50 protein-coding genes, 1 tRNA gene, 1 pseudogene and 1 riboswitch (1 of these 53 running past the window's edge) are annotated in these 57,671 nt (G+C 34.6%); of the genes and pseudogenes, 25 read left to right on the top strand and 27 right to left on the bottom strand.

What is annotated here, in order from left to right:
• Positions 1–834, bottom strand: the 5' end (the start) of a protein-coding gene (locus EF514_RS03920; RefSeq protein ID WP_127724052.1) for a phosphoenolpyruvate carboxykinase (GTP). The gene continues 939 nt to the left of window position 1, outside the view; only the first 834 of its 1,773 coding nucleotides appear in the window; the start codon lies at positions 832–834; its stop codon lies off the left edge, out of view.
• A 284-nt stretch (positions 835–1,118) separates the two neighbouring features.
• On the opposite strand from EF514_RS03920, the gene EF514_RS03915 reads away from it, so the two are divergent.
• Positions 1,119–2,177, top strand: a complete 1,059-nt coding sequence (locus tag EF514_RS03915) for an agmatinase family protein (protein WP_127724050.1) — start codon at positions 1,119–1,121, stop codon at positions 2,175–2,177.
• 315 nt (positions 2,178–2,492) lie between these two features.
• Entirely contained in the window at positions 2,493–2,657 is a 165-nt protein-coding gene (locus tag EF514_RS10765; protein WP_164845538.1) for a hypothetical protein, read from the top strand.
• Positions 2,658–2,828: 171 nt separating this feature from the next.
• On the opposite strand, the gene EF514_RS03910 is transcribed toward EF514_RS10765, so the two are convergent.
• The 13 genes from EF514_RS03910 to EF514_RS03850 all read right to left on the bottom strand — a co-directional run bounded on the left by EF514_RS03910 (position 2,829) and on the right by EF514_RS03850 (position 19,488).
• The gene (locus tag EF514_RS03910; RefSeq protein ID WP_127724048.1) at positions 2,829–3,047 is read right to left on the bottom strand and encodes a DUF2922 family protein; all 219 of its coding nucleotides are present in this window, start codon (positions 3,045–3,047) and stop codon (positions 2,829–2,831) included.
• Positions 3,048–3,063: 16 nt separating this feature from the next.
• Complete coding sequence (locus EF514_RS03905; RefSeq protein ID WP_127724046.1) at positions 3,064–3,285, bottom strand: DUF1659 domain-containing protein; 222 nt, start codon at positions 3,283–3,285, stop codon at positions 3,064–3,066.
• A 153-nt stretch (positions 3,286–3,438) separates the two neighbouring features.
• Positions 3,439–3,999 (bottom strand): RNA polymerase sigma factor, encoded by a 561-nt coding sequence (locus EF514_RS03900; RefSeq protein ID WP_127724044.1) that lies wholly within the window; start codon positions 3,997–3,999, stop codon positions 3,439–3,441.
• A gap of 156 nt (positions 4,000–4,155) precedes the next feature.
• The gene (locus EF514_RS03895) at positions 4,156–6,768 is read right to left on the bottom strand and encodes an S-layer homology domain-containing protein (protein WP_127724042.1); all 2,613 of its coding nucleotides are present in this window, start codon (positions 6,766–6,768) and stop codon (positions 4,156–4,158) included.
• A 417-nt stretch (positions 6,769–7,185) separates the two neighbouring features.
• Positions 7,186–8,487 (bottom strand): S1C family serine protease, encoded by a 1,302-nt coding sequence (locus EF514_RS03890; RefSeq protein ID WP_127724040.1) that lies wholly within the window; start codon positions 8,485–8,487, stop codon positions 7,186–7,188.
• Between the two features lie 689 nt (positions 8,488–9,176).
• A complete protein-coding gene (locus EF514_RS03885) occupies positions 9,177–10,598 on the bottom strand; it encodes an alanine/glycine:cation symporter family protein (RefSeq protein WP_127724038.1) in 1,422 nt (473 codons plus the stop codon).
• Positions 10,585–11,532, bottom strand: a complete 948-nt coding sequence (gene glsA / locus EF514_RS03880; RefSeq protein ID WP_338067648.1) for a glutaminase A — start codon at positions 11,530–11,532, stop codon at positions 10,585–10,587. Before glsA ends, EF514_RS03885 begins: the two co-directional genes overlap by 14 nt.
• Positions 11,529–13,595: a sigma-54 interaction domain-containing protein gene (locus tag EF514_RS03875; protein WP_127724036.1), complete on the bottom strand. Its 2,067-nt coding sequence runs from the start codon at positions 13,593–13,595 to the stop codon at positions 11,529–11,531. The genes glsA and EF514_RS03875 overlap by 4 nt, the downstream gene beginning before the upstream one ends.
• A 269-nt stretch (positions 13,596–13,864) precedes the next feature.
• Entirely contained in the window at positions 13,865–15,358 is a 1,494-nt protein-coding gene (gene glpK / locus EF514_RS03870; protein WP_127724034.1) for a glycerol kinase GlpK, read from the bottom strand.
• Positions 15,359–15,436: 78 nt separating this feature from the next.
• Positions 15,437–16,285, bottom strand: coding sequence for a MetQ/NlpA family ABC transporter substrate-binding protein (locus tag EF514_RS03865; RefSeq protein ID WP_127724032.1), 849 nt, complete (start codon positions 16,283–16,285; stop codon positions 15,437–15,439).
• A gap of 10 nt (positions 16,286–16,295) precedes the next feature.
• On the bottom strand, positions 16,296–16,946 hold the full coding sequence (locus EF514_RS03860; RefSeq protein ID WP_127724030.1) for a methionine ABC transporter permease: 651 nt from the start codon (positions 16,944–16,946) through the stop codon (positions 16,296–16,298).
• Positions 16,943–17,950, bottom strand: a complete 1,008-nt coding sequence (locus EF514_RS03855) for a methionine ABC transporter ATP-binding protein (protein ID WP_127724232.1) — start codon at positions 17,948–17,950, stop codon at positions 16,943–16,945. The genes EF514_RS03860 and EF514_RS03855 overlap by 4 nt, the downstream gene beginning before the upstream one ends.
• A gap of 83 nt (positions 17,951–18,033) precedes the next feature.
• Positions 18,034–18,127, bottom strand: a riboswitch (SAM riboswitch).
• 44 nt (positions 18,128–18,171) lie between these two features.
• Positions 18,172–19,488, bottom strand: a complete 1,317-nt coding sequence (locus tag EF514_RS03850) for an aspartate kinase (RefSeq protein WP_127724028.1) — start codon at positions 19,486–19,488, stop codon at positions 18,172–18,174.
• Positions 19,489–19,796: 308 nt separating this feature from the next.
• Here EF514_RS03850 and EF514_RS03845 point away from each other — a divergent pair, with 308 nt between their 5' ends.
• Positions 19,797–20,471 (top strand): GntR family transcriptional regulator, encoded by a 675-nt coding sequence (locus EF514_RS03845; protein WP_127724026.1) that lies wholly within the window; start codon positions 19,797–19,799, stop codon positions 20,469–20,471.
• 69 nt (positions 20,472–20,540) lie between these two features.
• Positions 20,541–20,616 (top strand) — tRNA-Lys (locus tag EF514_RS03840).
• Between the two features lie 424 nt (positions 20,617–21,040).
• On the opposite strand, the gene EF514_RS10975 is transcribed toward EF514_RS03840, so the two are convergent.
• Positions 21,041–21,166 carry a hypothetical protein gene (locus tag EF514_RS10975; protein WP_276317173.1) on the bottom strand — a complete coding sequence of 42 codons (126 nt, stop codon included), beginning with the start codon at positions 21,164–21,166 and terminating at the stop codon, positions 21,041–21,043.
• Positions 21,167–22,063: 897 nt separating this feature from the next.
• On the opposite strand from EF514_RS10975, the gene EF514_RS03835 reads away from it, so the two are divergent.
• Positions 22,064–22,606, top strand: coding sequence for an NADPH-dependent FMN reductase (locus tag EF514_RS03835; protein WP_164845537.1), 543 nt, complete (start codon positions 22,064–22,066; stop codon positions 22,604–22,606).
• Positions 22,607–22,706: 100 nt separating this feature from the next.
• Here EF514_RS03835 and EF514_RS03830 read toward each other — a convergent pair whose 3' ends face one another.
• The 4 genes from EF514_RS03830 to EF514_RS03815 form a co-directional block, all read right to left on the bottom strand.
• Positions 22,707–23,477, bottom strand: a complete 771-nt coding sequence (locus tag EF514_RS03830; RefSeq protein WP_127724022.1) for an EFR1 family ferrodoxin — start codon at positions 23,475–23,477, stop codon at positions 22,707–22,709.
• Positions 23,478–23,545: 68 nt separating this feature from the next.
• On the bottom strand, positions 23,546–24,076 hold the full coding sequence (locus EF514_RS03825; RefSeq protein WP_127724020.1) for an HdeD family acid-resistance protein: 531 nt from the start codon (positions 24,074–24,076) through the stop codon (positions 23,546–23,548).
• Between the two features lie 82 nt (positions 24,077–24,158).
• Positions 24,159–25,403 carry a DNA polymerase IV gene (gene dinB / locus EF514_RS03820; protein ID WP_127724019.1) on the bottom strand — a complete coding sequence of 415 codons (1,245 nt, stop codon included), beginning with the start codon at positions 25,401–25,403 and terminating at the stop codon, positions 24,159–24,161.
• A 118-nt stretch (positions 25,404–25,521) separates the two neighbouring features.
• On the bottom strand, positions 25,522–27,120 hold the full coding sequence (locus EF514_RS03815; RefSeq protein ID WP_127724017.1) for an ABC-F family ATP-binding cassette domain-containing protein: 1,599 nt from the start codon (positions 27,118–27,120) through the stop codon (positions 25,522–25,524).
• Between the two features lie 110 nt (positions 27,121–27,230).
• On the opposite strand from EF514_RS03815, the gene EF514_RS03810 reads away from it, so the two are divergent.
• The 16 genes and pseudogenes from EF514_RS03810 to EF514_RS03735 all read left to right on the top strand — a co-directional run bounded on the left by EF514_RS03810 (position 27,231) and on the right by EF514_RS03735 (position 45,210).
• On the top strand, positions 27,231–29,255 hold the full coding sequence (locus EF514_RS03810) for a YcdB/YcdC domain-containing protein (RefSeq protein ID WP_127724015.1): 2,025 nt from the start codon (positions 27,231–27,233) through the stop codon (positions 29,253–29,255).
• Positions 29,256–29,438: 183 nt separating this feature from the next.
• Positions 29,439–30,032 carry a TetR/AcrR family transcriptional regulator gene (locus EF514_RS03805; RefSeq protein WP_164845536.1) on the top strand — a complete coding sequence of 198 codons (594 nt, stop codon included), beginning with the start codon at positions 29,439–29,441 and terminating at the stop codon, positions 30,030–30,032.
• 11 nt (positions 30,033–30,043) lie between these two features.
• A complete protein-coding gene (locus EF514_RS03800; RefSeq protein ID WP_127724011.1) occupies positions 30,044–30,265 on the top strand; it encodes a hypothetical protein in 222 nt (73 codons plus the stop codon).
• A gap of 32 nt (positions 30,266–30,297) precedes the next feature.
• The gene (locus tag EF514_RS03795; RefSeq protein WP_127724009.1) at positions 30,298–30,546 is read left to right on the top strand and encodes a hypothetical protein; all 249 of its coding nucleotides are present in this window, start codon (positions 30,298–30,300) and stop codon (positions 30,544–30,546) included.
• Between the two features lie 38 nt (positions 30,547–30,584).
• Positions 30,585–30,767: a cysteine-rich KTR domain-containing protein gene (locus EF514_RS03790; protein ID WP_127724007.1), complete on the top strand. Its 183-nt coding sequence runs from the start codon at positions 30,585–30,587 to the stop codon at positions 30,765–30,767.
• 194 nt (positions 30,768–30,961) lie between these two features.
• On the top strand, positions 30,962–32,947 hold the full coding sequence (locus tag EF514_RS03785; RefSeq protein WP_127724005.1) for a YcdB/YcdC domain-containing protein: 1,986 nt from the start codon (positions 30,962–30,964) through the stop codon (positions 32,945–32,947).
• 306 nt (positions 32,948–33,253) lie between these two features.
• A pseudogene (grcA3, locus tag EF514_RS03780) lies at positions 33,254–35,584 on the top strand (autonomous glycyl radical cofactor GrcA3).
• Positions 35,584–36,330, top strand: coding sequence for a pyruvate formate-lyase-activating protein (gene pflA / locus EF514_RS03775; RefSeq protein WP_127724003.1), 747 nt, complete (start codon positions 35,584–35,586; stop codon positions 36,328–36,330). The pseudogene grcA3 and the gene pflA overlap by 1 nt, the downstream one beginning before the upstream one ends.
• A gap of 332 nt (positions 36,331–36,662) precedes the next feature.
• Positions 36,663–37,469, top strand: a complete 807-nt coding sequence (locus tag EF514_RS03770; protein WP_127724001.1) for a sugar-binding domain-containing protein — start codon at positions 36,663–36,665, stop codon at positions 37,467–37,469.
• A 124-nt stretch (positions 37,470–37,593) separates the two neighbouring features.
• Positions 37,594–38,235 carry a dihydroxyacetone kinase subunit L gene (locus EF514_RS03765; protein ID WP_127723999.1) on the top strand — a complete coding sequence of 214 codons (642 nt, stop codon included), beginning with the start codon at positions 37,594–37,596 and terminating at the stop codon, positions 38,233–38,235.
• Positions 38,236–38,254: 19 nt separating this feature from the next.
• Positions 38,255–39,262: a dihydroxyacetone kinase subunit DhaK gene (locus tag EF514_RS03760; protein ID WP_127723997.1), complete on the top strand. Its 1,008-nt coding sequence runs from the start codon at positions 38,255–38,257 to the stop codon at positions 39,260–39,262.
• Complete coding sequence (lsrF, locus tag EF514_RS03755; protein WP_127723996.1) at positions 39,263–40,144, top strand: 3-hydroxy-5-phosphonooxypentane-2,4-dione thiolase; 882 nt, start codon at positions 39,263–39,265, stop codon at positions 40,142–40,144. It abuts the gene before it with no gap.
• Positions 40,145–40,157: 13 nt separating this feature from the next.
• Positions 40,158–40,478 (top strand): hypothetical protein, encoded by a 321-nt coding sequence (locus EF514_RS03750; protein ID WP_127723995.1) that lies wholly within the window; start codon positions 40,158–40,160, stop codon positions 40,476–40,478.
• Positions 40,479–40,690: 212 nt separating this feature from the next.
• The gene (locus EF514_RS03745) at positions 40,691–41,389 is read left to right on the top strand and encodes a pirin family protein (RefSeq protein ID WP_127723993.1); all 699 of its coding nucleotides are present in this window, start codon (positions 40,691–40,693) and stop codon (positions 41,387–41,389) included.
• 10 nt (positions 41,390–41,399) lie between these two features.
• Positions 41,400–43,139 (top strand): thiamine pyrophosphate-dependent enzyme, encoded by a 1,740-nt coding sequence (locus EF514_RS03740; protein WP_127723991.1) that lies wholly within the window; start codon positions 41,400–41,402, stop codon positions 43,137–43,139.
• Positions 43,140–43,188: 49 nt separating this feature from the next.
• Positions 43,189–45,210: a thioredoxin domain-containing protein gene (locus tag EF514_RS03735; protein ID WP_127723989.1), complete on the top strand. Its 2,022-nt coding sequence runs from the start codon at positions 43,189–43,191 to the stop codon at positions 45,208–45,210.
• Positions 45,211–45,232: 22 nt separating this feature from the next.
• Here EF514_RS03735 and EF514_RS03730 read toward each other — a convergent pair whose 3' ends face one another.
• A complete protein-coding gene (locus EF514_RS03730) occupies positions 45,233–46,840 on the bottom strand; it encodes a DUF975 family protein (RefSeq protein WP_127723987.1) in 1,608 nt (535 codons plus the stop codon).
• Positions 46,841–46,848: 8 nt separating this feature from the next.
• The gene (locus EF514_RS03725) at positions 46,849–49,104 is read right to left on the bottom strand and encodes a heavy metal translocating P-type ATPase (RefSeq protein ID WP_276317172.1); all 2,256 of its coding nucleotides are present in this window, start codon (positions 49,102–49,104) and stop codon (positions 46,849–46,851) included.
• A 137-nt stretch (positions 49,105–49,241) separates the two neighbouring features.
• Between EF514_RS03725 and EF514_RS03720 the strand changes: the two genes are divergently transcribed.
• Positions 49,242–49,571 carry a DsrE family protein gene (locus EF514_RS03720; RefSeq protein ID WP_127723985.1) on the top strand — a complete coding sequence of 110 codons (330 nt, stop codon included), beginning with the start codon at positions 49,242–49,244 and terminating at the stop codon, positions 49,569–49,571.
• 95 nt (positions 49,572–49,666) lie between these two features.
• On the opposite strand, the gene EF514_RS03715 is transcribed toward EF514_RS03720, so the two are convergent.
• The 5 genes from EF514_RS03715 to amrA form a co-directional block, all read right to left on the bottom strand.
• Complete coding sequence (locus tag EF514_RS03715) at positions 49,667–50,443, bottom strand: ZIP family metal transporter (RefSeq protein ID WP_127723983.1); 777 nt, start codon at positions 50,441–50,443, stop codon at positions 49,667–49,669.
• Positions 50,444–50,612: 169 nt separating this feature from the next.
• Positions 50,613–51,218, bottom strand: coding sequence for a DUF5052 family protein (locus EF514_RS03710; RefSeq protein WP_205666365.1), 606 nt, complete (start codon positions 51,216–51,218; stop codon positions 50,613–50,615).
• A 10-nt stretch (positions 51,219–51,228) separates the two neighbouring features.
• Complete coding sequence (locus EF514_RS03705) at positions 51,229–51,885, bottom strand: GTP pyrophosphokinase (protein ID WP_240649002.1); 657 nt, start codon at positions 51,883–51,885, stop codon at positions 51,229–51,231.
• A 52-nt stretch (positions 51,886–51,937) separates the two neighbouring features.
• On the bottom strand, positions 51,938–52,765 hold the full coding sequence (amrS, locus tag EF514_RS03700; RefSeq protein WP_127723979.1) for an AmmeMemoRadiSam system radical SAM enzyme: 828 nt from the start codon (positions 52,763–52,765) through the stop codon (positions 51,938–51,940).
• The gene (gene amrA, locus EF514_RS03695) at positions 52,762–54,144 is read right to left on the bottom strand and encodes an AmmeMemoRadiSam system protein A (RefSeq protein ID WP_127723977.1); all 1,383 of its coding nucleotides are present in this window, start codon (positions 54,142–54,144) and stop codon (positions 52,762–52,764) included. The genes amrS and amrA overlap by 4 nt, the downstream gene beginning before the upstream one ends.
• Before the next feature lie 185 nt (positions 54,145–54,329).
• Here amrA and EF514_RS03690 point away from each other — a divergent pair, with 185 nt between their 5' ends.
• Genes EF514_RS03690 through EF514_RS03680 form a run of 3 tightly spaced genes read left to right on the top strand, consistent with a single transcriptional unit; the run spans position 54,330 to position 56,565 of the window.
• Positions 54,330–55,472, top strand: a complete 1,143-nt coding sequence (locus EF514_RS03690) for an erythromycin esterase family protein (protein ID WP_127723975.1) — start codon at positions 54,330–54,332, stop codon at positions 55,470–55,472.
• A 60-nt stretch (positions 55,473–55,532) separates the two neighbouring features.
• Entirely contained in the window at positions 55,533–56,045 is a 513-nt protein-coding gene (locus EF514_RS03685) for a type 1 glutamine amidotransferase domain-containing protein (RefSeq protein ID WP_127723973.1), read from the top strand.
• Between the two features lie 37 nt (positions 56,046–56,082).
• Positions 56,083–56,565 carry a pyridoxamine 5'-phosphate oxidase family protein gene (locus EF514_RS03680; protein WP_127723971.1) on the top strand — a complete coding sequence of 161 codons (483 nt, stop codon included), beginning with the start codon at positions 56,083–56,085 and terminating at the stop codon, positions 56,563–56,565.
• Positions 56,566–56,597: 32 nt separating this feature from the next.
• Here the strand turns inward: EF514_RS03680 and EF514_RS03675 are convergent, their stop codons facing one another.
• Positions 56,598–57,470, bottom strand: a complete 873-nt coding sequence (locus EF514_RS03675; protein WP_240649000.1) for a D-alanyl-D-alanine carboxypeptidase family protein — start codon at positions 57,468–57,470, stop codon at positions 56,598–56,600.
• Between the last annotated feature and the right edge of the window lie 201 nt (positions 57,471–57,671).

Here is a 57,671-nt window from a genome sequence, read left to right as displayed (position 1 = left end):
TATATCATCTCCCACAGTCCAAACCTTATAACCCTTTTTTCTATATACCTCAGGCGGTATTAACATAGCAAGGTTGGTCTTTCCACAAGCTGAAGGAAAAGCTCCCGCAATATATTTAACCTCTCCTTGAGGATTTTCAATTCCCAATATCAACATATGCTCAGCCATCCATCCCTCATTTTTCCCCTGATGAGATGCAATTCTAAGAGCAAAGCACTTCTTTCCCAAAAGTACATTTCCGCCATAACCTGAATTTACCGACCAAATAGTATTGTCTTCGGGAAAATGAGCAATGTAACGCTTCTTATCATCCAGCTCCGCCGTTGAATGGACTCCCTTTACAAAGTCCTCAGATTCTCCCAGCCTCTCCAGTACTCTTCTACCTACTCTCGTCATAATATCCATATTTAAAACCACATAGATGGAATCGGTAATTTCAAAACCGATTTTGGAATAAGGTGAATCAACAGGCCCCATACTATAGGGAATTATGTACATAGTCCTTCCCCTCATAGCTCCCTTAAAAATAGGCTTAATAATTCCGTACATCTCCTCAGGTGCTATCCAGTTGTTATTAGGTCCCGCATCTTCTTTGTCTTCAGTACAGATAAAAGTTCTGTCCTCCACTCTTGCCACATCATTTACAGCAGAGCGATGTAAAGTACATCCGGGATGTAGCTCCTGATTTAAAAGGATTAGCTCTCCCGTTTTAATTGCCTCTTCTTTTAATTGGTCCAGCTGGGATTGTTCTCCCGTAATCCACATAATTTCACTTGGCTCTAAAAGTTCCGCCATTTCCTCTATCCAATTAATTACAAATTTATTATTAGTCATTTATCTTCTCCTAGATTTTAATAGGTTATATTAATTTCTATTTATTATAACATAATTAAGCTCCTATACAATTTAATACATCTTAAATACTATTTGAAATAGCTATACTAAAATAATAAAATATCTATACTTTGTAATTTAAAAGTCATTTTTCTGCTACACCTCTGTATTTGACTTTACCCCTGTAGTGTGATACCCTATATTTGACCTTAAGTAATAAGGTTGTCTTTTTGAGCAGTATAATCTATGGGACGTTGTAATTATACTAAGGAGAGTGTAATAAGATGAAAGCAAATACTCATGGAGAAAAGGCTCTTTTGGCAGCTGAAAAACTTGTCGAGAAAATGGGTGGCATGGAAAACAGTCCACATACTCAGGATTTGCCACTTTTCGTACGAGGTGATACACCTTCATATGCGGGCATAGCAACATTTTTAAAAACACCATACATTGTAGATTTAGACAATGTTAAAGATTTAGACGTAGCCTTTGTAGGCGCCCCATTTGATGTGGGTACCACATTTAGACCGGGTACCCGTTTCGGCCCAGAATCGATGCGTTCTATATCAAAATTATTTAAAACCTATAACTTTGAAGCAGGAATCGACCTGGCTTTAGAGTTGCAAATGGGAGATATCGGCGACATTTACTCCATCCATCAAATAGATAGAGAAATGGAACAACTAAGTAGCGCCATATCTTCAATCGTAAAACAAAATGTATTCCCTGTAGTATTGGGAGGAGACCACTCCATTGCCTATGGAACTATTATGGGAGTTACAAAAGCAGTAGAGGGAAATATAGGTGTTATTCAACTGGACAGACACCTTGACATGACTCCACTTATGATGGGAGAAAAAATGCACGACACGCCACTTTACCACGCAGGCTCAATTCCAAACCTAGACCCTAAAAACATAGTCCATATTGGAATCGGCGGTTGGCAAAACGACGCCAGAGCTGCAGCGGGAACAAAACAACGTGGTCAAACTGTACTTACAGTTGACGATGTCGTAGACTTAGGAGTTGACAAAGTAGCCGAAATAGCTCTTGAAAAAGCATGGGCTAACGGCGTAAAGGCAGTTTACTTAACCGTTGACGTAGACGTTATTGACAGCGGTATCTCCAACGGAACCGGATGGCCTGAGCCGGGCGGATTACTTCCAAGAGAAGTGCTTCGTCTTGTAAAGAAACTTGCTGAACCGGGATTAATCGGAATGGAAGTGGTTGAAGTCAGCCCTCCATATGACGATGCTAATCAACAAACTGCTTTAATGGGCGTTCGTATTATCTGTGACACCTTGTGTTCATTAGTAGTAAACAAACGTCTACCTTTAAAGTAAATCTGAAAGAAAAGAATAATAATATTTAAATACATTCCCCATAGGTATGCTGTAAACTAAAATATGTTCCAACATACTTATACTTAGGAACTATTACATCATGTAGTTTACAACATCGCCGCCATTCTTATGGCGGCTTTTATTTTTCCCTTATTCTACTATTCTTAAAAATCATAGTTATTGGGTATACTTTAAATAATAAATATTATTTTAAACTTTAATATTATAAAACCACAGTAACTTTTAAATATTTATATTTTAAAATTCTAATATACAATTTGAATTTAAGATTTATTAATCGTGGGAGGAATGAAGATGAACAATAATTCAAATAGAGATTATAATGAAGAAATAAAAGCAATGCAAAATCAGTATAGATTTTGTCCCCTATGTCTAATAGCCAAAAGTCCCCTCTATCTATACAAATATGTTAAGAAAAAATCAGAGGAGAAAAAAGAAAAAGACCAAGAGGCTAAATAAAAACTAAAAACAAAAGAGCACTGAGCTTTAAATAAGTTTTAACACTTTAATTTAAACTCAATGCTCTTTTTCTCTTTTAGCTACATCTCTAACTCTTAGGAATAAATAACCAGCCCTAGAAGTTATACTCTCCCTTGCCCCACACAATTTCAACTCCATAACTTCCTCCGACTATATAAGTTCTCTAATGTTAACTTCTCTTATATAGGCGCGGGAAATTTTCTTTACTGCCCCTGTCGGTCCGAGAAAAACCTCACCTGCAATTATTAACTGTTCAAAGTTTACTATGTCTTCTTTTACAAGGTCGTCCTTGGGATCAATAACACTTAGTTTGGAAGTTCTTTCGTTTACATCTTCCAATTCCATTTCCAAAGTTTTAGTATTGTCCATAATTTACCTCCTTTTACTAACCCTCAACTAATTCCGATTCCACAACTTTCTTAAATCCCAAAGCTTCTCTAGTACTGAAATTACCCAGCGACTCAGCCGTATTGTATAAAGCACTTAGCTCCGCCTGCGGATTTACATTTGAAAATGTCTTGGTCTTTAATTTTTGTTTTCCACTGTCATAAAAACCGTCGTCAAATTCAACCTTTAACTTAGTAGATAAAATATTTTCCACTGCCATATTCTCACCTCCTATAATATATATAGGAAATTTTAGTAAAAGTTGCTATTGTAATTAAAATATTTTTAATCTTTAGAATATTTATTTAAAATTATCTAATATCAAAGAAGAATTTCTAATAGGCTAAATATAACTAGCTATTTTAAACTTTAGCTACTTATAGGCCAAAGTCCTTTTAAGAATTTCAACAGCTCTTCTCTTAGTATTTACCACTGTCCACTTACTTATATTAAGTTTAGCCGCTATCTCATCTAAAGAAAGTTTGTTGTAGTAAAATAAAAGGACAACTTTTCTTTGGCGTAAAGTTAAATCTCCTAAAGCAGCTTTTAAACTTTCGCTTAACTCCAAACTTAAAAAATAATCTTCAATGCTGAAATCATCTTGTAACTCTTCAAGATAACTTTTTTCTTCATCTTCCAAAGGTACTTTAGTTCCATGGTCTTTTAATAGGTATTTAAAAGTTTCCAAATAATAAAACCTTAAATAGTTTTTTAAAAAATTTAAATATGTACCTTTCTTTTCATCATGAATTTTTAAACATTCCAGTAAAATTAAAACTCCATCTTGGTAAAGATCTTCATAGTAGTCCCACAATGGACAATATTTTTTAATAGAAGATTTTATAAGAGGACTTAATTTATCTATTAGTAATATCTTTGCTTCCTCATCTCCCACCTTCGCCCTTATACATAATTTATTAATAACTTCGTACATAAAAATCACTCCCTTATTTAGAACGTTTGTTCTTTTTATTATAAAGGGAGTTGCCTTTTAATGCAAGGGTATTAATGTATTTTTTAGAAAACTATCTTTCTACAAAAAGAAAAACCTAAGAGATTTCTCTCTTAGGTTTAAGTTCTTTAGTAATTTTTAAAGATCTATTCTATTTGAATAAGCTTCTTTAACAGTTTCGTTTTTAATCAACTCTATAAGATCTTTAGCTTTATTTTGTGCTTGATCAAGTTCAGATTGTTCTGCATTTGCTGCTTTTAAATCTTCATAAGCTATAACTTTTTCCAAAGCAACTTCTTGTCTTTCAAGTTCTTCTTCAGCCTTAATTAACTTATCAATGTCAATACCATCTTTATTTTTTAAAGCGTCATAAGCTTCTCTTGCATCTTCAATATCTGCTTTATCAGCTATTTCTACTTCGTCTTCAACCGGTAAAGCTTCAATTAATGCAATTACAGCATTTTTATCTTCGAAATGAGATTTAATTTCTTTTACAGCATCTGCTAGAGGAACCCATTTGTTATTAACTTTAACTTCAAATTTAGAAGCTGTGTAATATAGGTCTGAATTACTGTCAGTATTTCTGTTTACAGCAAATTGTAAATGAATAGTTCTTTCAGTTAAATTATCTAGCTTAGCATCTCTAATTTCTTGTTCATATTCTTCAAGGAACGGAATTAATCCTATTGGATTAGCATCAGTAGCATTAAAGAATTTTGCGTAGTTTTCATCAGAAATTTTGAATTCTGCATTTCTGTAGTCATCAATATTTCCTAGAGAATCATCTGTCAATTTAGTTGTGATAGATTTTATTCCTCCAATATTACCATAATCTAAGATACCTACTGATTGAACTTCTCTATCATTACTAGATACAAAATGTTTATCAATATTTCCCGCTAAATCCCAAGTGCTTGCGCCAGTTCCTTCAGGTTTGATAGAAACTATTGAAACTTCGTTTTTAGGATTTCCTTTTTCTTCAGCTTTTACTTGAATTATAGTACCTTCTTTAAGGGCTAACTTCTTAGTAAATACGTCAGCTCCGGAAATATTAATTCTTGCATATCTTCCACCAGTACCTTTTACGTCAATATCCTGTCCGTCAACTTTAACAACTTCAACTATTGGATATTCGTCAGTATCACTGTGGTCAAGAACTGTAGTAACAGCTTCGTTAATACCATTTCTTACCTTAATAACATCAAACTTATCACCATAGTTATATGGGAATTGTCCAACGCTTGTAAAGTGTTCTTTATCAAATTTTTCACCGTCAGTATTTTCAACTATAGCGCTTCCTAGTGATGAAGATGATTCTAATACTCTATAAAGAGTAGCAGAAGCTTCTTTAGATACTACGTTAAATACTACAACTTTTGCTGTTTCAGTGTTTCCTGAATATTCAGGATTATAAGCTGGAGTTTTTGATGATTTAGCATCAAATCCTGCATATACGTTAGGAACTACTTCATAATTGTCTTTAAAACCGATTAATCTTAAAGCTTCATAAATGTCCTTAACTTCCTTCATTTGATCATTTGCTGGGTTAGCAACATATACTTTAGTATCGTCATTAACTTTTAATGCATATGAATCTAAAAGTTTTCCATCATTGTTCTTAACATTATGGAATACTATTTCTTTAACATCCACGTTACCTGATTTGAAAGCTATTGATGCATAACCTAAAGTTTTGTCTACTTTGTCAATATTATCTTTTAGTGTATTAATATCATTAAATCCTGTAGAAACAGTACTATCAGCAACGCCTTTCCATCTTGAGTTTTTACCAACTGATTGAATATCTCTACCTAGAGCCATTTCTTCTGGATTACCAAGTTCAAGAATATGTGTAACTTCTTTTTTGTCGTTATACATAACTCTTACTAATGAACCGTAGTAGTAATCTGGATTAGTAATGTCTTTAACTTTAATAGTGTTAGAAATTTCTTTTTTACCATAAAGATTTACAAATACTGTATCATCAGTAATTGTGTATTTTTGTTCTGAATCTTGGTTAAGAGTTAATTCACTTCTACTTAATTTAGAAAGTACACCAATTTTTTCGTTAGCCGGAACTCTCTTGAATTCTTGCATTTTGTAAAGTGCGTTATATAGCATAGTAAATGCGTCAGCTCTGTTTGCTGGAGCATCTGAGTTAGCTACTGTAACATCATCAAGAATTCCTAATTGAGCTGCCCATGACATCCATTGTGTAGCCCATTTAGCATTAGCTTCTCTCATCATATCAGCAGTTAAGTCTTCTTTAACTAGAACTACTAACATTTTTGCAAGTTCTGCATAAGTTACGTTCTTTTCAGGTTTGAAACTTCCATCTGGGTAACCGTTAAGCATAGCTAAACCGTTAGCTGATGAAGGTACTGTAGTTCCTACTGAAATAACTCCGTTAGCCCAGTAAGCAGTATCAACGTCATTGTAAAGTTTCATTGAACCTTGTAGTTTTTCTGCTAATTCTTTGTTACCATTAGCAAATACGATTAGTTTTGTGATTTCAGATCTTTTGATTTCTTTATCATATCCGTAATCACCATTTTCGTAGCCTTCAACAAATTTTTTGTCGATAATGTATTGGATTTTGTTATCTTTTCCAACAATTTTTTCAACAGTTTCTACATTTTCGCCTAACTTTTCGTCAGTTGTTTCTGTAGTTGTTGTAGCTGCGAAAGCACTTGTGAATGTTCCTAGTACCATTACTAAAGCTAGTACTAAGGATAATAATTTCTTGTTCATCTTGTCTTTCGACCTCCTTAAAATTTTTGTAGACCTACAAAAGTCTTAACTTTTGTTGCTGTTTGAACGAAACAGCTCAGAGGTACGACAAGTAAACATTACTCGTAACCGAATTAATATTTAGTTGTCATTGTCCTCTTTGTTAATATTATACACCAGTTGGGTTAAAAGTAAAATTACAGTTATATTACAAAGCTGTAACCTCTTTAGGCTCCTGTATTCATCAATAGCAGAGCTTTTGGCTTAAATTTTATATCTGATAAATAAGTCGTGTAAATCCACTTAATTACAGATAAATCAGCCGTTTTTTTTACAGATTTTTAACCCTTTTATTATATTACACTATTATTTCTAAAAGTAAAGAGAGATAAAGAATTTCTTTATCTCCCTAATAATATTACACTGTTATTTAATATCTTACATTCCGAAGTTTGAGAATATATCTTCAAATATATTTTGTACGCTTCCCTCGTCATAAGGTACAGTTACCTGATTACCGGCGGACGGTTCCTCTTCCTGTACTTCAGTGCTGGGTTCCGAATATTCCGTAAAGGTAACTTCAATAGCTTCTTCCTTTCCGCCTCTTACTACAGTAACCTCTGCCTTATCATTTATTTCATATTCATATAGTTTTGACTTTAGGGCATTTACTGTTTCAATGTCGGAATCATCTATTTTAATTATTACATCTCCCGACTTTATACCCGCTTGTGCAGCCGGCGAACCGTCAATGGCATTTAATACAAAGACACCGTTTTTAACTCCCAAGTTTTGTTTAAAGTACCTTTGAACTTCTGTTGCATCTAAAGGTTGAACTCCCAAAGATACCACTCTATATTCTCCCGTTTCTATTACCTGTTTTAATATATTCTTTACGGAATTAATTGGAATTGAAAAACCAAGACCTTCGGCAGTTGAAAGTTTTACCGTATTTATCCCGATTACTTCTCCTTCTTGATTTAATAGAGGTCCTCCGGAGTTTCCTGAGTTAATAGAAGCGTCGGTTTGAATTAAACCTGTCATATAACCTCCGCCGCTTACTTGTCCCACATATCTGTTTAGTCCGGAGATTATTCCCTGTGTAACACTTCTTTGATAGGCCATATCTATCGGGTTTCCTATAGCTATGGCAGGTTCTCCTATTTGTAACTCATCGGAATTTCCTAAGGTAGCCGGTTGGATTGCCACGTCGGTTTCAATTTTTACTATTGCAATATCAATAGCCGTATCGTACCAGACAACTTTCCCCACTACGCTGGTTCCATCATTTAAAAGAACTTGAGGATTTTCCACAATTTGATTGTTTAGAGAAACCACATGGGCATTTGTAAGTATATAGCCGTCCTTATCAACTATTATTCCCGAACCTGTTCCTTGAGTTTCAATTGCTCCAAAAAAAGGTGTAATAACTTCGCCTGAGGTAGTTATACCTACCACTGAGGGCATTGCTTTCATTGCAACGGCAGTCGCCACATTTGTATTCCCTGAAGTTGTTATGTTTACTTCGGGAGTTTTTCCGCCATTTGTTGTTGTGCTGTTTTGTCCTATTGCAAAATAGGTTATTGAAGAACCTATTATTCCTCCTATTATTGCAAAAATCAGCGCCAGTGCTATTATGCCCTTCCCCGATTTTTTCTTTTCTTTCTTATTATTATAAATATTTGTGCCGTTGTTTGAACTATTTACTTCATAGTTATTATAAGTATTGTTTTCATCCATAGCATTCCACTCCTTCTATTAATAACCTATACCCTATTTTAAAAACAATTTGTGAAAATAGTGTGTACTTTTTAAAAAAGCTGTGATTTTTCTTATTATTATTGTAAACATTAAACCTTGAATTTAGCTTAAAGTTTAAAAAATAAAGACATTATAATTTAAAATTAATATTAAGGCTTCATAGTAATTAATATATACATAGAAACGTCGCCACCTTCCAAAACTATAAAGGATTTTATATTTTAAAAGTTTTTGATAATTATTTTCATTTTCCTCTTTACAAATTATTAAAAGTATATTATACTTAATACAGTTAATGATATTTACTATCAATTAACTAAGCATTTTATATTACACCCATAAATTATAGTGTAAACTATAATTGTACTTAATTAATGTAAGGAAACCCCCCTTGTGATTAGTTAAGAATTTTATACCAATCTTATTTTCCTTCATATATAAATATAAAATATAGATACATGATTGGAAAAAGACGACCAAGAACTCCCAACTTGGTCGTTTTATTTTATGTCTATTTTATTTAAGCTTAAATTTTAAACTATATTTTAACATTTAAAACCCCCAAATCCTTATTCGGATTTAGGGGGTTCAGTTCACTATACGACTCTTTTACTTTATATACTTATAAATTTAATAAGCTGTTAAGTTTAAACTCACTTATTAATAATTTATTTATCCCAACATTCAACTTTATCTTCCAAATTCTTTAGAGATTTTATATTTGACACTTTAAACACAGGCTCTTTGCCCTCTTTAAGCTGTGAAAAATAATCATAATAGGTTTCCACTGCAATTTTACCAAGTGCGAGCAATACCACAAGGTTAATAAGCGCCATAATACCCATAAATACGTCTCCTGTATTCCAAACTAGGGAGAAATCTCCTACACAACCTAAGAATACCATTATAAGCACTAAAACTCTATATCCGTTAAGAGCTGATTTCCCCCAGCCCAAGTGAGCTATGTTGTTTTCTCCATAATAGTAATTTCCTATTACTGATGAGAATGCAAACATAAATATACACACTGTTAAAAACATTTGCGCCCAGCCTCCAACTTGAGAAGCTAAAGCGTTTTGAGTTATCGCAAGTCCTTCCAATGAAGGATCGGCATAAATCGCCTCTCCTGAAAGGATTATTATAAAAGCAGTTGCAGAACATACTAATATAGTATCTAAATAAACTCCAAGGGCTTGAATAAGTCCTTGTTTTGCAGGGTGAGATACGTCTGCTGTTGCAGAAGCGTTAGGAACAGCACCCATACCCGCCTCATTAGAGAACAAACCACGTCTTACTCCATTTAAGATTGCAGCTCCTATTCCTCCACCAACTACGGCATCAATTCCGAAAGCGGATTTAAAAATAAGTCCAAACATATGTGGTACAAAAGCTATATTTTTTATAATTATAAAGATTGCAAGTGCCATATAAGCTATTGCCATTACAGGTACCAATAGTGAAGTAACGTCTGCAATTCTTCTTACTCCGCCGAAGATTATAACTGCCACTATTACTATTAAAACAGCTCCCACTATTTTAACGTCTATTCCAAAGGAGTTATTAAAAGCAGCAGCGATAGTATTAGCTTGCATTGCATTAAACATAAAACCGTAAACTACAGATACTACTACTGAAAATATAATTCCAAGTGTAGGAAGTCCCAAAGCCTTTGTCATATAGTATGCAGGTCCTCCCTTAAATGTACCGTCTTCGTTTCTCTCTTTAAATATTTGACCTAATGTGTTCTCTACAAAGGATGAAGCTCCACCTATAAGCGCTGTAATCCACATCCAAAATACCGCTCCGGGCCCTCCTATTGCAATTGCAGCTGCAACACCTACGATATTTCCTGTTCCAATGTGAGATGCTGCGGAAATAGTAAATGCCTTAAAAGGTGAGATACCTTCTTTTCCGTCTTCCTGTACGCCTGCAGGCTGAGTTATCAGCTTTATAGCATGACCTATGTGAGTAAATTGACCTCCCTTTATTTTTATCGTATACCAAATTCCTACAGCCAGTAGTATCGGTATTAGTAAATAAGTATATATATTATCGCTTAAAAATCCGGTTAAATTCTTAAAAGTTTCCATTATTTCCTCCTATAAACATATTTAAGTTTAAAGTTTCAGATATTTCCGCTAAAACTTTCTTACCTCTTACGCTATTTCCGAATTTATCCAACCTTGGAGAATAAGTGCATACTCCACACTTCCCCGGTACAATTCCGATAATAGCTCCCCCTACTCCACTTTTGGAAGGAAATCCCACCTCTATAGAATACCTTCCGCTTTCTTCATACATTCCACAAGTTGACATTAAAGACAGCGTAGTTTTTACTACATTTTTATCTATTAATTGTCTGCCGTCCTTTAAGGACCTTCCACCGTTGGCAAGTACGCCGCCTATTTCGGAAAGCTGTCTTACATTTAGACCAATTGAACAGTTTCTAACGTACAGGTCAAGAATTTCTTCCGAGTCTCCCTCTATTATTTCCTTACTTTTTAAATAATAGGCAATTGACCTGTTTCTGTCAGTAGTTTTCATTTCCGAATTATAAACTTCTTCCAAGAAAATCACATCTTCGCTTCCCGAAAGCTCTCTTACCTTTGCCAATACTCTATTAAATCTCTCTTCTACATCTCCCCCCTTTATTAAAGATGCTGTGGTAATCGCCCCTGCATTTATAAAGGGATTTACCACTTTTTCATCTATGGGAATTAGGGAATTAAACTTATATGCAGTGGCTTCAGTTCCAACTTTAGAAAAGACCTTTTCAGGTCCGAAATCTTCAAGAGCCATTATTAAATTTATAACTTTGGATATACTCTGGATTGAAAATTTTATTTTTTCATCTCCAAAAGCTAAAGTCTGTCCCTTAACTGTAGTCAATGCCATTCCAAAATTATCTTTATCTACATTTTCAAGTTCGGGTATATAAGAAGCCACTTCTCCCTCTTTTTTTAGAAACTCGCTATCCTTTACGGCAGCTTTAAGTTTCTGTTCTATTTCTACTAAATCCATCATAACTTCTCATCCATTTCTTCCTTAATTTTAATTGCTACTTCACTTTCCTCTTCATTTAATAGATATCTTTCATTAACTAAGAATTCCACTCCCATCTCAGTTATATTATTTCCAGCTCTTCCTGTACTTACTTCTATAAAATTTAAACTTTCCAATTCATTTACCATATTTCTAATTTCAACTTCGGAAATTTTAAAATAAACTTCACTAAACACCCGCTCCAAAGTTCTCCTACCGGAGCTTAACTTCAATTGATTTAAGCAGTGAATTAAGTTTAATACCAAATATTTTAAACAATCCTCATTGAAATATTCCCTTTTCTTTAAATAGGCAGGAATGGAATAAAAATAAATTTCTTTTTCTGTCATAACTTCCAAGTAGCTTACGAGATTCTTTAACTCTCGAGCATTTCCCAACCAATTATAATTCCTTGTAAATATTTCAAATCCTCTGCTGAACTTTCTACTTATTCCCTTTTCACTCATAAGGTTGCTTAGGATACAGGTTATATCTTCAGGTCTTTCTCTCAAGGGAGCTATATCCAACTCAAAGACATTTAATCTGTAGAGTAAATCTCTTCTAAACTCTCCGCGCTCAACCATTTCCATAATATTTCTATTTGTAGCCGCTATTATTCGAGTATTTATATTTACTACCTTGTCTCCGCCCACTCTCATAATGCTCTGTTCCTCAAGAGCTCTTAAAAGTCTGGGCTGAAGTTCCATTGGCAAGTCTCCTATTTCATCCAGAAATAAAGTTCCACCGCTGGCCCTTTCAAAAAGCCCGATTTTCCCGCCCTTTTTTGCACCCGTAAAGGCTCCTTCCTCATATCCGAAAAGTTCCGATTCCAAAAGAGTTTTTGAAAGCGTGGAACAGTTTATGGCTATAAAGGGACCTTTCTTCCTTGGAGAGTCATTGTGGATGGCTCCGGCAAAGAGTTCTTTACCCGTTCCGGTTTCTCCTAAAATTAAAACGGGATGATCCGTCTTGGAAAATTTCTTGGCCTCGTTTACTATCCGTCTCATAGAACTTGAATTTCCAATAATATTATCAAAGGTATATTTTGAGAAGTATCCGCTTTTTACAATCTTATTGGACTTATTAAACATTTCCACCACTTCAAAATATTCTTTAATTAAAATCATCTTTCCATAGGAAACGTCGCTGTACTCTATGTCTCCAATAGTAACAAAACACTCAATACCGTTAACTGTAGTAAGTTCTTCCTTTACTTCTCCCTTTTCAAAAAGTTTAATTAAATTTTCTTCATCTTTAAAGACTTCAAAAAAGTTTTTATAGGCTATGTCCTTTTCCGACACTCCTATAAATTTTGAGAAAGTTTTATTTAAGGTATTTATGTCATTGTCCTTATCCAGTATAAGCACTCCGGAGTCCAAATCATTTAAAATATAATCCAACTGCGCCTCTGAAATCATCTTGCGTTCCATGGAGTAGTTCACACCGTACCAACAAGTCGGAACTACACTCATCATATTTAAAATAATTTCTCTGGCTATACTTTCATCAATGTTTAAAATGTAAACTATATCAAGAACATTTGAAACATCTAATATTCTATGTCCGGTAACTATGTCCTTTGCCTTAATATCTCCCAGAAAATCATACTTTTCAGGAGCAACATGAATAATATAATCAAAATCCTTTTCGGCTAAATTTTTCCCCGGAAAGTAAGGCTCCATAAATATGTCCGTCTTTCCCAGCTGGTATATTAAAGCCATTGTTTCATTTGCCATAAATTCATTTATATTAACTACCAAAACCCTGCTGTCAGGTTCTATTTTATTGATTTCTCTAAGTATAGCCTTTGGTATCGTTCTCTTCATCATCAGTTGTGAAACGTTACACTGTATCTTATCTATAAGTAAATTTATAATTTCAGGATCCGTATACAATATTAAATCCGTATTTACAACTGGAAGTATAGGAACCATTTCCAAATTTCTATAGTCCACTATTATATTTTCCTTAAATATGGAAGTTACCTGTTCCTTATAAAATTGAGCTGAATCTTCATCTATTGAAAGAATTGTAATTCTTTTCATTTCCCCTCCCTCATTTTAAATTGGGTTTTTCCCCAATATAGTTAAGATGCAAAAACCGTGCCAATATTAAAGTTTTTGAAATCTCACAAAATGACAGCTTCTCAAATCACTTTATTAATATATTAAATTAATAAATGGGATTAGTAAAGCTTTTATTTTTTTATAATCCCATTAAATTAAAGATGTCATTAAAGAATAGCTAGCGTTTCATATATTTTAAGGGCTTAACCGTCTAAAAATACAATAAAAAAGATACTCTAAAAGTATCTTTAAGATTTTGCCCATCCCAGAGCCGATTGAACAGCTTTATTCCACTTATTTAACTTTTCAATTCTTTCACTTGATTCCATTTGAGATTTAAATACCCTGTCCACTTGAAAGTTTTCTCTTAGCTCCTCTAAGTCTTTCCAAAGTCCAACAGCAAGCCCAGCCAAGTAAGCAACACCTAAGGCAGTAGTTTCTATGGTTTTCGGTCTTATTACGTCAGTATCTATTATATCCGCCTGATATTCCATTAAAAAGTTGTTACTACTTGCTCCACCATCTACCTTTAAATTTTTCAACTTGGATTTACAATCCTCCTCCATGGCGTGTAGCACGTCGTAGGACAAATAGGCCAAGGACTCCAAAGTCGCTCTAATTAAATGGTACTTATTTACGCCTCTTGTTATTCCCACAATGGTCCCTCTGGCATATTGGTCCCAATAAGGCGCCCCCAAACCTGTAAAGGCGGGAACTACATAACAGTCATTGGTGTCCTTCACTTTCAGCGCCATATACTCAGAATCCTCTGAAGAGTCTATTAATTTAAGCTCATCTCTTAACCATTGAACAGCAGAGCCTGCTACGAAAATAGAGCCCTCCAAGGCATAATTAACCTTGCCATTTAAACCCCATGCAATTGTAGTTACAAGTCCGTTCTTACTGTATACCGGCTTTTCTCCCGTGTTCATCAATAGAAAAGCTCCCGTCCCGTAGGTGTTTTTAGCCTCATTTTCCTCAAAACAATTTTGCCCGAATAAAGCGGCTTGCTGATCACCTATAGCTGAAGCCAAAGGAATTTCTCCTCCTAAATTTTTTGAAGACGTAATTCCGTAAACCTCACTTGAACTTTTAACTTCAGGCAGCATAGATAGAGGAATGTCTAAAAGTTTTAAAATGTCCTCGTCCCATTTTAAAGTATTTATATTAAAGAGCATAGTTCTTGATGCATTGGAATAATCCGTTACATGAACCTTTCCCTCTGTTAACTTCCATATTAGCCAGGTATCTACAGTTCCAAATAAAAGTTCTCCTTGATTTGCCTTCTCCCTAGCTCCCTCCACATTGTCTAAAATCCATTTTATCTTTGTGGCTGAAAAATAAGCATCAATTACAAGACCTGTCTTTTCTCTTATTGTATCTACATAGCCTTTTGCCTTAAGTTCATCACAAAATTCCGAAGTCCTTCTACACTGCCAAACTATTGCATTGTATATAGGCTCTCCGGTACTTTTATCCCATATTATAGTAGTTTCTCTTTGATTTGTAATTCCAATAGCAGCTATATCCTTGGCAGTTATGCCCTTTATGGTCATAGCTTCAACTGCAGTCCCTATTTGAGTGGACCATATTTCTTTTCCGTCATGTTCCACCCAGCCGGGTTTTGGAAAATATTGGGTGAATTCTTTTTGGGCTAGGGAAACTATGTTGCCCTTTCCATCAAATAAAATCGTCCTGCTGCTTGTAGTTCCGGCATCAAAGGCCATAATATATTTTTCCATATCCACCTTCCTCTCTTACATAAATATATTATACATAAAAAAATAAAGGTTCAATCAAAATTGAACCCTATTTTATAATTAATTATCAAAGGCAGCTATTACTGCTCCTTCATATTTTTCCTCTATAAATTTTTCAGTTTCTTCAGATTGAACTATTTCCATAAATGTTTTGAATTTTTCCAAGTCCTTATCTTCAGCTCTAACTGCAACTACGTTAGTATATGGAGAATCTCCCGCTTCTAATGCAATAGTATCCTTAGTCGGATTTAATCCTGCTCCTATGGCAAAATTGGAATTTATTACAGCAGCACCGGCATCTTCATATACATTCGGAATGTTTTGAGCATCCATTGGTACTATTGTAATATTTTTAGGATTTTCCACAATGTCCTGTTCAGTTGAAAGAATATTTGTACTGTCCTTTAATTTTATTAGTCCCTCTTTCTCAAGTAAAAGTAAAGCTCTTCCTCCATTTGCAGCATCATTTGGAATTATTACATCAGAACCTTCAGCTATTTCATCAATGGAATTTGCATCTTTAGAGTAAACTCCCATTGGTTCAATATGAACAGAGCCTATTGAAACTAAATCCAAATTGTTTTCCTTATTAAAAGTTTCAAGGTATGGACCGTGTTGGAAGTAATTTGCATCTAAATCTCCAGCATCTAACTGTAAGTTAGGTTGAACATAATCATCATAATTTACAATTTCAACTTCAAGTCCCGCCTCTTCAAATTTCGGAAGCAGATTTTCAATTATCTCACCGTGAGGTGTTGGTGATACTCCAATTACAATCTTATTTTCACTTGCTTCCGCTACCGGTTCACCAGTATTTGCAGTATTTTCTTCCTTTGCAGGTTCATTTTTACTACAACCTACTAACAAAATTGCAACAGCTAACAACGATACTAATAATTTCTTTTTCATTTTTCTCCTCCTATTTTTTATCTATTTTCTTTTCCAAGAAAACACCTACAAATTGAATTACCTGTACAAATAAGACTATTAAAATAACCGTTACCCAGAGAATGTCCGTCCTTCGAAGAGTATAGCCATACCTTATTGCTATCTCTCCCAGACCTCCGCCTCCTATGGCTCCCGCCATTGCCGAGTATCCAATTATATTTATAATCATCATTGTTATTCCGTTGACAATGGAAGGCATTGCCTCGGGAATTAATACCTTGTATATAATTTGAGCATTTGTAGACCCCATTGATTTTGCAGCTTCTAAAATTCCTTTATCCACTTGTACCAAGTACCCCTCTGCCAACCTGCCCATAAAGGGTATGGCTGCAATGGAAAGGGGAACTATGGCTGCTGCAGTACCATAGGCCTTTCCCACTATTAACCTCATAAGAGGCGTTAAAATCAACATTAATATTACAAAGGGAACTGATCTTAAAAAGTTGACCAAGCTATCCAGTATGGAATAAACTTTCGGATTTTCACTTAATCCTCCGGAACGCGTCATCATTAATATTATCCCCAGAGGCATTCCGAAGATTACGGCAATAAGCGAGGAAACGCCTACTAAAATCAAGGTCTGTGGAATTGCGGGACTTACTATTGATATTATTTCATTCATTTTATTTCCTCCACCGTTACTCCATTTTCTTTTAAATAATCTATCGCCTTTTCTTTTTCAGCTTCATCTCCGGTTATCTCAATATTTAAATGTCCCACACTGGACTGCCCAATAGTATTTACATTTCCGGAAATTATACTTAACTCCACATCATAATTTTTCATACACCTTGAAAGAATGGGAGCCTGGTAGGTACTTTCTCCATAGCCCAGCCTATAGACGCTGCCCTTAAACTTCTCGGCTATTAATTTTTCTTCAATGGCATCTTCTTGTAGGTTTTTAATAAAGGATCTGGTGATTTTATTTTTAGGATTTCTAAAGAGCTCCTCTGTAGTATTCTCCTCTATTATTTTCCCCGAGTCCATTACGGCAATCCTATCGCATATATCCTTAGCAACTTCCATTTGATGTGTAATCATAATTATAGTCATTTTATACTGTGTAACTATTTTCTTAAATAAACTTAAAATCGACTCCGTATTTGCAGGGTCAAGGGCTGAAGTACCCTCATCTGATAACAACACCTTCGGATTTGTAGCTATTGCTCTTGCTATGGCAACTCTTTGCTTTTGACCTCCTGAAAGTTCTGCCGGATAGCTGTACTTCTTTTCCTTTAAGTCTATAAATTCCAAAAGCTCATCTACACGTTTTTCTATTTCCGTTTTAGGAACCTTTGAAATTTCAAGTGGAAAGGATATATTTTCAGCAACTGTCTTTTGCATAAACAGATTAAAAGACTGAAAGATCATTCCTATTTCCTTTCGCTCCTTTAGCAGCTCTTCCTTAGATAACTTTAAGATATCCACTCCATCTATTAAAACCTCTCCCTCATTGGGTTCCTCCAACCTATTAATACAACGTACTAAGGTGGACTTACCCGCTCCCGAAAGGCCTATTATCCCAAATATTTCACCCTTCTCCACTGAAAAAGAAACTCCGTTTACTGCATGGAACTCCTCCTTCTCATTTTCAAAGGACTTTTTTAAATTTTTCACTTCTATCATTGCCATAACTTACCTCTTACTGACTTTGAATTATTCTACAATAAAAAAACTCTCCGAAGAGAGTTTATATTTCCTATTACTTCCTCTCATCTCCCGGTAAACCGCTGGATTTAGCACCTTGTTAAACAGGTTGCTGGGCTTCATAGGGCCAGTTCCCTCCACCACTCTTGATAAGATATTTTTATAAGTATAATATTATTCCTTACTAATGTCAAGTAATTTTATCCTAAAAAAGCATCGTATATGCTCTTTATAGATTTTTCATAATCTTTTTCATCTACACCCACTATGATATTCAACTCACTTGAGCCTTGAATAATCATTTGAATATTTACATTTGCATCTGCCAAAGATTTAAATAATTTTGCAGAAACCCCTACATGGTTTTTCATTCCTCTACCTACTACTGTAATTAGAGAAATTCCCGAGTCAATAGTAATCTTATCAGGGTTGCAAAATGTCTTTATCTCACTTATTAAAGTTTCTTGAATTCCGGTTAAATATTTATCGGCCACTATTAAGGAAATGGAATCTATAGAAGTGGGCATATGCTCCAAAGTAATTCCATTTACTTCCAAAACACTCATTAACTTTCTGTGAAAACTCTTATCGGAATTCATTTGAACTTTTTCTATATTTATAACTGAAAAATGTTTCTTACCTGTGACACCTGTTATTTCACTGTTAGGCGCCTCATCTGTATCAGGTAAGATTAAAGTTCCCTGTTCGTCAGGATTAAAAGTATTTTTAATTTCTATTGGTATACCTGCCACCGCCACGGGAATTATAGCTTCTTCGTGAAGTACGGAAGCTCCTGCATAGGATAGCTCTCTAAGCTCCTTATAGGTAATAACTTTAATTTCCTTTGGATTATCTACAATTCTTGGATCTGCGGATAAAAACCCTGAAACATCTGTCCAGTTTTCATATAAGTCTGTTTTTACTCCCCTTGCAATTATAGCTCCGGTAAGATCTCCTCCACCTCTTGAAAAAGTCTTAATATCTCCCTTATTAGTTTGACCATAAAAACCCGGAATAACTGCCGCCTTATGCTCCTTTGCCATTTTACTAATAGCCTTATAGGAACGCTCTTCATCAAAATTGCCATTCTCATCAAAGAAAATTAAATCCTTTGCATCTACAAAATCATAGCCTAACAATTCCGCTAATATTATTGCGTTTAAGTACTCTCCCCTACTTGCTATATAATCCTTGCTTTTTAAATCTTCAAAGTCAGCCTTAATTTGTTTAAAATGTTTTTCCAAATCAATAGTTAATTTACATCCTTTTGCAATTTCTCTATATTTATCAAATACCTTTTCCAATGTATCCGAATATGTGATATTATGTTTTGCAAGATCATAACTTAAATATAGCAGATCCGTCACCTTAGTATCCTCACTATTTGACTTCCCGGGTGCAGATGCCACTACGTATCTTCTCTGCTCCTCATTAGACTTAATTATATCTCTCACTTTTAAAAAATGATTGCTGTTGGCAAGAGATGTACCTCCGAACTTTGAAACTATAACTTTCATTTAACACAAACCTCCAAACATCTTTCCCATATTCTACATACTTTTTACAATAAGGTCAACATAAACTGCAAATAATAATTTCTATTATTATTACATAATAAATCTTGTTATGATACAGCGATTAAGGGAAAAACAATAAACTTTGTATACATATAAAGTATAAAATAATAAACTTTATATGGCGATAAAGTATAAAATAATAAACTTTATAATATCATAGTTTTATTGTATAATATATTCCGTATCAAAATAAGTTATTATTTCTTTGATGTAATAGCAATATTAGGTAAGTTAGTAGAGGTGATACAATGACCAGCTCGAGTTCTAAAATACCGTTATCAGAAATAGTGTACGAGGATTTAAAATATAAAATTCTAAACAACCACTTAATTCCTGGCGATAAACTTATAGAATTGGAAATAGCCAAAGAATTAAACGTCTCAAGAACTCCCGTACGAGAAGCCCTTTTAAAACTCTCGGAAGAAAACCTTGTGGAAACTAATCCCAGAAAATCCTATACCGTATCTAAGTTTTCCATGAGGGATGCCAAAGAACTTTACACCGTTAGATCCGCACTGGAACCGTTGGCAGTAAAACTACTATGCGAAGAGGGTATAACAGAAAGAACAAAGGACTTGGAATTTATAATTGAACAAATCAAAGAAGACTATGACAATAAAAATTTTGAATCTTTTAAAAAAAATATTATAAAGTGGAATTTAAAATTAATTGAATTGACAAAGAACAGAGTATTAAAGGAAATGTTAGGAACTATAAACTCAAGATTATACAGATATGCAAATTATATAATAAATGGCGATAATGATGTAATCAAGGACTCTTATTTAACTTTAACGGAAATTTTTGAATGTATTAAAGACCGCGACTCAGAAAGGGGTTGTAGAGCAAGTTATTATTATGTTTATAAAACATATATCAACTTAGAGAAAAGAAGTAATTATACATTCTTTAAATATTATTAGTAAACATATATTAAAAACTATTGACGTAATAAGTAATAATCTGTATAATAATTTTGTTGTCAATTAATTGCACCTTTAGCTCAGATGGTAGAGCAACTGACTCTTAATCAGTGGGCCCAGGGTTCGAGTCCCTGAAGGTGCACCACTTAAAAACCGCCGGTAATGAGACGTCCCGGCGGTTTTTTTATTATTCATATGGAGAATAGTTTTTGAAGCATAAAAGACTATCTCAATAAATTTAATAAAACAGATTTGATTATCTTGTATTTATAAGATATATGGCTAATAATGAAACTTATTAGCTTATATTTCTAGTTCTTCCCATTACCTCTGATTAATACATATATAAAATATATTATTGTGGGGAATAAAATATATTCTACCAATTCCAAAATCATCATTTTAATATTATATGAATTTCTTAAAATGCTAAGAATAGATGGTAAGTATTTATAAACTAACGCCTGCCTAATTTCTCTAAATATCATTGTAAAAAGAAACCAATTTGCAAAGAAAATATGATTCAATTTCACAATATTTATCTCCTAATCATAAACATACTTATATTATTAATTACTACTTAAGTATTTGTTTAAAGCTTTAATCCCCAACACCAAGGCTACAATTTCAAGCATAATACGTAAGTAACTAAATAATACAGGTAAAGCAACTAAGGTCTGCATTAAAAATTCCATACTCTATCTCCTATCTTAATTTCTCAAACATAAAATGAACAGGTCATATTTAAAATTATCATAACAGCTAATATTAATACTTTTTTTCATAATTTTCATCATTTATTTTCAAAAAACCTTTTTTTTTCAATAATATTAAAATTATAGATAAAACAATTCCTATCAAAAAGGATGAAGTTTTTCCGCCTCTTATAGCTTCATAATATATAAATATATTAATTAATATCAAGGCGATTAATAATTTAAATTTACTTGCGCTAAAATTCACTAAAAACTTCACTCCTATCTACAATATAAATATAACCTTGAAATACTATCACACCTTCTATTTTAAGTATATTCTCATTAATAATATTACGTCAATATTTTACAAGCAATTTCTACATGTAACATCTATCTTTTAACTGTACTATTCTTTTAAAAATAAATGTATAGTACTTTTATTAAATGCCATTCTTCATATATAAAAACATATCCAAAGGTTTTAGTTTTATGCCCTCTCAATTTTTCTATTAAAACAATAAGATAATGACTCATTATGAAGAAGAACTTGATATCTATAACAATTCCATATATTTAACTTTTTCTTTAAATCCATTCTTTCTATAAAATTCAATAGCTTTTATGTTATAACTGGAAACTTGCAATTCAATACCATCTATTTCGTTCTTTATCTTCTCTTTTTTACATAGTCCAAAAGTAATTGTCCTATACCTTTTTTATAATTTGATTCATCAACTACTATTGTATCTATAAAATAAATTTTCCTTTTTATCTGTAATAGTCATCTATAAGTTCTACAAAAAAGGAATTCTTAAATCCTTCCATAAGGACAAAGTTCCTTATTAAAAAAACTTGGGTATATTATTAATGAAGAGAAAAATTTTAGGAGGTACTATGAATATTTTATTTATTGTTGGAAGCACTAGAAAGGCATCCTATAATCAAATTATTGCAAATTATTTAATGGATAAGCACAAGGACGAATATAATATCAGACAAACTGACATTTCAGAAATCCCAATGTTTTCAGAGGATATAGAAAATCAAGATTGGCCAATGGTTGACAAAGCCCGAGAAGACGTTGAGTGGGCTGATGGAGTAGTAATTGTAACACCTGAAAATAACTATTCCGTTCCTGCCGTTTTAAAAAATTACCTTGACTGGTGTTCCAGAAAAAAAAGAGTATATATGAATAAGCCTGTAATGATTACAGGGGGCTCTATGGGGCACTGGGGCACTATTAGAGCACAAGGTCATCTAAGACAGATTTTACGCTCAAACGGTATAAAGTCCGTAGTAGTTCCGGGAATTGAAGTATATTTTCCTAAAGTTCAAGACAGTATTGTAGATGGTAAACTTTTAGAAGAAAAGGCAGGTTCCTTAAATAAAAATTTTGATATATTTATAGAATATCTTAAAAAAAGTAACTGCGATTAAAATAAACTCCGCCTATTAAGAGGTGGAGTTTATTTTTGCCAATATTTAAAATTAATTTTCCCTTGTTTCTATACTATAATTAAAACTTATTATTAAAAACTCATTTATCAGCATAGAAAAATTCAGGTTCTTTTCTTTCTTTATTCTTACTTTCAAAAGTCTTTGCAGCAGCCGCATACATAGGACCGCTAAAACCTCTGGCTCTTTCAGGGCATATATAGATACAAGCTGTACAGGAAATACATTTTTTCTTATCTGTCTTTTTCGGATCGTCTATAGATATGGCACCTACAGGACATATTTTTACACAGGCCCCGCATTTGATACACTTTGAATTTCCCTTTGGAATTAAAGGAATGGGTTTGCTGTCTATGTAAGGTCTGTTTCCCTTAACTTCAATTTTCATATCTTCCGAAATTAAACTTAACATATCTTTACATTTATTACTGAAGTTTAAAATCTGCTCTCGATCTTTTTCATCAGGTCTGCCCTTTGCCATAGTTGGAAAAATCGAATGTTCTGCAATGACTGCTCCTGCTCCAATAGTTTTAAAACCATTTTCTTTAAGTATGTCCACAAGTTCCACCAAGGCATCTTCATAATCTCTGTTTCCATATACCACTACTCCAATTGCAGGTGTATCTTTTCCCTTAAACTTTGCAATTTTCTCAAGACATATAGCAGGTAATCTCCCTGCAAATACTGGAAATGCAAATATTACAAGTTCATTTTTTTCAAAGGTAACCTCTTCAAAAGTTTGCCTCAATAAATCATACCTGACCTTATCTCCTGAAAAGTTATCCCCTATTTCAGATGCTATGGAGTTTGATGAACCCGATGGACTGAAATAAATTAAATTTATTCTTTTCAATATACTACCCCCTTAATATGAATCACAGTTAAAATTTTAAAAAACCTTACATCTTTTTATTTTACAAACTATCTTTTAAATTTCCTCTCCAAGGCTAAAAGACCAAAGAAGGTTGATATAAAAGTAACGCCGTACATTACCATATATATTCCAATATAAATTATAGGTAAAGCCGGATTGTTAATAAACATAATTCCTAAAATTACTCCCAATATTCCCAAGGCCAATCCCAGCCACCATCTTGGAAAACCCGATTTTTTTAAATCTATTGAAATTGCAATCTCTGAAACACCGGAAACTATTTCCCAAAACCCCAAAAATATTGACAAGGTAATTGCCGACAGAGGTTGAGAATAAACCATGGCAATTCCCAAAATTACATCCAGTATTCCTAAAATTAAAAAAGAACCCGTTTTAAACATGGAATCTGTAAAATATCGAAGTATTCTAAGTATTCCCGTAGCAATAAAAACCGCTGCTATTACATAGACTAAGGACAACAATGAACTTAGAGGGTTTGATAAAAATATTATTCCTCCCAATATTAATAGAGCCCCCATTATCAAGGAAATCCATTTAGCATTTTTTAAATTTTTCATAAAATCATTCCTTCCTAAGAAATGCTCAACTTCTTTACTTTACATATACCCATTTACCCTTTAAGTTTTTAAAGTACTTCAGTTAAGATTGTATAAAGCTGTTGGGCATAATTACAATGTCCCTGCCGTCATCAGGCATTTTTAAATCGCCAATTAAATTCCCATAGGTAATTGAATCCTTTCCAAACCTATCTCTTATACTCTTTACAGTTCTTTCCATCCTCAGCTTTTTTTCATGTTCTCCTACATCTTCCAAAAAATGAACTTGGTATACCTCTAAAATATCTCTTAAATTAATGGCTCTTATTGCCACAGCCCGTACATTGTGTTTCCATCTATACTTGCTTTTAAACAGTTCCATGGCCCTTTCCGTAAGTTCCAAAGAAGAATAGGAAGGATAGTTTAATTTTCCCTGCAAAGTCATCGAGGATAAAGTACTGTCTCTTATGTATATTTGAACTCCCAAGGCCTTAAGTCCGCTGTCTATTAATCTGCCTGACACCTTTTGAGATAATTGTTGAAAAACTCTTCTAACTTCAAAATCATCTACTAAATCCGAGCTGCAAGTTATTCCATGGCCAATGGACTTTATGGGATTTCGAAATTTATAATCCTTTACCGGAGATTCATCTCTACCGTTAGCCCACTGCCAAATTTTAACTCCATTTATTCCAAATATATTCTTTAACATTTTTGGATTAGCTAGTGCCAGATCACTTAATTTATAAATTCCCAGCTTATTTAACTTTTTTTTAGTCTTAGGTCCCACCATTATCATCTCTTCAACATTTAAGGGCCAAATTATATCCTTATAATTCTCTTTGGAAATATAAGTAAGAGCATCGGGTTTTTTATAGTCACTTCCAAACTTTGCAAAGACCTTATTAAAACTGACGCCAATACTTACAGTTAAACCCAGCTCCCTTTTTATTCTCTTACGAATTTCATTTCCTATTTTCACTCCACTTCCAAAAAGCCCATAGCTTCCCGTAACGTCAAGCCAACATTCATCCATTCCAAAGGGTTCAACTTGGTTGGTGTAAGAATAATACATCTCATGGGATTTTCTGCTATAAAAAAGATATTTTTCATAATTGGGAGGAAGTATTATTAAATCAGGACATTTTTTCTTCGCCTCCCATATGGGTTCAGCAGTTTTCACACCGCTATTCTTAGCTAAAATATTCTTGGCTAAAATAATGCCGTGTCTTTTTTCCACATCTCCACCTACGGCAACGGGTTTATTTTTTAATTCCGGTTTGTCCAAAAGTTCCACACTGGCATAAAAGCTGTTCATATCTATATGTAATATTTGACGTTCTTTCATCTTCCTACCTCCTCAAACGTATGTTTGATTTGTAGGGATATTATACGAACTTTTGTTCTTTTTGTCAACTTACCTTTATCAACCACCTAATAAAAAAGCAGATTACAAAAGTAATCCGCTACACATTTTCCACAACATATTTTTCAATATAATCATCATAATTCATTGAAACATCTCTATAAGTTCCGTCATCGAAAAATTCCACTATTCTATTAGCCACAGAAGATATAAACTGATGATCCAAGGAAGTAAAAAGTATATTGCCCTTAAAACTTATCAAGCCATTATTTACCGCCTCTATGCTTTCCAAATCCAAATGGTTAGTAGGTTGATCAAAGGTCAGTACGTTTACGGGATTTATCATCATTTTAGAAAACATCATTCTCACTCTTTCCCCTCCGGAGAGGACGTCCGCCTTTTTAAGCACTTCATCGCCTGAAAACAACATCTTACCTAAAAATCCCCTTAAAAATATTTCCGACTGCTCCTCTGAATACTGTCTAAGCCAGTCTACTAAATTTAAATCAATTCCATCAAAAAATTCCCCATTGTCCTTTGGAAAGTAATCACAAGTTACAGTCTGTCCCCATTTATATTCACCGCTATAATCTTCATCTTTTCCATTTATTATTTCAAAAAACTTCGTAATAGCTATTTCATTTCCGATAAAACCGATTTTATCATTTTTGTTAACTCTTAAACTTAAATTATCTATAATCTTTCCATCATCAGACTCAACTGTAAGATTTTCCACATTTAAAATTTCATTGCCCACCTCTCTTGAAAGAGTAAAGCCCACAAAGGGGTACCTTCTGGAAGACGGTCTTATATCATCAAGCGTAATTTTATCAAGAAGTTTTTTCCTGCTTGTAGCCTGTTTTGACTTGGACTTATTGGCAGAGAACCTTTGAATAAATTCCTGAAGCTCCTTAATTTTATCTTCCTTCTTTTTATTTTGTTCCTTTGCCATTTTTAAAGCCAATTGAGAAGATTCATACCAAAAATCATAATTCCCCACAAACATAGTTATCTTCCCAAAATCTATATCTACCATATGGGTACATACTTCATTTAAAAAATATCTGTCATGAGATACGATTATAACTATTCCCTCAAAGTCAGCCAGGAAGTCCTGCAACCAAAGTATGGCTCTTAAATCTATACCATTAGTGGGCTCGTCTAAAAGCAATATGTCCGGATTGCCAAAAAGCGCCTGAGCAAGTAAGACCTTTACCTTATCCGATTCTATAAGCTCGCTCATAGTCTTTTCATGTAATTCAGTATCTATTCCCAAGCCCTGTAAAAGTGTAGATGCCTCAGATTCAGCTTCATAGCCTCCCATTTCAGCATACTCCACTTCCAACTCCGCCGCCTTTATTCCGTCTTCATCGGAAAAATCGGGTTTCATATAGATTTCATCTTTTTCCCTGCCTATTTCATAAAGTTTTTTATTTCCCATAATTACAGTATCTAAAACAATTTCATCTTCAAAGGCATAGTGATCTTGGTTAAGCTTACTCATTCTGGAATTTTTATCTATTGAAATACTTCCGCTGGTAGGGTCCTTTTCCCCCGACAATATTTTTAAAAATGTACTTTTCCCAGCACCGTTTGCCCCTATTATTCCATAGCAGTTGCCCGGATTAAAAGTTAAATTAACATCATCAAATAACTTTTTATCAGGAAAGAGCACACTTAAGTTATTTACATTTATCATCTATTACTTCACTCTCCATTTTCTTTCGTAATTATAGCATATTAAAAATAAAAAAGGTATACGGCTGTAAAAGATGGTATAATTTAATAAAGATATATGGAGGTGATATTATGAAAAAATTCACATTATTCATACTTTGTATCCTCTTAGTTTCCCTTCAGGTATTTCCAACCTATGCTATGATTGCAACTAAGGAAACCAAAGATGCAATTAATGAAAAAGAAGTTTTAAGATTAAAGAAGATGTTCGATATTTCCGATGAATATGAGGACTTTAACTTTTCATCCTATACCGACGAAAATAAAACCGTATTTTACAGTTACAATTGGAATTCCGACGATGTCTATCTACACATTACTACAAATAAAAACGGAGACATTATAAATTACAACTACAGTATAGGTGATAAAAAAGAAGGAAGCTCTCAATTAAAAACCAAAGCTGAAATTAATGAAGTAGTAAAAGAATTTCTCAATAAAATCGACGAAAATATTTTAAAAAATTACAGAGAGGCAGAGTTTAGAATAAGCGCAAAAAATGGTTATGCCAGTGCTGACTATGTGAGGTATGTAAATGAAATTCCTGTTATCAACGACAGTATATCCATATCTGTTGATTTAAATTCAAAAAGAGTAAATAACTATAATAAATCCCATGCTTCAACAGTATTTAAAGATGGCAGTTTCCCTAAGAAGTCAGATGCAATTTCCCTTGAAAAAGCGAAGGAAGTATTAATGGAAAAAGAACCGCTAATACTTAGTTATTTCATAGTTGACAGATACAATGAACCCAAGTCCATTGGAGTATATGCTCAAAAAGATTCCAACAAGCCTATTGATGCTCTAAGTGGTAACTTAGTGGAAGATGAGATTTACAATATTGCAAATGGCTTTGGCGGAATGGGTGGAATGGCAATGGAAACCGCTTCGGATACTGCGGAAAAATCTGTGGATTTAACACCTGTGGAAAAGAATGAAATTGAAACTCTTAAAAACTTAAAGACCATTGAAGATGCTAAAAAAGAAGTTGTTTCAAAGCTTGAACTTTCAGAATTGAAATTTCAAAACTACAATATTGGAAAGCGCTACAACAGTAAGTATGTATATGAACTAGAGTATGGACTTGAAAAAAACGAGCCGAAAATTTCCATTTCCATAGACGCTCAAAATCTTGAAATTTTAAATTACTACACTTATGAAAACTTACCTGCTCAAAAGGCCACTCTTTCAAGAGAAGAGGCCCTGGTAATAGCTAAAACTTTCACAGAAAAAGTAAGTCAGCGATTAAATAATTTAGATATTGAAAATCCAATATACCAAAGCAGTGATTATAGAACGTATATTACTTTCCCAAGAATGGAAAACTCTCATCCTGTCCTTGAAAACGGAGTTTCTTTAAATATTGACAACTCTACGAAAAAAATTGCAAGCTATAATTTGGAATTTACAGAAGCTAAATTTGATGATATTTCAAAATCCATAGAAGTTGACAAGGCTTTAGATGAAGCTGTTAAAAATCTTGAATTTAGGGAATATTATGCCTATGTTAAAGATGAGCCTAAATTGCTATATACTTTTAAAAACAATGCCAGTCCAATTATAAGAGCAAGTGACGGAGTACTTTTAAACAGATCCGGCGAAGAGGTAACTGAAAGTAAATTAGTTTATGAAAATATAGATAAGTCAAAATACAAAGATGAAATAAATTATTTAATCTCAATTAATATAGGTGTACCAAATATTACAAATCTTAAAGATAAAATTAAAGTTTCAGATTTTATCTACTTGCTAAACTCTCTAGACGGATCTATTCCTTATAATAAGGAGGATATAAAATCTTCTATTAGGTACAGTAGGTTTGAAAATATTTCTGAAGAGGATATGGATAAAAACACCTTAAACAAACAAGCTATTAGATGGATTTTAAACTCCGAATACTATTTCGGTTTAAACAATGCAAAAGACGTATTTTCAAAGGATGTATTTAAGGATTACAGTGCAATTGCACCTGAAGACAAGGCTTACTATTTTCTAGCCTACTCTCTTTCCCTTTATGACTACGAGGAGGCAAACCCTGAGAAAGAATTAACTCATGAAGATGCACTTCACTTAATTTACAATCTTTTAAAATTTTAAACTCACACCTGAAGTTAAGGCTTCAGGTGTTTTTTCTATCTCTTTTATAATTATAAGTCTTAAAATTTTAATAATAGTACAAATCTCAACTGCTATTGACAAGCAATAGGTATAAGTATATTATATATATGAATATTTTTCGAAAATATTCATATATTGTTTTAAATTGAAAGGAGTTTAATTTTGGCAACTAATCGCAGGAACTTTACACCGGATGATAAGAGAAGGTTGAGAAAAAAACTACGTGAAATTTGTTCTGACTTTTGGGTTGAGCGCGGCTACAAAGAGACCAGCATAAGTGAACTTTGTAAAAAAGCCAACATTGCTACGGGCTCTTTTTACAATCTCTATAGTTCAAAGGAAGAACTATTTTTTGAAACCTTGGAGGAGATGCAAAGATTTGTAAACGGAAATTTTATTAAAGATATAAAAGAAAATCCATCTAAGGAAGGTTTTGTAAATGCCATAGAGAATTTATATCTTGAATATGAAAGCAAACCCTTTTTATATGATTCTAAGACTGTGGATTTTCAATCATTTTATAAAAAACTTCCCTTAGAAAAGAGAATACAATTAGAAGAAAAAAATAGTGATTTTTTCAGACAGGCCATTAAATATGCAAATTTAAAACTTAAATGTCCTGAGTATATAGCTTTTTCAGTTTTCAGTATTCTCCTATCGACAGTTTCCTCAAAGGATATGCTTGCCAAATCCTGTGACTTTAAAAGCGCCTTTCAATTTATGGTTCAAAATTTAGTAGAGGATATTTTTGTTTAATGGAGGTCAGTATGAGAGATTTATATCAAGCTATTATTAAGATGTTAAAAAACACAGCTCCCATATCCATAGCAATAAATGTAATTCTTGGACTTGCATTGCTAATTGTGGGATTGTACTTATTTAAAAGTCAAAGAGTCAATCCAAGGATATATAAGGCCTGTTTCCTGTTTTCCGGACTGTTTCTAATTAGTTCTATGACCACAGGACTTGCCCGCTTTTTAATATCTTAAAGAAGCTTTATAAATTTTATTTGGAGGAAAATATGGTTATTAAAATGTTAAAAATTATGGATGAAGCCTGTGAAAGTGTAAATGGTGCTTTAGGGGTAAATGTCAAGTTCCCAAAACCCACTAAAAAACAGTTGCAAGCAACACAGATTTTAAATGTCACTACGGGAGCAACCTGCATTGCACTTGGTATGGTTTCTCCTTACAAAAAAATTTCCCTTTTAGGAGGATTAAGCCTAGCCGGAGCTTGTTTTATAGGTTCGCAGTTAAAACACTTTGACTAATATCGTTAATGAAGTTTTTAATTATAGGAGGAATTAAGATGACTAAGTTTTGGCTGTGTTGTCCAATATGTCAAAAAAAGACAAGAGTTAAAGTAATGAAAAGTACAGTACTTAAAAATTTTCCACTGTACTGCCCCAAGTGTAAAAAAGAGGTGATAGTTTCCATGGAAAATTTTAAATTAAAGACTGTAGAGCCAGATACTAAGATACAGAGCCAATAACCTTAATTAAATAATTAAGAGGTTATTGGTTTTTATTTTGTAAAAATTAAAAATTTCATCCTGAAAATAAAATCCGACTTATAAATATTGACTTTTATAAGTACCGGATTTTATTTTATTTAATTTCGCCTAATTTTCAATACTTCCCAATGACTTGAATTAAATATGTTAAAATAATTTTAAGGGGTGATTATATGAAAAAATTTATAACAATGGTTCTACTAACCTGCTTACTTATTACTCCACTTCAAAGTTTTGCACAACAATCAGCAAGTGAAAAGTTTGATGAGGCAAAGGTTTTAGAATTAAAGAAAACATTTGATATTACAGATGAGTACGATAATTTCAACTTTTCCATAGATGAATTCAATGGAGAAAAACACTACTCCTACCATTGGAGCGGAACGAATAAAAATCTGTCCGTAGATACTGATGAAAAAGGAAATCTAATCAGTTATCACCAGTTTACTTACAATGAGCCGGATATTAAAACACCTATTTTAAAGGACAGAGAAGAGATTGAAAAAATAGCTTCAGATTTTTTAACTAAAGTGGATAAAAATTTACTTTCCACTTACAAACTTGAAAATTTTAGAATGGACATTAAGTCCGCCAATGCTACGCTTAGTTATGCAAAGTATGTAAATGATATTTTGGTTATAAATGACGGTTTCAGTGTAAACGTTGATTTAAAAACCAAGACAGTGGAAAGCTTTTACAAGCAAAACACCAAATACTTTAAAAATGAAAATTTCCCGGATCCTTCAAAGGCCATTTCCCCTGAAAAGGCAGTGGAAAGCTTTAAAGCGGAAAATCCTTACAAACTTTCTTACTTAGTCGTAGACGAAGAAAACGCTTATAAGGGAATTCCTGTTTATTCTATACTTAAGGGCAACTCCATTGACGGTACCAACGGGAAATTCTTAGATGAAAGTATCTACAACTATTTCTATGAATATGAAGAGGGAAATGTAACAGATTTTAAATCTTATGAAAAATCTATAACTCCTGTTGAGGCGAAAGAAAAGGCCAAGATTGAAAACTTAATAAGTGAAGAGAATGTTAAGAAAGCAATTGGAACCAAGTTTGACCTTTCCGATGTAACTTTTGACAGAATTTCTCTTTCAAAGTATAACGATAGAGACTATATTTATCAGCTTAATAGCAGCTCTAAGGATTATGAACAAATTTCAATTGCCGTTAATGCTCAAACTTTGGAAATAAATTCCTTTAATATATGGGACAGATTTCCTAATAAGGAGAAAATTGAACTTGAAGAAGAGGAAGCCATTAAAATTTGCAAGGACTTTTTAAATAAAGTAAATCCCGACCTTACTGATATAGATATTGAAAATCCTATAGTTTATTCTAATAATAAACTAACTACCAGTATTACATTTAATAAACTCAAAAATTCCATTCCAATATTAAATTGGGGAATTTCAATTCAAGTTGATAATAAAACCAAAAATGTATTATCTTACTACCAAAGAACTTTTGACAAGGAAATTTCCTTTGAGCCTGTTACTAAGGACATAGGTGTTGAAAAGGCAATTGAAGAAGCCTTAACTAAAGCTAAATTGGAAAAATTTTATGCTTATGTGGAGGATGAACCTAAGCTTATATATACTTTTAAAAACAAAATCCCTATGATAAGAGCTACAGATGGAGTAGCTGTTAATTATGATAATACACCTATTGAAGAAAAAAATTTAATTTATAAGGACATTGATAAATCCATTTATAAAGATGAAATAAATTATTTAACTTCCAATAATATCGGCATTCCTAATGTAGAGAACTTAAAGGACAAAATTAAAGTTAAGGACTTTATCTACCTCTTGAGTTCAACTGTTGATTCCTATTCATACTACAATGTCAATTTAGAATTTTTAGAAAATAGATATGAACTTTTAAAACAAGAAGACTTGGAGAAAAACCTTCAAAATAAATATGCCGTTAGATGGACTTTAAACTCATTAAATTTCTATAACTTAAATGATTTTAAAGATGTATTTGACGCTAAGACATTTAGCGACTCATCAGCTATCTCCAGTGAGGATAAAGCCTATTTTTACATTGCAAAGGGACTTTCCATTTATGATGGCGAAAGCGCAAATCCTAATAATGAATTGACTTATGAAGAAGCTCTTCATTTAATCTACAATTTAATAAAATAAAAGAAACCGAGGATATCCTCGGTTTTTGATTCTAATTCTAACACTTCTCCCTCCTTACATTTCATTAAAAATATATCTAAAAAAAGTACAACAAAAGTACAACAAATCCACCACTATTTATGGTATGATTAATTTTACTTTTAGATATTACATACTATATATAGATTTATTTTTTTGTACTCTTGCTTTGCTACGGTATAAGTGGACTTTAAGAAAGCATATCTGTCTTGTCATATACAACACTTAGGATTAGAACATTTTTATAATTATGAAATTATTAATTTTTAATATTAAGGAGGATACTTAATGATTGAAGCATGGAAAGGTTTTTCAAAGGGAATTTGGAGAACCAAAGTGGATGTTAAAAATTTCATTCAGGAAAATTACTCTGAATATACCGGCGATGAAAATTTTTTAGCTCCTGCAACAGAAAGCACATTGAAATTATGGGAAAGTGTTATGGATTTAAGCAAAAGAGAAAATGAATTGGGCGGTGTATTGGATATGGATACTGAAATTATTTCCACAATTACTTCCCACAAAGCAGGTTATCTCGATAAAAACCTGGAGAAAATAGTGGGATTGCAAACTGATAAGCCCTTTAAAAGAGCATTACAACCCTTTGGCGGAATTAGAATGTCCGAGCAGTCTTGCCAGGCCTATGGATACAAAGTTGATGAAAAAGTTTCAACACTCTTTACTAAGTATAGAAAAACCCACAACGATGGTGTCTTTGACGTCTATACTTCTGAGATGAAAAAGGCGAGAAAGTCAGGTATAGTAACCGGTCTTCCCGATGCCTACGGCCGTGGAAGAATTATAGGTGACTATAGAAGACTGGCTCTTTACGGAGCGGATTTCCTTATTGCAGATAAAAAATCCCAGTTATCAAGTACTGAATCCATAACTATGACTAACGAAAACATTAAATTGAGAGAGGAGCTTTCAGAACAGATAAGAGCTTTAGCGGAAGTTAAAGAGCTTGGAGAAATCTATGGCTTTGACCTTTCAAAACCGGCTGAAACTGCACAGGAAGCTATTCAGTGGACTTACTTCGGCTACCTTGCGGCAGTAAAGGAACAAAATGGAGCCGCTATGAGCTTGGGAAGAACTTCCACTTTTATTGACATATATATTGAAAGAGATATGAAAAGAGGTCTACTTAAAGAAAGTGAAGCACAGGAATTAATAGACCACTTTATAATGAAATTAAGACTTATTAAATTTGCGCGTACCCCTGACTACAACGAACTTTTTTCAGGAGACCCCACTTGGGTTACTGAATCTATTGCAGGAATGAGCGCCAACGGTAAATCTCTTGTAACAAAGACTTCCTACAGGTACCTACACACTCTTTTAAATTTAGGAACTTCTCCGGAACCAAACTTAACTGTACTTTGGTCCTTAAATTTACCGGAAAATTTTAAAACTTACTGCGCTAAAATGTCCATTCTCACTTCCTCTATTCAATATGAAAATGATGATTTAATGCGACCTGTTCTTGGAGACGACTATGGAATAGCCTGTTGTGTTTCCTCTATGGCAATTGGAAAAGAAATGCAGTTTTTCGGAGCCAGAGCAAATCTTGCAAAGTGTTTACTCTATGCCATAAACGGAGGAGTAGATGAAAAATCGAAGGTACAGGTGGGACCTAAGTACAGACCTATTACTTCTGAGTACTTAGATTTTGAAGAGGTTATGGAAAGATTTGATGATATGCTTGAGTGGTTAGCCGGACTGTATGTAAATATTTTAAATGTGATTCACTATATGCACGACAAGTACAATTACGAAAAAGTTCAAATGGCCTTTCACGATAGAGATGTTAAAAGATATTTTGCAACTGGAATTGCCGGTCTTTCTGTAGTGGCAGATTCTTTAAGCGCTATTAAGTATGCCAAAGTAAAAGCCATTAGAGACGAAGAAGGATTGGCTGTGGAATATGAAATTACAGGAGATTTCCCGAAATATGGCAATAATGACGACAGGGTTGATAGTATTGCCGTGGACTTAGTAAATAGATTTATGAATAAAATAAGAAAACACCACACTTACAGAAATGGAGTTCCCACTATGTCTATTTTAACCATTACTTCAAATGTGGTCTATGGTAAGAAAACCGGATTTACTCCAGACGGAAGAAAGTCAGGAGAACCCTTTGCCCCTGGAGCTAACCCAATGCATAAAAGGGATACCCACGGAGCACTTGCCTCCCTTTCCTCAGTGGCAAAGCTGCCCTTTGAAGATTCCCAAGACGGCATTTCCAATACCTTTTCCATAGTTCCTCAAGCTCTTGGAAGGGAAATAGCACATAAAGACTTGGAAATAGAGTTGGAAAACCCGGTATATGATTGTTGTTTAATTCCAAATTTAAATTTAGATTAAGGAGGATTTATGAAAGTCAGTAAAGTGCAAGTAGATAATTTAGTTTCAATGTTAGACGGCTATTTTGAAAAGGGAGGACACCATTTAAATGTAAATGTATTTACAAGAGAAACCCTCCTTGACGCCCAAAAACATCCGGAAAAATATCCCCAACTAACTGTACGCGTCTCTGGCTATGCCGTAAACTTTAATAAGTTGACAAAGGTACAGCAAGATGAAGTTATAAGTAGAACCTTCCATGAAAATATGTAATGAAAGGCTTTATTCACTCTATTGAAACCTTTGGAACTCTTGACGGTCCGGGTATTAGATATGTGCTATTTATGCAGGGTTGTCCTCTAAGGTGTCTCTATTGTCACAATCCCGACACTTGGTTTTTAAATAAAGATAAGGAAGTCAGCGCTAAGGAAATTATTGAGGACTATAAGAACTACAAGTCCTTTTTAAAAAATGGAGGTCTTACAGTTTCCGGAGGCGAACCCCTACTACAGTTAGACTTTCTTTTGGATTTGTTTCAAAGAGCCAAGGGCGAAAATATTCATACTGCCCTTGATACAAGTGGAATTACCTTTAAAGAAGAGGAAAAATATATTTTTAAGCTGAGATCACTTCTTCAAAATGCGGATCTTGTCTTATTGGATTTAAAGCATATCGACTCCATTGAACATAAAAAATTAACCGGGAAAGGTAATGAAGAAATTTTAAATTTTGCCAAATTTTTATCAAAAGAAAATATTCCCACTTGGATACGCCATGTAATAGTACCGGGAATTACCTATAAAGAGGAATATCTTTTAAAACTGGGAAATTTCATCGGCACTCTTAAAAACGTAAAAGCAGTGGAAGTTCTTCCCTATCACAATTTAGGAATAAATAAGTATAGAGAACTGCAACTGCCCTATACTTTAGAAAATGTAAAATCACTTTCAGCTAAAGAAGCAGAGGCGGCTTATAATATAATCCTCTATGGAATGAGGGAAACTTTAAATAAGAGATAAATAGCTCGGGAGTTTTTCAGTTCTTTCAATAGCTTAAGGTAATGTAAACTATAACTTCATATAGGTAAACTAAAAGCGGACATAGTCTGCTTTTTTATTTTTAAATTAAGCATTTTATTTTACTCTTAATACTGCCGGAATTGTATAAAAATATTTTCTATGTTATAGTTAATTTTGTAAAATTATTTTTTAACAAAGGTTAGGAGGGATGCCTTATCAATGAAGAAAAATTAAAACGTCTTGAAAAAGTTGCAAGACTTTATTATGAACAGAATAAAACCCAAGCGGAAATTGCAAAAGAGTTAAAGGTATCCAGACCTTTAATAAGTCGAATGTTAACTGAGGCAAGAGAAGTGGGAATTGTGGAAATTCGCATAAAAAGCCAAACTATTCAGGAAAGTCCTCTTTTGGAATATCTAAAGGCCTTTTATAATTTACAGGGAGGCACCTTGGTCTTAGATGGTACAAACAACGAAGAAACCAATAAAATTTTAGCCAAAGCCACACTTTCACTAATAGAACAGTTGGGTGGAGGATCTGTGGGACTTGGATGGGGTCACTTAATCGGAAGTATTGTAAATTATTTAGAAGATGAAGAGCCGAGAAAAACTTCCATTACCGACATCTGTCCTATGATTGGAAATAGCGGAGTCCCCATTAGAAATTACCATCCCAATGAAAATGTGAGAATTATTGCAAAACAAATTATGGCAAGTCCTCACTTTTTATACACACCTGCCGTTGCTGAAACTCAGCAGGATAAAGAACTTTTAACTCAAACCGAGCAATATAAATCCATTCTCAACCTATGGGAAAATCTAAAGGTAGCCATAGTAAATATTGGCAATCATCCTTCCACTCCCGATCTCGGGTCAAGTGCCCGATTTGGAAACCTGCTTTCACAAAATAAGGCAGTGGGAAGATTAATAGCCTACTACTATAACCAAGAAGGCAAAATTATAACATCTGATAAGGATTACGTAATTCAAATTCCCCTTGAAGTTTTAAAAAAATGTCCCAATGTAATTGGCATCTGTTCCGCCAATACCAATTCCAAGGCTTTAATTGGCGCTCTTAAAACAGGATTACTCACCCATATAGTAGTTAGAGAAAAATTATTAGACAATTTAGAGTTTTAATTTAAACCACATAATGTGGTTTTTTTATTTCCTTTTGCTTATTAAAGTATTAATCCATTGACATTTGTTAATGGATTTTATATTATATACACATAAGTTACACTATTGAAAGGAAGTGTTACATATGTTAATAAACAAGATGGTTTTTCATTCCATGTTTAAGGAAGTAGCTGAACTTTGGGAGGAAAATATTCAAAGGCTCACAGACATAGATTCTCGCTTTGGAGATGGTGACCACGGTGTAACGATTGGGAAAATGTCAAAGTTAATACTTAATGAATTACATAATTGGAAGGACGAAAGTATAGCGGATTTTATTAAAACTTTAGAAAGAGAAATTTTAAATGTTAGCGGAGGAAGCGCTGGACCTCTATATGGAACTATGATTGGAGGCTTGGCTAAACCCCTTACTAATGAAGAAGAAATTGACGCTTCTCTTTTAAAGGGTATGTTCTCCGGCAGTTTAAGCGAACTTCAGGAACTTACTAAGGCTACAGTTGGAGATAAGACAATGATGGACGCTTTAATTCCGGCAGTTAAAGCTGCCAAAAGCACTGAGGGAACTCCCCTTGAAATTTTAAAAGCTGCCAGTGACGCAGCTGAAAAAGGATTAAGAGACACTGAAAATATGGTTTCTAAATTTGGACGAGCTCGCAGTTACGGAGATAAGACGCTGGGTACGGAAGATGCCGGTGCTGCCAGTACCTCATTATTTTTCCAAGGTCTGTACAAAGGTGCATTAAAAGAATTTAAAACTGAACTTTAAATTATGAAGGAGGATTACTATGAAAATGAAAAAATTTATTAATTCACAAGAAAATTTAACTGCTGAATTGCTTGAGGGATTTGCAGCTGCAAATAGGGACATAGTAGAACTTGGACCTGAGAATATGGTAATAAATAAAAAACTTGATAAAGCGGATAGAGTAACTATTGTAACTCAGGGAGGCAGCGGCCACGAACCTGCTATAAGCGGCTTTGTAGGAGAGGGAATGGTTGATATAAGCGTAGTTGGAGATGTCTTTGCAGCACCGGGACCTCAACCTTGTCTAAATGCCCTTAAAATGGCCGATAAAGGTAAAGGTGTTCTTTACATAGTTTTAAACCACGCCGGAGATATGCTTACTGGAAATATGACTATGAAACAAGCCAAGGCAGAGGGTTTAAATGTAATAAAAATAGTTACACAGGAAGATATTTCCAATGCACCGCGTGAAAATAGCGATGATAGAAGAGGTCTTGTAGGTTGTGTACCGACTTATAAAATTGCCGGCGCTGCAGCTGCTGAAGGAAAAAGTTTAGAGGAAGTTGCAAAAATAACTCAAAGATTTGCCGACAATATGGCCACTTTAGCCGTTGCCCTACGTGGTGCTACTCACCCATCAACAGGAAGTCTCCTTGCAGACTTAGGCGAAGATGAAATGGAAATAGGAATGGGACAACACGGCGAAGGCGGAGGCGGACGCCAACCTATGAAGACTGCCGATGAAACTGCAGAGATAATGGTTAACGCTTTGATAAAGGATCTTTCCATTGAAAAAGGCGAAAAGATAATGTTGATTTTAAACGGCTCCGGTGCCACTACTCTTATGGAGTTATTTATAGTCTATCGCAAATGCGAGGAACTTTTAAAAGAAAAGGGTATTGAAATTGTGGCAAATTACATTGGAGAATTGCTTACTTCTCAAGAACAGGCAGGTTTCCAAATGTTTATGGCGAGAATGGACGATGAATTACTTCACTATTGGAATGCACCTTGTAATACCCCTTACTTTAAAAAGGGGGCAGTATAAATGGCTGATAAGGACAATATAAAGGACCCTAAAAACTACTACCTAAATGTGGAAAATAAATCCTTGGAGCAATTTCCCGTAAAGGGGGCGCAAGATGCTGATTGGGGTATGAAGAACAGACTTGCAAGTATGTTTAATCCCAAAAGCGGAAACACTGTTATGCTTGCCTTTGACCATGGCTATATTATGGGACCTACATCAGGACTTGAAAGATTGGATATTGCCATACCTCCCCTCCTTCCCCATGTAGATGTATTAATGGGAACGAGAGGAGCTATAAGAACTTCCATACCTCCCACTACAGATAAGGCAATCTGTTTAAGAGTAAGTTACGATTCCTCTGTACTCTATGACGATATGTCCCTTGGCGGCGGTATGGCCTGCGACATTGAAAATGCAATTAAAATGAATCCCGCATGTTTGGCTACTCAAACTTTTATAGGAGCTGCAGGAGAAAAAAATTCCCTTGAACTGCTGGCTCGTACAGTAGATGAAGGAACTAAGTACAACATTCCCACACTTGGCATAGTTGCCGTGGGAAAAGAAATGGAACGAACTGAAAAATTTTTCCTACTGGCAACTCGAATTCTGGCTGAAAACGGCGCTCAGGTTATAAAGAGCTATTACTGTGAAGGCTTTGAAAGAGTTGTAGCAGCTTGTCCCGTACCGATAGTTATAGCAGGAGGAAAAAAAGTTCCTGAATCAGAAGCACTTACTATGGCCTATAGAGCAATAAGCGAAGGCGCACGAGGAGTGGACATGGGAAGAAATATATTTCAGGCGGAAAATCCTCAAGCCATGTGTCAAGCTATAGGAAAAGTAGTACATGAAGGTTTTAACGATATAGAAGCTTATGAATTTTATAAAGAACTGTTAAAATAAATAGGAGGAAATTATGAGCGCGGAATACTTACATGTGGGAATACCCATTACTAATAAAAAACCGGGAATGGTTTACAATGAAGGCGGAAAATTGTGGATGAGCAATCCTGAGGACTATGATTTTAAAATTGAGTATTTAAAGTTTGAAGAAGGGACACCTTTTCCGGAAATTCTTCACAGAAATCCCCATGTTGCATATAAGGTAAGTGATATGGAACCTTACTTGGAGGATGCTGATGAAATTATTTTCGGACCCGTTGACAATGACTACGGCTCACGAATGGCTTTTATTATTATGGATAATGCCATATTTGAACTGCTTGAAGTAAAGTAATTTAACACTTCTAAGATTTATCATAGCAAATTAAATAATTTAAATTTTAAAAATAGACATGTATGTGTCTATTTTTATTTTTACAAAATCTCAGCTGTATTACTTCAATCATCTCTTATTGCAAGGCTTATGCACCTTTGTTATAAAAAAAATATTATAGGGTATATACCTTGTAAAGTTTAAGATTAATTGAATTAATTTTGGGAGGAAATATGATTAGAAAATTAGACAACGAAAAAATGGGACGCAGTAACCTTGGATGGCTTCGAAGTGTATTTCACTTTTCCTTTGCTGAATATAGAAATCCAAACAATGTAAATTTCGGAAAACTTCGTGTTATAAATGACGACTTAGTTGAACCGGGAACGGGATTTGACACTCACCCTCATAGGGACATGGAAATTGTATCCTATGTAATTAAAGGGGAATTAACTCACAAGGACAGCATGGGTCATGAAAGAACTTTAAGTCGCGGAAGCGCTCAATATATGAGTGCGGGAACAGGAATCCTACACAGCGAATACAATAAGGGAAATGAAATTTTAAGATTTATGCAAATTTGGATTTTCCCCGATGAAAATAACCTAACTCCTCAATATGGAGATATGACCTTTGAAAAGGAAGAGCGCCACAACAAATGGCTTAATATCGTTTCAGGTATTGATGGAGACGCTCCTATTAAAATCCATCAAGATGCATCTATACACGTTTTAGAGCTGGACAAAGATAGGGAAATTGAATTTCCTGTATTGGAAAACAGACAGGCCTACCTAGTTCAAATTGAAGGAAGTTCAATTATTAACGGCATTGAATTTAATATGCGTGACGGTTTGGAATCCGTTGAAGAAAGCTTAAATATTAAAGCCCTTGAAGACAGTCACTTCCTAGTAGTTGAATTAAAGAAAGAATAAGGAGAGATATATGAAAGTAAGCGCAGGAGAAGCTATTATTGACGTTTTACATTCCTGGGAAATAAAACATCTCTATGGAATTCCGGGAAGTTCCGTCAACGGACTTATGGACGCCCTGTATAATGAACAGGATAAAGTAAAATATATTCAAGTAAGACATGAATCTGCAGGAGCTATGGCAGCTTCAGGCTACTCCAAGTTTTCCGGGAAGATAGGAGCTTGTTTCGGCTCCGCAGCTCCGGGAGGCTCCAACTTAATAAACGGACTCTACGATGCAAAAATGGACAGAGTCCCTCTACTTGCCATAGTGGGACAGACTGCAACAAAATTTATGAACACAAATTTCTTTCAGGAGATGGATGAAAATCCCCTTTACTCCGATGTAAGCGTATACAATAGAACTGCCACTACGGCTAGGCAAATCCCCGATTTAATAGAAGAGGCTATTCGCACCGCCTATTCCAAAAAAGGAGTTGCCCTTGTAATCCTACCTAACGACCTAGTAGAAGAGGAAATTGAATACACTCCAAGAGCGGAGGTGAAATCGCCTCCTAGTAAGGTAAAGCTCCCTATTAAAAGTGAAGATGTAAAAGCGACCTTAAAGATGATAAGGGAAGCCGAAAGACCTGTAATCTATGGAGGTTTGGGTTTAAGAGGCTCAAGGGATATAGTGGCTGAAGTTTCTGAAAAATTTTCCATGCCCATTGTAACCAGTGCCCCTTCCATTGGAGTTGCAGCTGCCAACAACCATAAAAACTTTGTGGGCAGTTTCGGCAGGCTGGGAACAAAACCCGCCTATGAAGTTATGAACAGCGCCGATCTAGTACTATTTGTGGGAAGTAACTTTCCTTTTGCACGTTTTTGGCCAAAGAATTTAAAGGTTATCCAAATCAATAATGAAATAGCGGATATAGGAAAACAAATTAAAGTTAATTTAGGTATTGTTGCCGACGGCGGAGAATTTTTACAGGAACTTTTAAAAGCGGACTTTTCCAAAGAGGAAAGCAAGTTTTTAAAGGCTACAAGAATAAACAAGAAAAACTGGGACAATTGGTTAAATGCCATTGCCGATGATGATAAAGAAGGACTTTCCGCTGAGGCAGTAATAAGAGCCATAAGAGAAAGGTCTGAGGAAAATGCCTTTTACGGACTTGATGTGGGAAATAATACAATGTACTCCGTTAGAATGCTGCCGCTTTATGCAAAACAACAACACGTTATAAGCGGCTGGTTTGCCACTCTTGGAGTTGGACTTCCCTACAGCATTGCCGGAAAACTGACTGACCCCGAAAGACAGGTTTGGAGCATTTCTGGCGACGGAGGTTTTGCCATGAATATGCAGGAGATAATAACTCAGGTTCGCTATGAACTTCCAATAATAAACATAGTTTTAAGTAATCAGTCCTACGGTTTTATTCAACACGCTCAAATTCAAAGTAAGTTTGTATTCGGAGTGGATATTACAGATGTGGACTGGGCAACTACTGCTAGGGGGATGGGAGCCATAACCTATACTGTAACCAACCTTAAAGAACTAAACAATGCCATGGATGAAATTGAAAAACTTCAAAGTTCAGGCAATAAAAAACCGATTTTAATTGATGCCAAACTTAAATATACAGACCCTGTAGATACAAGTAATATGGTTGTGGATCCGGAGAAATACTCTCAAAGTGAAATCGACAACTATAATAAAACCTATAATTTATTCGGACAGCCTGCCCTTTCAGAAATTTTAAAAGAAGTTTAACTATTAGCCCACATTGTTGGGCTAATCTTTTTAATTTAAAGGAGTTTATATGGAAGCTAATAAATATACCAATCATTTAATAAATACCACCTCGCCCTATCTTTTACAACACGCTCATAATCCCGTAAACTGGTATCCTTGGCAAGACGATGCCTTTGAAATTGCAAAAAAGGAAAACAAACCCGTTTTTTTATCTATAGGATACAGCACCTGTCACTGGTGTCACGTAATGGCACAGGAATCCTTTGAAGACGAAGAAGTGGCGAAATTGTTAAATGACCACTTTATTTCCATTAAAGTGGACAGAGAGGAGCGTCCCGATATAGATTCAATCTATATGAATGTAGCTCAAGCTCTTACAGGAAGCGGCGGCTGGCCTTTGACCATAGTTATGACACCGGATAAAAAACCTTTTTTTGCCGGAACTTACTTTCCAAAGGAAAATAAGTACGGAAGAATAGGACTAGTTGAACTTTTAAATCAAATTGCCTTGAAGTGGAAAGAAGATGAAAAAGCTCTTGTAGACTCAGGCGAGGAGATTACAAAGGCCATTATTAACTATGAAAATGCCTCTTCCTCTAGAAAGTACTCCATTGACAAGGCCATAATCTTTAAGGCTATGGACCAATTTGAAAGTAGATTTGATAGCGAATTCGGAGGCTTTGGCAATGCGCCTAAGTTTCCTACGCCACACCACTTAATGTTTCTACTTCATAGCCACAATTTAAAAATAAGTGAAAAAGCACTGCCCATGGCGGAAAAAACTTTAATGTCCATGTACAAGGGAGGTCTCTTTGACCATGTAGGCGGAGGTTTTTCCCGTTATTCCACTGACGAAAAATGGCTGGTACCCCACTTTGAAAAAATGCTTTATGACAATGCGCTTTTAACAATGGTATACAGCGAAGCCTACCAACTTACTAAAAAGGAAATATATAAATATATTGTACAAAGTACCTTAGATTATATTAAAAGAGAAATGACCTCTCCTAAAGGGGGATTTTATTCCGCCCAAGATGCTGACAGTGAAGGAGAAGAGGGAAAGTACTATATATGGGACTACGATGAGATTGTAAATATACTGGGAAGTGAATCAGAAGAGTTTTGCAAAACCTATAATATAAGGCCGAGAGGAAATTTTGAGGGAAGGAATATTTTGAATTTAATAGGAAGCTCCGGCGACCTTCCCGACAAAAAAACTCAAAAACAACTTTCAAGACTCTACCGACAGAGGTTGGAAAGGTACCCTTTGCACAAGGACGATAAAATTTTAGTCTCCTGGAATTCAATGATGATTGGAAGTTATGCAAAGGCGGGCAGAATATTTGAAAATGAAGATTATATTAAAAGTGCTGAGGACGGCTTTAACTTTATTATGTCCAATATGGTTAAAGAAGATGGTACTTTATTTATAAGTTACAGAGATGGCAAATCATCGGGAACCGGACTTTTAGATGATTACGCCTACTTGATGTGGGCCTGTTTAGAGCTCTATGAAAGTACCTACAATATAGAATATCTAAAGGAGTGTATGAGATTATATAATTTAATAGAGGAAAATTTTTCCAATAAGAGGGGAGGATATTTCTTAAGCTCAAAGGAAAGCGAGGATTTAATTTACAGACCTAGGGAATTTTATGACGGAGCAGTGCCTTCCGGTAATTCCGTTCTTGCCTATGTCCTATCTAAACTTTCAAAGCTCACAGGCAATTTTGATGTTGAAAACAGTCTTAATCTACTGTTAGAGACCTATGCTCCTCTAGTAGCATCTCAATCTTCCGCTTATAGTTTTGCTTTAAAAGCTTTACTTTTAAATCTATACTCCACAAGGGAATTAGTGGCAGTAGGCTCAAATATAAATCTTAAATTTCTTATATCCAGTCTGGCTAAAGTATACTTGCCACAATTGACTTCTCTTGCAATGGTACCTGAAAATGAAAAGGAAATAAAAAAATTGGCTCCTCATATTCATTCATACTCCATTGAAGATGAGAACACTTTTTATCTCTGCGAAAACTTTACCTGTTCCAGTCCTCTTCACTATATAGATGAACTTATGCAAAAACTTTAAAAAGAGTCCCCGAGGACTCTTTTTATTTTATATTACATAGATAATTTCCATCTACTTCTATCTTTTTAAGGGGTTCAACTATGCTACTGGTAATCCCCTCTCCCATATTGGGTTCTTTAAAGGAATGACTGAAATCAAAGAGAAAGGAAGCTATTAAAATTCCACAAAAACCCCTCTTTGCTCCAAGCGAAAAATAATCTCCCACTTCATCTACTAAAGGAGCTACAAAGTAAATTATTAAAAATCCTCCAACTGCAAAAAACAAAAGCCCCTCTAGACAAATTCTTCCGTTTATATTAAAGAACACATTGCTGTAATCCCACCAGGCTGTATGAAATAACTTTTCCAACATCCAGGAAGTAAAGTATTCCAATATTCCACAGATAACCATGGCGCTGGGGAAGAGTAGCAAGGGCTTTTCTACAAAGGGTTTTAACAGTATAAGCATAAGTAGAGCCCCCGTACCGTATATTGGCAGCCAAGGTCCCATCATCGTTCCCCTGTTTACAAATGTCCCGTCTCTTAAAAGATGTAGAAATACTTCCCAAAGCCAACCTATAAAGGAGATTGTAAAAAATACCAATATATAGGAAGTTATGGAATAGGATCTGTCATAGTCCAACTTTAACCAGTCTCTTCTATGTTTTTCCTCAATGGTATAAAGTTCAACAGGATAAGTACCCTCGCCTACTTTCACAGGACTTGTAAGATAAATATCATTTAAATATTCGCTGTAAGGGATTTTTTCGCCAATTGCCCTTTCACGAAGGACAAAGTACAACTCCGCATTGACAGCCCCTATATAGGGGTTTACATACAGATACCTTACAACTCCATAGGTTAAGAGGGACAATATTCTCCAACCTACAAAGGACACATCCAGCTTAAAAGCATCCCACTTATTACCTTTCATCATTTCTTCGGAAAGTTTAAAGGCCTCCCGTCTTTTTATTTTCGGATTTTCAGCCAATATATAGGGAATCATACGATAGGAGTAATACTTTACAACTCCCCCAACTATGGTAAAAAACCAAAGTAAATTAAAAAGATATCTGCAAAACATTACATAAGCCACATTAAGAGTCTCATTGACTCTGTAGACGAAAAGAACTCTGTCTATTTTTGTACTTCCGTAATTTTTGTTTTCAAGGAAAAATCTGCTTTGTCCCACTATTAGAATATTTTGAATAAAAATCCAAAAGGCAGCTGCCATTAAAGTTGCAATTGCCATTATCGTACTATCTAAAAACCGGTTTTCAAATATAAATTGATTTATGGTATTTAAAAGCCCAACTAAGAAAGATCTTGATGCACCGGAGTTGTTAATTATAGTAGCAAAAACTCCCTCTGTGGCATTTCTTAAATTAAACTTGTTCTCTACTTTTTCAATTACTTTTTCCTCATCACTGTAAATCGTCTTTATACCTAGGTTGTCAAGTATATCAAGGGCACTTTCCACAATTGATGGAGTGTGAATTTTACTTGGGGCCTCTCTAAAGTCCAAACTTATTCTTGAGGAACTGTAGCCTCCCGCCAGTATGGCAATAACCATACACACTACTACAAATTGAATATAATTCCTCTTTACCACTTTCTTAGCGTCAGACTTTAAATCTCTTCTATTCCACATCTACTCTACTACTCCTTTATATTAAGACTTAGGGCATTTATTGCAACTATCACTGTTGAAAGACTCATTAAAATCGCCCCTACAGCAGGGCTTAGGATTATATTAAAAGGTGCCAGTATACCTGATGCCAAAGGAATTGCCACAATATTATAACCTGCTCCCCACCAAAGATTTTGTACCATTTTTCTAGTTGTATTTTCAGCAAGAGATAAAAAGTGTAGTATATCGGAAGGATTGCTTTTAACTAAAATTACATCTGCTGCATCAATTGCAACATCTGTTCCTGCGCCTATTGCCACTCCTACATTTGCCCTTGCAAGACTTGGAGCATCATTTACGCCATCTCCCACCATCATAGTGACCTTTCCCTCTTTTTCATACTGACTTACTAATTTTTCCTTATCTTCAGGAAGCAAGCTGAATTTAAAATCCTCAATATTTAATAAATCAGCCACTTTACTTGCTGCAGCTTCATTATCTCCCGTTAACATAACAGGTTTAATTCCCTTTGATTTTAACTTTTCAATTAAAATTTTAGATTCGCTTTTTATTTCATCGCCTTGAGCAATTAAACCCAGAACCTCTTCCTCTAAAATTAAAAAACTAATTGAGTAACCCTTACTTGAAATTTCTCTATAATAATCTTTGTCATAATTATATTTATTTTTTTCAAGATAGTTAGCTGTAACAATCTTAACATCTTTACCCTCTGAAAGTCTACCTTCCAGACCTACTCCGGCCAAATTGTTTATTTCTTTTGCCCTTGGGATTTTTAAATTTCGGGATTTTGCTTCACTTACTGTACTTATCCCAAGAGGATGACTTGAACCCTCCTCTAAGGCTGCCATTATACTAAGCACCTCATCAGAGGAATAGTCATCGGAAAATGAAACTACCTCTTTAACTTTAAAGTTTCCCTCAGTTAAAGTTCCCGTTTTGTCCATCATAACTACATCCACTTTCGTTGCAGTCTCCAAAGCTTGACGATTACGAAGCAGAAGTCCCCTTTGAGCTCCAAGAGAAGTTGACCTTGCAACAACTAGCGGTATGGCAAGACCAAGTGCATGAGGACAGGCTATTACAAACACAGTTACCATTCGGGTTACTCCAACGTTTAAATCTCCCGTTACCGCATACCAAACTCCAAAGGAGATAATTCCCACTATTAATGCTATATAAAACAAATAGCGCGCCACTTTATCTGACATGGTCTCCGCCTTTGATTTAGCCTTTTGAGCATCTCCCACAAGCTGCATTACCTGTGCCAAATAACCGGTTTCTCCCGTTCCCGTAACTTTTACTTTAATACTTCCCGCTCCATTTAAAGAACCTCCTATTACACTGTCACCTTCTTTTTTGGAAACTTCCTTTGATTCCCCGGTCAACATAGCTTCATTTACATTGCTGCTCCCTTCTAAAATTATTCCGTCAGCCGGAATTTTTTCTCCCGATTTAACCATTACAACTTGGTCTACCTTTAATTTTTCTATGTCAACTTTCTGAAAACTCCCGTCTTCTTGTTCAACACTTGCCTGTGCAGGAAGTAATTTTGCCATGGATTTTAAAGCATCTCCCGCTCCCGACACCGCTTTCATTTCAATCCAATGTCCCAATAGCATTATTAAAATTAAAGTGGCTAATTCCCAAAAGAAATCCATTATATGTTCCTTCCCGGGAAAGAAATTATTCGATACAAAGGCATAGACACTGTAGATGTAGGAAGTCGTAATTCCCAGCGAAATCAAAGTCATCATAGCCGGGCTTCTATCCTTTAATTCCTTCTGAGCTCCCTTTAGAAAAGGCCTTCCTCCATAAAAAAATATAATTGTGGAAAGTATCAGTACCACCCACTGACTTCCCCTAAAAGTAAACTGGAAGGGCAGACTTATACCCATCATTGGAGACAGAAGTAAAATCGGTATTGCAAAAATTAAAGAAATAAAAAACTTTTGCTTTAAATTTCCCATATGCTCCATATGTCCACTGTGCTCCATATTGGAATGATCCATATGAGAATGTTTGTCCATACTAGAATCTTCGTCCATATGGCTTATATGGTGTCCGTCTCTATCTGTTTTATGAGTTTTTTTATGAACATGATTCATATGCTCCATATCCATAGAAGATTTTTCTTCCATAGTACTGCTACTGTATTCACTATCTCTTTGTAAGTTTTCATAGCGTCCCCTATGCTCTACTTCTTTTTCCTCCATATTCATATTACTTTTCATTTCTTTATCTTTCTTCTTTCCATGGTCTTTCATTTTTTCACACCCTTTTCGGTTTTATTTCTCTTTTCTCTTTTATTTCTTCTCTTAACAATTATATTTTACCCAATTATATTTTAATTTTAATCTACATAAATCTAACTTATGGGTATCATCACTAAAGGAGGTTGATTATGAAAGTATTATTACATGTAAGCCATTTAGTACAATGGGACATTGCTCTTTCCAACAGCAAAAATTTAAAAGCTATTGAAGCGAAATCAAAAATTGAGATTGTAGTAAATGCCCACGCTATCCAACTCTATAGAGAATTATCGGAAAATCTTTTACAACAATTAAATGAACTTGAAAATTTAAATATCAAAGTGAAATTATGTAGAAATGCTCTTAGAAATAATAATATTGAAGAAAGTACACTACCTGCTACAGTTGAAATAGTTCCTGCCGGAATTTTTGAAATTATAAAAAAACAGGAGGAGGGCTATTACTACGTAAGTCCATAGCATACTTAATTAAAGGACTTCTTATACCAACTTTTTAATTGTCACATTAAAAAAAGCCCTTAACTTAAAGTAAACTTTAAATTAAGGGTTTCTATCTATCCAAGTGCCACATCAAGCACCATCATAAGTGCAAAGCCCACGGAAAAACCAATAACTCCCACATTGGAGTGTTCTCCCCTTGAAGCTTCGGGAATTAATTCCTCTACTACTACATAAATCATAGCTCCTGCTGCAAAGGCCAATAAATAGGGCAACATAGGCTCAACAAAAGTCGTAGCCAAAATTGTCAAGGCTGCTGCAATCGGCTCTACAATTCCACTTAAACCTCCATATAAAAAGGCTTTCGATTTTGAAAAACCCTCACTCTTAAGAGGCATTGATATAATAGCCCCCTCAGGAAAGTTTTGAATTGCTATTCCTATTGCCAAAGTTAAGGCTGCAGAAAATGTAATTGCGGAATTTCCCGACGTATAACCGGCAAATAATACGCCCACTGCCATACCCTCAGGTATGTTATGAAGAGTTACAGCCAACATCATCATTGCACTTCTCTGTAAATTCGTCCTAGGTCCTTCAGGTTTATTTTCATTTAAGTGAAGATGGGGAATTACCTCATCTAAAAGTAATAAAAATCCCACTCCCAGTAAAAATCCCACTAGGGCAGGCATAAAGGAAAACTTTCCAAGTCCGTCTGCCAACTCCATTGCCGGAATTAACAGAGACCATACTGATGCTGCCACCATTACTCCTCCTGCAAATCCAAGTAATGTTTTTTCCAAAGTTCTATTCATTTTCTCCTTCATAAAGAAAACACATGCCGAACCTAAAGTAGTACCTATGAAAGGGATTAATAAAATTGCTGCTAATTCCATTTATTCCTCCTAAATATATTCATTTTAATGGTATCTCAAATAGAAATATCCATTATGATTTTATACCCCTTTACTTTAAATGCAACCCTATAAATATAATTTTATTCCTTCAAAACACAAAAGGACCTCTTATACAACTATAAGAGATCCTTTTATAATTCTTATTTTATTACTGTTCCAGTAGATCCAAATCATAAATCGAATAGTCACATCTGTAGATTATTAAAGTCTTTCCATCTACTAGGAGCTTAGTCATTTTAGAAACATCAGTAGTGTCTAAGTAGACCTTATCTCCTGCAAAAGTTGCAAGAGGCGTACCATTTTGACTCCTTATCAATATTACCTTATCATGACCTGAAAAAGGCTCTCTAAAATCATTTACCATTTTATTTAAAAAGGGTACGGTAATATCTCTATTGGCAAAGTCAATAGTCTTTACATATTCTGAAAATATATCCTCCAAACCCTTTTCCATCATAATTACTGATGAACCCACATGTTGAACTTCCTTGCCTCCCACTGTAAAAGTAATTACCGAAGATTCAGTGGACTCAGTATCTAATTTTGTCTCTCTCGTTACATTTCCCACTCTTCCTGAATACTGGTCAATTACCTGACTGTTTTCATCATAGCTTTTAACGACCATTGAAAGTCCAATTGTAGTAGTTTCCACATCTTTGAAAAATTTTCTAACTCTCTGACATCCCGTTAAAAGAAAGACCATTGAAATTAAGAGAGCAACTACTAATAAAATTCTTTTTTGTTTTTTATTCACTTTCAACTGCTCACTCTCCCTTTACAACCTCTCCATTACTTTCTCTTATACTTCTGTAAATGTCCTGCATTTCAATATCAAGATTTGCTATTGATTCAGCACAGCGATTTAACCTTTTAGATATTTCCTCAGTGTTGTCAGTCTTTACTTTATATCTTAGAGAGTGTTCCAAGCTTGCCCAAAAGTCCATTGCAATAGTTCTTATTTGAACTTCCACAGGTACCCGTTTCACTCCCTCCGATAGAAAAATCGGAACAGTCACTATTAAATGAAGGCTGCGATAGCCGCTTTCCTTTGGATTTTTAATATAGTCCTCCTCTTCTTCTAAAAATATATCCCTTTGAGAAGTGAGCAATTTTGCAATAATATAAATGTCGTCTATATAGTTACACACTACGCGCACACCTGCTATGTCCTTAATAGTACGTATGGCTTCCATAGTTTCAGGTAAATTGTTCTTCTCCAGCTTTTCCATAATACTCTTGGGTTTTTTTAAGCGGGTTTCAATGTGGTGAATGGGATTATGTTCATGAAACAGCTTAAATTCCTCATCTAAAATTTCAAGTTTTGTAGTAACTTCCTTTATGGCTGCGCTGTATATATGCTGGTAGGATAGAAACTCCTTAATTAAATCTTCGGAGCCTTCAAACTTAAACTGATTTTCCATAGTTTTTTCCTTCATCTCAGTTCCTTTCTTTAATTGTCATTTAAATTTATATCTAGCAGTTTCCCGGATAGACATAGTTTAGGTGAGTCTTTGCCACATCAATAAGATTATACACAGTACTTACAGATGTGGGACTTCTGTCCATCATTTTATATGCAGGAAAAAATCTACTTATGTGTAGCGGTATTGAAGGGTTTATAGTACATAACCAGCGGGCAAGACTATCCATCTCCCCTTCATCATCATTAATTCCCTCTATTATTAAAGTAGTAACCTCCACATGGGCATAACCTGCTGCAAGCTTAATACTTTCCATTACCACCTTTAAATCTCCGCCCACACTTTTGTAAAACTCTTCATTAAAACTTTTTAAATCTATATTTACGGCATCAATATAGGGCAGCAATTCAAGAAAAGGCTCTTTTTCTATATAGCCGTTAGTTACAAGTACATTTTTTAAACCTCTGCTGTGAGCTTCTTTAGAAGTATCCAATACATATTCATAGCCTATTAGAGGTTCATTGTAAGTATAGGCAATTCCAATATTTCCCCTGTTTTTTAAATCCTCTGCCAAATCCACTAATTCCCTTGGAGACATATACTTCTTTACTAAATCACTTCCATCTGACATGGATATTTGATAATTTTGACAAAAGTCACATCTGAAATTACATCCAAAACTTCCAACGGAAAGTATTTTGCTTCCGGGCATAAAGTGGTAAAGCGGTTTTTTCTCAATGGGATCAAGTCCCAGCGAAACCACTTGCCCATAATTTAAACTTATAACTTCTGAACCTTTTGCCATTCTGGCTTTACAAAATCCCACCTGCCCCTCTTTCAAGGTACAGTGTCTAGGACATATTTTACATACCACACTCATTTATGACGCACCACCTCAAAGCGTTCCAGCCTGTAATTCTTACCCCTTATCCCTGCCTTTTTCTTTGCTATCTCCACCTGTTGTTCAACGGAATCAATGCCCTCAATATTTGGAAGCAGTAATCCTCTCTTTCCCTCTCCTGTAACTATTACTCCGTAGCGAGAAATATCTAACTCCTCAAGGGAGGAAATCGGCTCAGAGGGTGAAAGAACATCTACACTGTAAACTAAATCTTCCAATTCACTTTCACTTACAGGTGGAAAACGAGGGTCCTTAACTCCCGCTGAAATTGCATTTTGAATTATCTCCTCTCCCAAAGTAGGAACAGTAGGCTCTATAGTACCTATACATCCTCTTAATTCTCCCCGTTTATAAAGTGTAACAAAGGCTCCGGCTCTAGTAGAAGTAAGTTCTTCCGGTAGCTCCTCAGGTAAACTAAGCACTGAACCTTTTTTAATATAAGTCTCAAGGGATTTTCTGGCAAGTTCAGTCCAAGCATCGGCTTTTTCTCTAGTATTTTTTATTTTTTCCCGTTCTTCTTTAAGATAACTTTCTCCAAAACATCTCCTGGAATCCTCTCCTGTAACTTTAAAGCAGGCTGTGGCATAACCCACTCCATAGGGACCCTCCAGCGAGAAAAGTTCACTTTCCACGCTCTTTTTGTCTAAAACTCCTGCCATTATTACAAAGGAGCGCAAACCGCATTCTGCCGCAGCCTCTAAAAATTTAGAATCAAATTTAAAAAACTGCGAAAAATCTCGACTTTCAATAATCTCTCCGATTTTTTTATCGAAAATCGGCCCTTCCTCAACATAGCCATAGGGTCCTTCAGGAAGCAGCTTATGAGATAAATCTCCGCTGGCTATAAAAACCACTTTTTCTTCCACTTCTTCACAGGCCCTTTGAATTACCTTTCCAAACTCATAGTGGTCTATTAGAGGAAGTCCTGAAACTCCAGTCCTTACAATTTTATAATCTCTATGGTACTTATTAATATAGTAAAGCGGAATTAATACTCCATGGTCAAGTTCATCTCCCTGCCTTCCCAACGTTCCGGCAGAAATTCCCTTTTCTCTTGCCATATCACTTATTAACTTTACTAATCTCTCGTCATATTCAACGTCCATATCCACCTCAGGCGCGGAAAAGTTGGAAAAACTTCCGCTACTTCCCACTCCTGATGAAATATTTATGTAGTCGGCATAGATGGGAGCGTGAGGCGAACTTATAATAATCCTGTCAGGTTTTATCTCTCCAATGAGCTTTGCAACTTTTTCATAACCCTCAATTGTCTTTCTTGCTTTTTCTTCTTCCCCTCTTCCCACTTCCGGTACTATTATGGGCGGATGAGGTAAGATAAACGTATTATTAATAGACATTTTGTACCCCTTTCTAAAAGCTTCTATTAGGATTTTCTCTTATAAATTTTCCTTTATTCTCTTTTTTCGCCTTAAATTTTATAGCTCTATTATAATTCTACCCACTAATACCTTTAAGTAATATTTTAAATAATATACCCGGTTATTTGATATAATTAAGCAAGACCAAAGAAAGGAGAAAACAATTGAAAAAACACCTGAGAAATGTTACATTCCTAAGTCTTTCTTTAATTATAATACTGCTAATTACAGGATGCTCTAAAAAAGATTCAGCCAGTTACATATCCAATTTAAATATACAAGACTTAAATAATCAACTTATAGAGGAAACTCCCAACTTAAATAAGTACAATATTTATATGGTTGGAGAATCCCACGGTACAGTTGGAACTTTTATAACGGAATTTGAATTAATAAAGTACTTTTATGAGAATCACAATGTAAAAAATATTCTCATAGAAACCGGCCACTGCACCGGCTCCCTTTTAAATAATTACATTCAAAATGGAGATGAAAAGATTTTAAATTTTGTAATTAAAAATACAGAGGGAACTTTTGCCTACAGCAATGAATCCGCAAATTTCTACAGATCTCTTTATGAATATAATAAAAAACTTCCCGAAGATCAACATTTAATCCTATATGGCGTAGATGTGGAACACACTTATAACAATACGGGAATGTACTACTTAAGTACTTTACTGCCCAAGGAAGAACATCCCAAAGAAATAGCCCAAGTATTAAACAGTTTGGACTTCTCCCTAGATAGAGAAGATTCCATTCAGGTTTTTGAAAATTTAACAGAAAGTACTTTGGAATATCCTCAAATATATAGGGATTACTTGGGGAGTAATTTTGAAGAATTTATACTTTCGCTGGAAAATATAAACCAAGCCCTAAATTTTTATGAAAATGATGACTTTAATTTAAGAGAGGAGCACTTTACGGAAAATACCTTAAGATGCTATAAAGATATGGGAGGGAAAATTTTAACTATTTTCGGCGGAGCTCACACTGATTTTTCAGGTTTACAAGGTTCAAAAACTGTTGCTCAGTCTCTTTCTGAATTATATGGAACTGATAAGGGAGGAGTTCTTTCCATATCTTTGGAATATTTCGGAAGTAAAAATAGAAAGTCCCATAAAAAAGCTCAAAGTTTTAACAGTTTTGCAGGTCCTTCCCTTGCCAACAGGACAAAGAAGGATTTAACTTTATTTAAGTTAGATGCTGAAGATAAAAATGAAATTATAAAATCTCTTGCAAAGGGACAACAGTATGCCATATTAATTAAATATAGCCCTGCTGTAACTCCCTATAAAGAGCTATAATTTTAAATATAGTTTAAAATTGGGTATATAAATACTATGAATTTAAAGGAGCTGATTAAATTGAAAAAAATTGCAATTTTAATTGAAAATCTATTTGATGAAAGAGAGCTAATCTATCCTTACTTTAGATTGTCAGAGGAGGGCTATGAAATTCACCTTGTAGGTTCACAAAAAGATACCGCCTACAACAGTAAATCAGGTTTAACTGAAACCAGCACCCACGCTTCCAAAGACATTGCAGCTAAAGACTATGCTGCCGTAGTTATCCCCGGCGGATTTTCTCCTGACTTTATGAGAAGAACTAAGGAAACAGTGGACTTTGTAAAGGAAATGAATAAACTTCAAAAACCCATCGCCGCAATTTGTCACGGCCCTTGGATGGTAGCTTCGGCAGTGGACATAAAGGGAAAAAATATAACTTCCTTTTACTCCATGAAAGATGACCTTGTAAATGCGGGCGCAAACTATGTAGATGAAGAAGTGGTAATAGACGGAAATATTATAACCTCAAGATCACCTGACGACCTTGTACCTTTTGTAAAAGCCATTATAGAGGCCGTTGAAAAAGATTAAATCTTAACTGCAGATTATAAATTTAAAAGAGGTTACCATGTTTAGAGAAATGAGACGTAAAAAACAAATCCTCCCCTTGGAAATAAGCGAGAATATTTTAAAAAGAAGAACTGCCGGTGTCCTGGCACTTTCAGGCGATAATAACTATCCCTATGCTCTTCCTATAAGTTATGTATACTATGACAATAAAATTTATTTTCACTGTGCCAAGACAGGACATAAAATTGATGCCATTGAAAAAAATGATAGAGTTTCTTTCTGTGTAATTGATAAAGATAGGATTGTAGCTGAAGAGTTCACCACTTATTTTAGAAGTGTAATAGTATTTGGCAAAGCACATATTTTAGAAAATGCAGAAGAAAAACGAAGAGCTCTTAAATTATTAGCGGAAAAATATTCTCCTGAATTTATGGAAAGCAGCGAAGTTGAAATTAAAAGGGAATTTAATTTAGTCACTGTAGTGGAAATTTCCATTGAACATATAAGTGGAAAAGAAGCTATTGAGCTTGTAAACAAATAGCAGAGGACCTGTATTAGCAATACAGGTCCCTTTTATTTTACATTATTTAAAATATTTAAAGTATCTTCAACTTGATAGTAGTGCAGGTCCTTTATATTTTCAAGTTCCGAACCCATCACCACTATAATATATTCCTTTTCTCCCTTTTGTGAAAGCGTAGCCCAACACTCTCCCGCTTCCAAAGTAGTTCCCGACTTTCCCCCCAAGATTTCAAAACCCTCTTGGTCATATTCATCTAATTTCCCAAGCACAGTGGACTCTAAAGCAATTCCCTTTGGATGGTCCAGCGTCTTAGTAGTTGTATAGGTCTTACTTGTAAATACCTCTCTGAAATTTTCATTTTCCAAGGCATAATCTAAAATTTGCGCAATGTCCTTTGCCGAAGAATATTGCCCTTCCACATCAAGTCCCTCGGGATTTACAAAAGCAGTATTTTTTAGCTCCAGCTCTTTTGCTTTATCGTTCATTAACTTTACAAAATCCCTTGTACTTCCGCTTATGTTAATAGCAAGGGAATTTGCAGCTTCACCTCCGGAGGCAAGCATAGTTCCATAGAGCAAATCTTTATAACTCACTCTCTCCCTCCCATAAAATCCCGCCATTGAGGCATTTCTACTGTTCATTTCCTTGTAAGTCTCTACATCTACGGGAGCTATTTCAGAAAAATCTTCTATATTTTCAATTGCAACAAGCGTGGTCATAATCTTAACTAAGGAGGCAGGATATACTCTTTCGTCCCCCTTAATGGAAAGTAATTCTTTTTCCTTAGTCCTTTCATAAACATATATATTCTTTGAATGGTAATCTAGTTTTTTAAGTTTATTACCGACTATAATCCTACTTCCACCCACTATAATTAAAAGCAGCACACAAAGAAGTACTGCCATCTTAAACAATCTTTTCATTTATTCATCCTTTTTCCCTAAGTCACTTTTGTTTTCTATTTTAAACTATATTCATTAAATATCTTCTATAAATTTATTAAATATCTCTTAAATTATAACACTATTTTGAATTTAAATAGATTACAAAAAAGTTAATTTATTCTATGACCTTGCTAACCTGTGTATGTTCAAGTTGTCTTACTATATCAAATAACCTCTCCA

Source organism: Anaerosphaera multitolerans (genome assembly GCF_004006535.1).
Lineage (GTDB): Bacteria > Bacillota > Clostridia > Tissierellales > Peptoniphilaceae > Anaerosphaera > Anaerosphaera multitolerans.
The sequence above is the reverse complement of the archived record's forward strand: the minus strand, read 5'-3'. Positions and strand labels throughout refer to the sequence as shown.

Excerpts from the sequence above, each read along its gene's own strand:
- EF514_RS03915 (WP_127724050.1), top strand. The coding sequence starts at position 1,119 with ATGAAAGCAAATACTCATGGAGAAAAGGCTCTTTTGGCAGCTGAAAAA.
- EF514_RS10765 (WP_164845538.1), top strand. The coding sequence starts at position 2,493 with ATGAACAATAATTCAAATAGAGATTATAATGAAGAAATAAAAGCAATG.
- EF514_RS03910 (WP_127724048.1), bottom strand. The coding sequence starts at position 3,047 with ATGGACAATACTAAAACTTTGGAAATGGAATTGGAAGATGTAAACGAA.
- EF514_RS03905 (WP_127724046.1), bottom strand. The coding sequence starts at position 3,285 with ATGGCAGTGGAAAATATTTTATCTACTAAGTTAAAGGTTGAATTTGAC.
- EF514_RS03900 (WP_127724044.1), bottom strand. The coding sequence starts at position 3,999 with ATGTACGAAGTTATTAATAAATTATGTATAAGGGCGAAGGTGGGAGAT.
- EF514_RS03895 (WP_127724042.1), bottom strand. The coding sequence starts at position 6,768 with ATGAACAAGAAATTATTATCCTTAGTACTAGCTTTAGTAATGGTACTA.
- EF514_RS03890 (WP_127724040.1), bottom strand. The coding sequence starts at position 8,487 with ATGGATGAAAACAATACTTATAATAACTATGAAGTAAATAGTTCAAAC.
- EF514_RS03885 (WP_127724038.1), bottom strand. The coding sequence starts at position 10,598 with ATGGAAACTTTTAAGAATTTAACCGGATTTTTAAGCGATAATATATAT.
- glsA (WP_338067648.1), bottom strand. The coding sequence starts at position 11,532 with ATGATGGATTTAGTAGAAATAGAACAGAAACTTAAAGCTGCCGTAAAG.
- EF514_RS03875 (WP_127724036.1), bottom strand. The coding sequence starts at position 13,595 with ATGAAAAGAATTACAATTCTTTCAATAGATGAAGATTCAGCTCAATTT.
- glpK (WP_127724034.1), bottom strand. The coding sequence starts at position 15,358 with ATGGAAAAATATATTATGGCCTTTGATGCCGGAACTACAAGCAGCAGG.
- EF514_RS03865 (WP_127724032.1), bottom strand. The coding sequence starts at position 16,285 with ATGAAAAAGAAATTATTAGTATCGTTGTTAGCTGTTGCAATTTTGTTA.
- EF514_RS03860 (WP_127724030.1), bottom strand. The coding sequence starts at position 16,946 with ATGAATGAAATAATATCAATAGTAAGTCCCGCAATTCCACAGACCTTG.
- EF514_RS03855 (WP_127724232.1), bottom strand. The coding sequence starts at position 17,950 with ATGATAGAAGTGAAAAATTTAAAAAAGTCCTTTGAAAATGAGAAGGAG.
- EF514_RS03850 (WP_127724028.1), bottom strand. The coding sequence starts at position 19,488 with ATGAAAGTTATAGTTTCAAAGTTCGGAGGTACATCTCTTGCCAACAGC.
- EF514_RS03845 (WP_127724026.1), top strand. The coding sequence starts at position 19,797 with ATGACCAGCTCGAGTTCTAAAATACCGTTATCAGAAATAGTGTACGAG.
- EF514_RS10975 (WP_276317173.1), bottom strand. The coding sequence starts at position 21,166 with ATGGAATTTTTAATGCAGACCTTAGTTGCTTTACCTGTATTATTTAGT.
- EF514_RS03835 (WP_164845537.1), top strand. The coding sequence starts at position 22,064 with ATGAATATTTTATTTATTGTTGGAAGCACTAGAAAGGCATCCTATAAT.
- EF514_RS03825 (WP_127724020.1), bottom strand. The coding sequence starts at position 24,076 with ATGAAAAATTTAAAAAATGCTAAATGGATTTCCTTGATAATGGGGGCT.
- dinB (WP_127724019.1), bottom strand. The coding sequence starts at position 25,403 with ATGAAAGAACGTCAAATATTACATATAGATATGAACAGCTTTTATGCC.
- EF514_RS03815 (WP_127724017.1), bottom strand. The coding sequence starts at position 27,120 with ATGATAAATGTAAATAACTTAAGTGTGCTCTTTCCTGATAAAAAGTTA.
- EF514_RS03810 (WP_127724015.1), top strand. The coding sequence starts at position 27,231 with ATGAAAAAATTCACATTATTCATACTTTGTATCCTCTTAGTTTCCCTT.
- EF514_RS03800 (WP_127724011.1), top strand. The coding sequence starts at position 30,044 with ATGAGAGATTTATATCAAGCTATTATTAAGATGTTAAAAAACACAGCT.
- EF514_RS03795 (WP_127724009.1), top strand. The coding sequence starts at position 30,298 with ATGGTTATTAAAATGTTAAAAATTATGGATGAAGCCTGTGAAAGTGTA.
- EF514_RS03790 (WP_127724007.1), top strand. The coding sequence starts at position 30,585 with ATGACTAAGTTTTGGCTGTGTTGTCCAATATGTCAAAAAAAGACAAGA.
- EF514_RS03785 (WP_127724005.1), top strand. The coding sequence starts at position 30,962 with ATGAAAAAATTTATAACAATGGTTCTACTAACCTGCTTACTTATTACT.
- pflA (WP_127724003.1), top strand. The coding sequence starts at position 35,584 with ATGAAAGGCTTTATTCACTCTATTGAAACCTTTGGAACTCTTGACGGT.
- EF514_RS03770 (WP_127724001.1), top strand. The coding sequence starts at position 36,663 with ATGTTAACTGAGGCAAGAGAAGTGGGAATTGTGGAAATTCGCATAAAA.
- EF514_RS03765 (WP_127723999.1), top strand. The coding sequence starts at position 37,594 with ATGTTAATAAACAAGATGGTTTTTCATTCCATGTTTAAGGAAGTAGCT.
- EF514_RS03760 (WP_127723997.1), top strand. The coding sequence starts at position 38,255 with ATGAAAATGAAAAAATTTATTAATTCACAAGAAAATTTAACTGCTGAA.
- lsrF (WP_127723996.1), top strand. The coding sequence starts at position 39,263 with ATGGCTGATAAGGACAATATAAAGGACCCTAAAAACTACTACCTAAAT.
- EF514_RS03750 (WP_127723995.1), top strand. The coding sequence starts at position 40,158 with ATGAGCGCGGAATACTTACATGTGGGAATACCCATTACTAATAAAAAA.
- EF514_RS03745 (WP_127723993.1), top strand. The coding sequence starts at position 40,691 with ATGATTAGAAAATTAGACAACGAAAAAATGGGACGCAGTAACCTTGGA.
- EF514_RS03740 (WP_127723991.1), top strand. The coding sequence starts at position 41,400 with ATGAAAGTAAGCGCAGGAGAAGCTATTATTGACGTTTTACATTCCTGG.
- EF514_RS03735 (WP_127723989.1), top strand. The coding sequence starts at position 43,189 with ATGGAAGCTAATAAATATACCAATCATTTAATAAATACCACCTCGCCC.
- EF514_RS03730 (WP_127723987.1), bottom strand. The coding sequence starts at position 46,840 with ATGTGGAATAGAAGAGATTTAAAGTCTGACGCTAAGAAAGTGGTAAAG.
- EF514_RS03725 (WP_276317172.1), bottom strand. The coding sequence starts at position 49,104 with ATGAAAGACCATGGAAAGAAGAAAGATAAAGAAATGAAAAGTAATATG.
- EF514_RS03720 (WP_127723985.1), top strand. The coding sequence starts at position 49,242 with ATGAAAGTATTATTACATGTAAGCCATTTAGTACAATGGGACATTGCT.
- EF514_RS03715 (WP_127723983.1), bottom strand. The coding sequence starts at position 50,443 with ATGGAATTAGCAGCAATTTTATTAATCCCTTTCATAGGTACTACTTTA.
- EF514_RS03705 (WP_240649002.1), bottom strand. The coding sequence starts at position 51,885 with ATGGAAAATCAGTTTAAGTTTGAAGGCTCCGAAGATTTAATTAAGGAG.
- amrS (WP_127723979.1), bottom strand. The coding sequence starts at position 52,765 with ATGAGTGTGGTATGTAAAATATGTCCTAGACACTGTACCTTGAAAGAG.
- amrA (WP_127723977.1), bottom strand. The coding sequence starts at position 54,144 with ATGTCTATTAATAATACGTTTATCTTACCTCATCCGCCCATAATAGTA.
- EF514_RS03680 (WP_127723971.1), top strand. The coding sequence starts at position 56,083 with ATGTTTAGAGAAATGAGACGTAAAAAACAAATCCTCCCCTTGGAAATA.
- EF514_RS03675 (WP_240649000.1), bottom strand. The coding sequence starts at position 57,470 with ATGAAAAGATTGTTTAAGATGGCAGTACTTCTTTGTGTGCTGCTTTTA.